Consider the following 57,671-nt stretch of genomic DNA (forward strand, 5'->3'; position numbering starts at 1 on the left):
GATAGCCATAGAGCTTCGGCCCGAGGCGCACCGGCTTCGGCGTGATATTGCCGGCGGTATCGGCGACATAGACGACGCGCTGATTCTGGTCCGAGCCGATAGCTTCGTCGGGGATCAGGATCGCCTTGTAGCTGTTCGAGCCTTGTACCTGAACGCGTCCGAACAGGCCGGGCTGCAGGATGAAATCAGGGTTCGGGAAGCGGGCGCGGACACGGATCGTGCCCGTTTCGTTGTCGACGCGGTTTTCGGCGAAATCGAGCTTGCCTTTGAACGGCTTCTGGCGGGAATCGGCGATGGTCACGGTCACATCCAGCCCGCCGCCGCCCTGCTGGAGGGCACTGCCGTTCTTACGAGCCTCATCGGCATAGGAGAGCAGCCGGCGCTCGTCGACGTCGAAATAGAAATCGATGGGATCGAGCGACACGATGGTCGTCAGCACGGTCTGATCGGCCTGCACGAGATTGCCGACGGAAATCAGCCGGCGGTCGATGCGGCCGCTGAGCGGTGCGGTGATCTTGGTGAAATCCATGTCGAGATTGGCGCGATCGACAGCGGCCTGCGCGCCACGCACATTCGCTTCGGCGGAAACGAGATCGCGGCGGCGGTCGTCGAGGGTCGACGCCGACTGGCTGCCCGTTGTCGACAGCGATTGCGCGCGCTTGAATTGTGCATCGGCGAGCGTCAGTGACGACTTCGCGACTTCCAGCGACGCCGTCGATTCGTTCAGTGCGGTCACGAATGGCCGCTGGTCGATGACGAAAAGCAGGTCGCCCTGCTTGACCATGGCGCCATCCTTGAAATGCACTTCCTGCAGATAGCCGCCGACCCGCGAGCGCACAGAAACTTCATCGACCGCCTGGAAGCGCCCAATGAACTCGTCGCTGTCGACAACATCTCGGACGATGGGCTTGGCAACCGTGACGGGCGGAGCCGGCGGCGCACCCTGCGCCAGCGCCTGGGCGCCCGAAAAAACGGCAAGAACACAGCTGAATAACACGGCACGCGGCAGCATCGGCATGAAGGCCCCCTCGAAAAACCGCATGCGGCATCAGGCGCCGTCATCACGGTAAGCGCTCACGAAATTTGTCTGCAACTTTCTACGAAGAACCTGTCGCCATCAGGCGCAATCCAATCAGGCCGCTTCGGACTTCCCCAACATGCGCCACGGGCCACGTCGGCCCGGGGGTATCAACCGGCCCGTCGTCCGGCAGCATGCGTTAATGTATAAACGGTTTATCGGATTCGACAACAGGGAATGAACCGGCTGCGACCGAGCGCAACCGATTGTTTTTTCTGCATAGTAAAGACGCGCATAGGATGAGCGGATATGGGCCTTAGCCCTCCAGCTCCTCGCGCAGCATTTCGAGCTCCAGCCATTCTTCTTCCATCCTGGTCAGGCTTTCGCGCAGCTTTTCCATCTCCGCAGCAAGGCGGTTGAAGGTTGCCGGATCCTTGGAAAAGAGGTTCGGATCGGCCATTTTCTTCTCGCGAGCAGCAATCTCAGCTTCCGCCTTGGCCATTTCCTTCGGCAGGTTTTCGAGCGCGAATTTCTGCTTGTAGGAAAGCTTGCCCTTGCCCTTCGAAGCCTCGGAAGCCGACGCCGAAGCTTCGGCCGACTTCGGCTTTTCGGCCGCCTTTTCAGCCCGCCTGCGTTCCTCGATAGCGCCCTTCCGCTGGGCAAGCATGTCGGAATAGCCGCCGGCATATTCGATCCAGCGGCCGTCCGGATCTTCGGGATCGGCGGGCGCAATCGTCGAGGTCACGGTACGGTCGAGGAAATCACGATCGTGGCTGACGAGGATGACCGTGCCGGCAAAGCCGGACACGATTTCCTGCAGCAGGTCGAGCGTCTCGATATCGAGATCGTTCGTCGGTTCGTCGAGGATCAGGAGATTGGTGGGCCGCGACAGGATGCGCGCCAGCATCAGCCGGGCGCGCTCGCCGCCGGAGAGGTTCTTGATCGGCGTGCGCGCCTGTTCGGGCTGGAAGAGGAATTCCTTCATATAGCCGGTCACATGCCGCTGCTCGCCATTGACGAGCAGGTTCTCGCCGCGACCATCGGTCAGATAGTTGGCGAGCGTATCTTCCGGGTTCAGCTCCTCGCGCTTCTGGTCGAGCGTCGCGATCTCCAGATTGGTGCCGAGCTTCACCGTGCCGCTATCAGGCTCCAGCTGACCCGTCAGCATCTTCAGAAGCGTCGTCTTGCCCGCGCCGTTCGGGCCGACGAGACCGATGCAATCGCCGCGATGCACACGGATCGAAAAGGGCGCGACGATGACCCGCTCATTATAAGCCTTGGTAATCTTGTCCGCCTCGATCACCAGCTTGCCGCTTTCCTGCGCATCGGAAGCAGCCGCCTGTACGGTGCCCAAAGCACCTCTATGGCCGCGGTAGCGCGAACGCATATCCTGAAGCTCGCCGAGGCGGCGCATGTTGCGCTTGCGCCGCGCCGTCACGCCGTAGCGCAGCCAGTGCTCCTCGCGCTCGATCTGTTTGCCGAGCTTGTGCTGCTCCAGCTCCTCGGCTTCCAGCACCTGATCGCGCCAGGCCTCGAAATGGGCAAATCCCTTATCCAGCCGGCGCGAGGTGCCGCGGTCCAGCCAAACGGTCGCGGTCGACACTTTTTCAAGGAAGCGACGGTCGTGCGAGATCAGCACGAGTGCGCTGCGGCTCTTCTGCAGTTCGCCTTCCAGCCACTCGATGGTCGGCAGGTCGAGATGGTTCGTCGGCTCGTCGAGCAGCAGGATATCCGGCTCCGGCGCCAGAACACGGGCAAGCGCTGCACGGCGTGCTTCCCCGCCGGAAAGATTCTTCGGATCCTCTTCGCCGGTCAGACCAAGATGAGAGAGCAGATAGGTGACGCGATAGGGATCATCACCAGGCCCGAGGCCGGCTTCGGCATAGGCGGCAACCGTCTTGTAACCGGCAAAATCCGGTGCCTGCTCGAGATAGCGCACGGTCGATGACGGATGACGGAAGACTTCGCCCGATTGCGCCTCGACAAGACCAGCGGCGATCTTCAGGAGCGTCGACTTGCCGGAACCATTGCGTCCGACAAGGCAGATCTTGTCACCCGGCTCCACCTGCAGGTCGGCACCGGCGAGCAATGGCGCACCGCCAAAGCTCAGGAAGATGTCGTCGAGTTTCAGAATGGGAGGGGCCAAGATCAGACTCCGGAAAGGTCATAAGGGCGGGCAAGAACGATGGCCCTCCCGCTGCCGAGCGAGAAGCGCACGTCGCCTTCCGCCACATTGGAAATGGTGCGCGACGCGCCGAAGGGCAAATGAAAATCGTGCAAGGGGTAACGGGCATTCTCGATGAAGAGACCTGTCAGGTCGCTGAATCCGAGGACCGAAAACAGCGAGCCAGCCGGCAGCGCCAGCGTGAGTTCACCCGGCGGAAGCGGCACCGCCTCCTCGTCACCGGAGGTCAGGAAGATATCGAGGCCCTTTTCGGCCAGATGCACGCCGTAAAGCAGGTGCTGGATCGCGTGATCCGACCGCTCGCCGCCCATGGCACCGGCAAGGATCAGCCTCGTGGCACCGCGATCGATCGCTTCCGAAACGGCGATCTCGCCATCAGTCGCTGCCTTCGCCGCCGGATAGGGTTGCCTTGGAACATTCGGAAAGGCCCCCTGCAGATCGGCAGGCGTGGAATCGAAATCGCCGACCCACAGCTCCGGCTCCGCCCCGAGCGCGAGCGCATGGCGCATGCCGCCATCGGCCGCGATGAAACGGCTGCCGGAAACCGCATCGCGCAATCGCTCCGTCAGGCGAAGCTCGCCGCCAAGCAGGATGGTGAAGGTGGTGGACTGGCTCATGAGGCAAGCCCATAGCGCAAAGTCGTATCCCTAGGGAAGAGCGCCATGCTCAAGAACAACCGCGACAACCGCTCAGTCGTCCGTTTCCTTGATGCGCGCCTGGAAAACCCGCTCGTAGCCGCTGACGTAGCGGTCGAACAGCAGCGAGAAATTCTCGATTTCCTCCGGCGTCCAATCGGCGAAGATGCTGCCGATGACGGAATATTTCTGCGCCTGGATCTCCGACAGCAATCGCTGCCCGAGCGCGGTCAACACCACCACGATGCGCCGCGCATCCGCCTGCGACGCCTTGCGTCGCAACACGCCGCGCGTCACCATGTCGGCAACGATGCGGCTCGCCCGCGACGGATCGATCCGCAGCATCTCGGCAATCGTGCCGACGGTGACTTCGCCCGTCTCTTCCGCCCGCCGCACAACATCGAGCACGTCAAGATGAGACAGCTCGAGTCCCGGCGCGACGCTCTGAATGGCAAGCCTGCCGATCATGCGGCGACCTGTCAGTAGGCGCATGCGCGTCATCGCATGGCCGATACGCAGGAGATTCTCGTCGTCGGTCAGAGCCTGGGCTTCAATTTCACGTGTATTCGTCGCAGATGTCATCTTTCCACCATATCAGAGGCGGTAAAGAAATAAAACATGCAAACAGCATTCACCTGTTGTTGACATTTATATGCTAATGGCACATATATCTCAACTGTGAAAACCGGGCGTCCCGCGCATTCGATCGACCGCGCAACGTTTCGGCCAAGTTCGGATTTCCTGCCCCATGGACATGCAGACAAGCTTCACGCCGCTCGTGGCGGATCATAAGCGGCGGCTTATTCTTTTCCTGTTTCTGATGACCGCCATGTTCATGGCAACTCTGGATAACCAGATCGTCTCGACGGCACTGCCGACGATCGTCGGCGAATTCGGGCATCTGGAGCGCTTCGGCTGGATCGGATCAGCCTATCTTCTTTCGCTCTCCGCCGTCATGCCCGTCTACGGCAAGCTCGGCGATCTCTTCGGCCGCAAATATGTGATGATGACGGCGATCGCGATCTTCACGATCGGCTCCGCCGTCTGCGGCCTGGCCGTCTCGATGGATACGCTGATCGCCGCCCGCGTCCTTCAAGGCTTCGGCGGCGGCGGCATCATGGTCTCGATCTTCGCTGTCAACGCCGATCTTTTCGAGCCGCGGGAACGCGCTCGCTACCAGAGTTACTCGAGCCTGGTGCTCATGGCTTCCGGCGCCATCGGCCCGGTTCTCGGCGGCACGATGAGCGATCTCTTCGGCTGGCGTTCGATCTTCCTCGTCAACGTCCCGATCGGCTTTATCGTGCTGGCCGGCCTTGCTACCATGCTTCCCTATCGCAAACCGGCCCGACGCCCGAAGATCGACTATGCCGGCGCAATCGTTCTTGCGCTGACGACGACGAGCATCGTGCTTGCCGCCGACGGCAGCGAACTCTTCGGATCTCTGCTGTCGCCGCAGTGCCTCGGTATCATCGCCTTCGGCGTGATCTGCGCTATCGCCTGGGTCTTCATCGAGCGTCGCGCACCGGAGCCCATCGCGCCGATGACGTTGTTCCGTAACCCGACATTCGGCCTTCTGCTGATCATTTCGATCACAAGCGGCGCCGTGGCCATCGGCATGGTCAACTATTTTGCGCTCTTCCTGCAGACGACGACGGGCCTTTCGCCATCGATGGCCGGGCTGCTGTTCATTCTCCTGACCGGCGGCATCGTCTGCGGCTCACTATCGGCCGGCCGGCTAATTGCCGCGAGAGGGCGCTACAAGCCCTTCGCCGTCGCGAGTGCTGCCTGCAGCGCCATCGCGTTCGGCTCACTTGCCTTCCTGCCTGCCGGTACGCCCATCGTCATCATCGGCGGCCTGATGCTGCTGCACGGCATCGGCATCGGCCTTGCGCAGCAGGTGCCCGTCATCGGCGTGCAGAATGCAGCGGCTTCCCGTGACGTCGGCGCGGCAACGGGTGCCGTCACGCTCTCGCGCATGGGCGGCGCCTCCATCGCCATCTCCATCTACGGCGCCATCATCGCCGCCAAACTCGGCAATGTTGGTATCTCCATATCAGGCGTATCCGATATCGAGCAGCTGACGCCGAAGATGATGGCGGCTTTGCCGGAAGCAACCCGCGAGGCGGTCGCCAATGCCTATGCGAGCGCCTTCAGCCCGCTGTTCGTGACCGCCGCCGGCATCTGCCTTCTCGGCCTTTTGACCGCGCTGATGCTGAAGAACGTGCAGCTTCCGGGGGCGACGAAGAAATTCGAAAGCCCGGCGGTCGCGGAGGCTGCCGAGTAAATCCTCCATGCTGCAATCGGCAAGGGCATCATTTCCCTTGTCATCCCTTCGTCACAAGGCTAAATCTGCCGACGCTCTAACGGGGTGCCTTATGTCCTTCGGACATTTCGGCTGAGAGGCTTTCACCGGCCAACCCGCGGAACCTGATCCGGCTAACACCGGCGGAGGGATTAGACGCGTGACGAAATCATAGCGCCCTTTTCCCCTTCAAGACGAAACCAAAAAGGAGGCGCTGTCATGCAACACCGTTCGCTATTGTCATTCTTCGCAGGCCTGGCCTTTGCCGCCGGAACGTCGTTTTTTGCTGCCCAGACGGCCGAAGCAGCCGACAAGACGCTGACCATCTACACCTATGAAAGCTTCACCGCCGACTGGGGGCCGGGCGCCAAGGTCAAGGCCGCTTTCGAGAAGACCTGCGGCTGCACGGTCAATTATGTCGCCGTCACCGATGGCGTGGCGCTTCTCTCCCGCCTGAAGCTGGAAGGGACGGGCACCAAGGCCGATGTCGTTCTCGGCCTCGATACCAATCTCATCGATGAAGCGAAGGATACCGGCCTCTTCGATGCCAGCGGCGTCGACACCTCGGCCCTCAAGGTTCCCGGCGGTTTCAAGGACGATGTTTTCGTGCCCTACGACTACGGCCATTTCGCCGTGATCTATGACAGCCAGACGGTCAAGAATCCCCCCAAGAGCATGAAGGATCTCGTCGAAGGCGATCCCAATCAGAAGATCGTCATCGAGGACCCGCGCACCTCGACGCCGGGTCTCGGTCTGCTGCTCTGGGTCAAGTCGATCTACGGCGACAAGGCCGCCGATGCCTGGACAAAGCTCAAGGGCCGCATCCTGACTGTCACCCCCGGCTGGTCGGAAGCCTATGACCTCTTCACAAAGGGCGAAGCGCCGATGGTGCTCTCCTATACGACGTCGCCTGCCTATCATATGATAGAGGACAAGACCGACCGCTATCAGGCAGCCGACTTCTCGGAAGGGCATTACATCCAGATCGAGGTCGCCGGCCTCATCAAGTCCTCGCCGAACAAGGAGCTTGCGCGCGACTTCCTCAAATTCATGATCTCCACGGGCTTCCAGGACATCATCCCGACAAGCAATTGGATGATGCCGGTTTCAGCCACTTCGGAGCCGCTGCCGGACGCCTTCGACAAGCTCGTGGTGCCCTCGAAGACCTTCCTGATGAGCCCCGCCGATGTCGACAAGAACCGCAAGGCCTGGATCGACGAATGGCTGGCCGCCACCAGCGGCAACTGATGCCTTGACGACACTCACGGCACCAGAGCGAAGACGCGCCATTTCCGGCGGGGCAGTCAGCCTCGCCGGCATCGTGCTCTTCGTCGGGATCGCCGTGCTCGTTCTGCTCGCCGCCGGCATCGACTCCGGCGGTACCAATCCCCTGGCAGATCCCTACTTGCTGCGCGTCCTGCGCTTCACTCTGCTGCAGGCGGTACTCTCGACGCTGCTTTCCGTTGTGCTCGCCATTCCGGTCGCGCGCGCATTGGCGCGCCAGCCGCGCTTTCCCGGCCGCCTTTGGCTCATCCGGTTGATGGCCGTGCCGATGGGCCTGCCCGTACTGATCGGCGCGCTCGGCCTGCTCGGCATATGGGGCCGGCAAGGTCTGCTCAATCAGGCCCTCGCAACTCTCGGCCTGTCGCATCCTATCAGCATCTACGGTCTTGCCGGCATCCTACTTGCGCATGTCTTCTTCAACATGCCGCTCGCCAGCAGGCTGATGCTTGCCGGGCTGGAACGTGTTCCTGCGGAATATTGGCTTGTGGCCGGCGGACTCGGCATGCGGTCCGCCTCGGTCTTCCGCTTCATCGAATGGCCCATCCTGCGGGGCCTCATTCCCGGCATCGCCGGGCTGATCTTCATGCTCTGCGCCACTAGCTTCACACTGGTCCTGATCCTCGGCGGCGGTCCGGCTGCGACAACGCTTGAAGTGGCGATCTACCAAGCGCTGCGCTTCGATTTCGATCCCGGCCGCGCCGTCATGCTGTCGCTTCTGCAAATCGTCGTCACTCTCGTCATCCTCGGCGCCATGACATTGTTTCGTGCCCCTGACGATCATGGCCTCACCAGCGGCCGCGCCCCGCGGCGCATCGATGGGCAGGCGCCTGCCCGTCGATGGATCGATGCCGCTGTGTTGTCGGCGGCCACGCTCTTTCTCGGCCTGCCGCTCGCCTCGGTCGTCGTTACCGGCGTTGAGGCGAACCTCTTCAGGCTCGCCGGCCAGCCGATCTTTCTGCAGGCGGCTGCCACCAGCCTGGCGATTGCGCTCGTCGCCGGGCTCCTGGCCGTCCTGACATCCTTTGGGATCATCCGAGCCCGAACGGTGATATCGGCGGATCGCCGCAAGACCTTCGGCCTCCGCGGCCTGGCAATCGTGCTGAGCGGAAGCTCTTCCCTCATCCTGCTGGTCCCACCCATCGTGCTGGCGACCGGCTGGTTTCTGGCACTCCGGCCCTTGGGCGACCCGAGCCGCTTTGCGGCCATTCTGATCGTCGTCATCAACGCGCTGATGGCGCTGCCCTTCGTCATCCGTGTCATCGAGCCAGCCTATGCGGTCCATGTCCGTCGCACCGAACGTCTGGCGGCAAGCCTCGGCCTTCACGGCATTTCCCGCCTTCGCCTCATCGATTGGCCCGGCCTGCGCAAGCCGCTCTTCACGGCACTTTCCTTCGCCATGGCGCTGTCGCTGGGCGATCTTGGCGCGGTTGCCCTCTTCGGCTCGGACAGCCTGATGACCTTGCCCTGGCTGGTCTATAGCAAGCTCGGCAGCTACCGCACCAATGATGCCGATGGATATGCCTTGATCCTTGGCCTGGTATGTCTTCTCCTGACCATTGCCGGCACGGCCGGCCAGGGTGCACGCGATGACGAAAGCAGACGACATGGCTGACGGCCGCGACATGAAGGAACAGGGCATTGCCATGGCCGGTGTCGAGCTGCGCCTCGGCACCCATGATTTCCGCTTCGACTGTGATTTGCCACAGGGCAAGATCATCGCCGTCGCCGGCCCGTCGGGATCAGGAAAATCGACCTTCCTCAATTTGCTAGCCGGCTTCGAACCGCCGGATCGAGGCCGCGTTCTGCTTGCCGGACAGGACGTAACCGGCCTGCATCCCGCTGAACGGCCCGTGTCGCTCGTCTTCCAGGACAACAACCTCTTTGCTCATCTCGACCTCTTCACCAATATCGGTCTCGGCATCAGCCCATCGCTGAGGCTCTCGGCGCAGGACCGGCAAAGGGTTTCGCAAGCCCTGGCGCGCGTCGGCTTGCCCGGCTTCGAGACGCGCAAGCCGGGGACACTCTCCGGCGGCGAACGCCAGCGCGCCGCCTTCGCGCGGGCGCTCGTGCGCGACAAGCCGATCCTTTTGCTCGACGAACCCTTCGCCGCCCTCGATCCCGGCCTGCGCTCCGGCATGGTCGAACTCCTGAAAACCCTGCATCGCGAAACCGGCAATACGGTGCTGATCGTCTCGCATGATCCGGCCGAAGTGCGGCGCCTTGCCGACCACGCCGTCTTCATCGATGGCGGCGCCATCAAGCTCGCCGCTCCCATCGGGACCTTCCTGAAGACGGACGGCATTCCGGCACTGACCACATTTCTGCAACATTGATTGCGTCGCAGCATCTTGCCGCCGGTTTTGCCTTAATTTCGTCGCGGCAAGCGGCTGAAAGTCCTGGGGAATGCTTGCTAAAATACAACGCCGCCACATTTAAACGGAGTCTCGCTATGCAACCGGTGCCAAAATCGGCTACAGCAAGGGGTGGAGACCGTCCGGGTAAATGCGGATCGATGGGGGCGGAAGTAACCTTTGTCGGCGCACGACGATGATCGGCCCGGTAAGGATCAACCGGATTTGGCGCCGAGCCGGCATGACAGCGAAATGAGTAGGATGCAGGTCCTGAAGCAGAGCAAGCGAGCACAACGAAGGATCGATGCGACCGTCGCAGCCCGTTTGCGCCGCTTTGTCCCCGTCCTTACGGCCGCGGCGATGTTGAACGGCTGCCAGACGGTGCTGGATCAATCCTACCAGCCGAGCGTTTCTCCCTCCGCCAATCCGCAGATCGTCTCCGAAGTCCAGAAGAACGACCCGCGCGCGCAGATGGGCGCTCGCGAGCATCCGCGGATCCTCGCAAGCTATGGCGGCGAATATAAGGACGCCAAGACCGAGCGGCTCGTCGCCCGCATCGCCGGCGCCTTGACCAGCGTGTCGGAAAATCCGCAGCAGTCCTACCGCATCACCATTCTCAACTCTCCCTCGATCAACGCCTTCGCGCTGCCGGGCGGCTATCTCTATGTCACGCGCGGCCTGTTGGCGCTCGCCAACGACGCTTCAGAAGTTGCTGCCGTGCTGGCGCATGAAATGGCGCACGTCACCGCCAACCACGGCATCGAAAGGCAGAAGCGCGAGGAGGCCGAAGTCATCGCTAGCCGCGTCGTTTCGGAAGTCCTGTCGAGCGATCTGGCCGGCAAGCAGGCGCTTGCCCGCGGCAAGCTGCGCCTTGCCGCCTTCTCGCGCCAGCAGGAGCTGCAGGCCGACGAGATCGGCATCCGCACGCTCGGCCAAGCCGGCTATGATCCTTATGCCGCCGCTCGCTTCCTGAACGCGATGGAAGACTACAGCCGCTTCATGTCGGCCAATTCCGACGTCGACCAGAGCCTGGACTTCCTTTCGAGCCACCCGAGCACGCCGCAGCGGATCGATCTTGCCAAGGCGCATGCCCGCGAATTCGGCGAGGAAGGCAAGGTCGGCGACATCGGCCGCGATTATTACCTGAACGGCATCGATGGGCTGCTCTATGGCGACAGCCCCGAGGAAGGCTATGTGCGCGGCCAGACCTTCCTGCATGGCGGCCTCGGCATCCGCTTCGACGTGCCGCCCGACTTCCGCATCGACAACAAGGTTGAAGCCGTCATGGCGACTGGCCCGGGCGATATCGCCATCCGTTTCGATGGCGTTGCCGATACCCAAAACCAGAATCTGACGAACTATATTTCCAGCGGCTGGGTCACGGGCCTCGATCCCAATTCGATTCAGTCGATCACCGTTAATGGCATGCCGGCCGCGACAGCGCGCGCCTCCGCCGATCGCTGGGATTTCGATGTCACGGTGATCCGCGATCGCACGCAAATCTTCCGTTTCCTGACGGCAGTGCCGAAAGGAAATATCGCCCAGCTCGATCAGACCGCAAATGTCCTGCGCGCGAGCTTCCGGCATATGACGCCGGAGGAGGCGGCCTCGCTGAAGCCGCTGCGCGTGCGTGTCGTCACCGTCAAGCCTGGCGACACCATCACCACGCTCGCTGCCCGCATGATGGGCACCGATCGCAAGCTCGACCTGTTCAAACTGATCAATGCCCTACCAACCGGGGCGACGATTGCGCCGGGCGATAGGGTCAAAATTATCTCGGAATAGATCGCTCCCAGCCGGGAGAAGATCTGCCTCAGGCGTAGCTTGCCATGCGCGGGTCCGCATCGACAAGCGCATTGCGGAGCTTGTCCAGGGCGCGGCTTTCGATCTGCCGCACGCGCTCCTTGGAAATACCGAGATCGGCCCCGAGTTCTTCCAGCGTTGCGCCATCTTCGACAAGACGACGCGCCCGGATGATCTTCATCTCGCGCTCGTTGAGATGCTTCAGAGCCGATGCCAGCCAGATGCGACGGCGTTCGCCATCGATCATGTCGGAGACCTGCTCGTCGGGAAGCGGTTCGTCGCTGATGAGAAAATCAATGCGTTCGGCGCTTTCGGAATCGCCGGCAATCGAAGGCGCCTGCAGCGAGGTGTCGCTACTGGAAAGGCGCGCATCCATCGTCTGCACGTCGGCGAGGCTGACGCCAAGCGTGACGGCGATTTCCTCGTGGATGGACTGGACGGTGACGCTGGAATTGCTGCGGGCAAGCTTGGCGCGCAAACGGCGCAGATTGAAGAACAGTGCCTTCTGGGCGGAACTCGTGCCGCCGCGTACGATCGACCAATTGCGCAGGATATAGTCCTGGATCGAAGCGCGGATCCACCAGCTTGCATAGGTAGAGAACCGAACCTCCCGTTCCGGTTCGAAGCGGGCTGCCGCTTCCAGCAAGCCGACATAGCCCTCCTGCACTAGATCGCTCATCGGCAATCCGAAATTACGAAATTTCCCCGCCATGGAAATGACGAGGCGCATATGGGCGGTTGCGATCTGATTGCGGGCACCACGATCCTCGTGATCCTTCCAGCGAATAGCGAGATCGTGTTCTTCGTCGCGATCGAGATAGGGAGCAGCCATCGCAACTTTGATCATGCGCCGATCTGCAGACATATTCGTCATATGCATCTCCTAGGTTCGGCCTCAAATCGTCTCTATGCCGCGGTCGACGAAAAGGGCAGCAAGCATCGCTTCCGAACATCGCTGTTCGGATGGAAATCAATGAATGAAATTGCGAATTGGAAACCGATATCCGGCTGGCCGGATTATCGATGACTAGTCTAGTTCGATCTCATCGAACGGGTCTGACGATTGAAGCATCTTCAGATCGCCGGGGAGCTTCGAGTGAAAACGCATAGGCCGGTCCTCGTGAATGTCTACAATACGGCCTGTATGGAACCCCCTCTCCACAGGAGAGTACCCACACCGACCGCCAACACGAGGCTTAAACGCGGCAGAACGGAAAAGGTTCCAAAGAAAAAAACCCGGCACGAAGGCCGGGTTTTTGAAGCAATGGTGGCGTCTTGGCCTTATGCGGCTTCGTCCTGCGAGTCGTCGTCGTCGACGACCTTGCCGCGCTTCGGGCCCTTGTTCAGATTGGTCTCGACAAGGCGAACGGCTTCGGTTTCCGACATCTTGTTGACGGCCGCGATTTCGCGCGCCATGCGATCAAGAGCAGCTTCGTAAAGCTGGCGCTCCGAATAAGATTGCTCCGGCTGGTTCTCGGCACGATAGAGATCGCGAACAACCTCCGCAATCGAGATCAGATCGCCGGAATTGATCTTGGCATCGTATTCCTGCGCGCGGCGCGACCACATGGTGCGCTTTACGCGGGCCTTGCCCTGCACGACCTTCAATGCACGCTCGACGAAATCCGTCTCGGAAAGCTTGCGCATGCCGATGCTCATGGCCTTGGCCACCGGCACCTTCAGGCGCATCTTGTCTTTCTCGAAGTCGATTACGAACAGCTCGAGCTTCATGCCTGCGACTTCTTGTTCTTCGATCGCAGTGATCGTACCGACGCCATGGGCCGGATAAACGATCGCTTCACCAGTCTTGAAGCCGTGGCGTGCTGCTGAAGGTTTTTTCTGCTGGGTCGTCATTCTTTTCAAAAACTCCCTGTTACGCGCCCCGTTAGGGCCGGGGTGCCGGGTCAGTCAGGCCCGGATGAGACGGACGTACCGTCGGGTCACTTCATCCTGGTCCAGCCAGACTTATGCAAACAGAAACCCATCCATCGCGATCCGGGACCCGACAACACAATACGTTGATATGTCAAGGAAACCGCGTACGGATTGGTGATTTGCTTTCGTGATGGTTTTGGGCATGCGAAATGCCGCAGTGGATCAGTATGAGGAACCTATCACAAAAATCTGAGGAAATCAATAATTTGCTGCACGCGCGCCAAAATGGCCACGTTGACCGACCAGCGGCCCAACGGCAATGATTCGCTTTCTGCGATATCGACTACACCTTTATCGCTGGCCTGTCACGACCTTCGATCAGTCGCCCGCGCCGGGGTTGGCCGAGAAATATTTCTCGAATTTACCCTGCTCGCCGTCCATTTCCTTGGCTTCCGGCATCGGGTCGCGCTTGACGGTGATGTTCGGCCAGATGGCGGCGTATTCCGCATTGACCTTCAGCCACTTGTCGAGACCCGGCTCCGTATCGGGCTTGATCGCCTCGGCAGGACATTCCGGCTCGCAGACACCGCAATCGATGCATTCGTCGGGATGGATGACGAGAAAGTTCTCGCCTTCGTAGAAGCAGTCGACGGGGCAGACTTCCACGCAGTCGGTATATTTGCAGCGGATGCAATTGTCGGTCACGACATATGTCATGAAGCACTCCAGGAATGTCTCTAGTTCCCGCGGATGCGCAACCTGGAACGTCGCACCTCTCCGCGGAGCCGAACGGGCACACGAATGCGTCACGCACAAACGCGCCGTCCGGCGGGTTACCGGCAGGTTGATCGTGAGGTATCCACTTTGCCAGCCAATTTCAAGGACAAACAATCTTGAAAACCGCCTGCGACAGGCAGAGTTTTCTAATCGTCGTCGGCGGTGAGGCGGTCGATTGCGCGCCGATCTCGTTTCGTGGGTCTGCCGCTGCCCGGTGCGCGCAACGCCTGCTCGAACGGGGTGAGACGTTTTGTCTCATCCGGCGGCGGCGTCAGATCTTCGTAAAGCAGCCTGGCTTCCTCGAATGGCCCCCTGCGTTCGCCGGGCGCCCGCACGATCAACACAATATCGCGACGCTCCAGCGAGAGCTCGATCCGATCGCCTGCCTTGACGCCGAAGCTCGATTGGGCGATCCGCTCACCATTCACCCTGACACTGCCGTTTTGCACATAGAGCTGGGCCAGCGAACGGGATTTCACCATGCGGGCAAAGAACAGCCATTTGTCGATGCGCTGGCGCGAACCGGAAAATGGCTGTTTCTCGTCCGTCATGGCCTATTTCTTCATCTGCTCCTTGAGGGCAGCGAGCTTGGCGAAAGGAGAATCCGGATCGATCGGCTTTTCCTTGCGCGGCGGCTTGGCTTCGAAGCGCAGCGGCTGCGATGCGCCGCGATTGCTGCGGTCGCCGCGCTCCTGACGATCACCGCGTTCGCCACGGTTGCCCTGATGCTGCGGACGGCCACCTTCGCGATTGCCGCGCGGACCCTTATCGCCGCCACGAGCTTCACGATTGTCGCGTCCGTCGCGACGATCACGACCGCCTTCGCGATTGCCTTCACCAGCGGCTTGCTCGCCGCCGCCGCGGCGATTGCCCTGGTGACCACGGCCCTCGCCCTGCTGGCCGCGACGATCGCCATGGCCACGGCCACCCTGGCGCTGCTGATGGTCATTGCGACCACCCAGACGCCAGAGCAGAACCGGCTTGGTCTCTGCCGCTTCCGCGGCAACGGCACCAGCTTCGGTAGCCTCGGCGGCCTCAATCGCTACGGAAACCGGTTCAGCCGACGCATCCGCAGCCGGAGCTGCTTCCTGGGTAACAGCTTCCGTTTCCTTAGCCGGCTCTTCGGTCGCAGCGTCGGCATCATCATGATCGGCCTTCTCGGCTGCGGCTTCTTCAGCTGGTGCGGCGGGCGTTGCAGCCGCATCTTGCTGAGCGAGGAAGGCCGCAGCCTCCTCCGCCCTCACCGAATCGGCGCGATAACCGAGACCCTTGAGAATTTCCTCCATGTCCTCAAGCGTCGCGCCGAGAATGGAGAGCATCGCGGTCGTCGTCGTGAAGCGACGGCCGTCATAGGCGCCGTCGGGGCGCGAAGCCTGGCCAGGCTTCCACTGCAGGAGCGGACGAATGAGGTCCGCCAAGCGCTCCAGAATGTCGATACGCACCGCGCGCTTGCCGAGGAACCGGAAGCCTGCAAGCTTGTAGAATGTGCGCTCATATCCAGGATCGGTAACGACCGAGGTACGGCCGGCAGCTAGAACCGGAATCAGATCGCCATAGCCGGGCTTGTCCAGGCCATCATTCTTCAGTGCCCAGAGCAACGTAATGAGCTCGGCCGGAGCGGGTTTCAGAAGGGCGGGCACGAAAATATGGTAGGCGCCGAAGCGAACGCCGTAACGGCGCATCGAGGCACGCCCGTCCTGATCCAGCGACTTCACTTCTTCCGTAACGTCGCGGCGGAACAGAACGCCGAGATTCTCCACCAGCTGGAAGGCCAGTCCCTTGGCAAGGCCCTGCAGATCTTCGGCGCGCTGGAGATCGTCCAGCGGCTTCAGGACGGTGCTGATGTGGTGATTCACGAAGCGTTCAATACGAGCAGCGACATGATCGCGCGCATTGCCGGTCAGCTGCTCGTCGGCGAGCAGGATGACGCGCGGACGCATGACATGATCGCTGCCTGACAGGCGCGCGACGGGATCGCCGAGCCAGCGCACGAGGCCATCGGCACTGATCGCGAGATCGCCGTTGCCGGCCGCATGCAGACGTGCGGCACGTGCCTCGAATTCCAGCGCCAGCGCCTTTTGCGAGGCCGTCTGGACAGCCTTGGCATCAGGCCCTTCGGTCCCTGCGATAGGCGTGAACCGGAATCCGGTCAACTGTCCCACATGATGTCCCTCAACGAAGACATCTCCATTCACACTGATTTCAGCTTCCAGCATCGCATTCTCTCTCAGGCGCTTCATGAGCACAGATGTCCTGCGATCAACAAAGCGTTTCGTCAACCTCTCATGTAACGCGTCGGACAATCGATCTTCGATTTCCCGCGTCTTTTCTTGCCAGTGTGTCGGATCGGCAAGCCAGCCGGGCCGGTTCGACACATAGGTCCAAGTCCTTATCTGCGCGATTCGCGCCGAAAGCGTGTCGATCTCGCCGTCCGTCCGATCGGCGCGGTGCACCTGTTCGGCCAGAAAATCCTCTTTCACCGTGCCATAGCGCACGAGATCGGAAAAGAGGGCGGCAATGAGATCGGCGTGCTGGGCAGGCGTGATGCGCCGATAGTCGGGAAGCGCACAGGCCTCCCACAATTTCTCAACCCGAGCCGGGTTGCTGGCAAGATCGACTATCTCCAGATCGCGTGACAGATATTCCAACGCCTGCTGGTCTACCGCAGGCAGCGCCCGCGTCAAGCCCTGCACGCGAGGCGCGTCTTCCAAACTTGCACGCAACGCCGCGATCGAAGCGAAATCCAGATCCTTGCTGCGCCATTGCAGCACCTTGACCATATCGAATTCGTGTCCCTCGATCCGGCGCACCAGCTCGTCATCGAACGGGTCCACCTGCCCCGTCACCCCGAAAGTGCCGTCCTTAAGGTGACGGCCGGCACGACCTGCGATCTGGCCAAGCTCGGCCGGATTGAGGTTGCGGAACTGATAGCCGTCGAACTTGCGGTCCTGGGCGAAGGCGACATGATCGACATCGAGGTTGAGCCCCATGCCGATCGCATCTGTCGCAACCAGATATTCGACATCACCTTCCTGATAGAGGGCCACCTGCGCATTGCGGGTACGTGGACTGAGCGCCCCGAGAACGACGGCCGCGCCACCGCGCTGGCGGCGGATAAGCTCGGCGATTGCATAGACCTCGTCGGCGGAAAAGGCGACGATCGCCGTGCGCTGCGGCAGGCGCGTGATCTTCTTCTGCCCGGCGTAGAAGAGATGCGACAGCCTGGGCCGTTCGAGAACGGTAATTCCTGGCAGAAGCTGTTCGAGAATCGGCCGCATGGTGCCGGCACCAAGCAGCAGGGTTTCATCGCGGCCGCGCAGATGCAGGATACGGTCGGTGAAGATATGCCCGCGCTCTAGGTCACCGGCAAGCTGCACCTCGTCAATGGCGACGAAGGAAGCGCGCGTCTCGCGCGGCATGGCCTCGACGGTGCAGACCGAATAGCGCGCATTGGGTGGCGATATTTTTTCCTCGCCGGTCACGAGCGCGACATTGTGTGCCCCGACCTTTTCGACGACGCGCGTATAGACCTCGCGGGCAAGCAGCCGCAGCGGCAGGCCGATCACGCCGCTGCCGTGTGCCACCATGCGCTCGATAGCATAATGGGTTTTGCCGGTATTGGTTGGTCCGAGCACCGCGGTTACGCCGCGTCCGCTCAGGATCATGGGCTGCGAAGTCTGAGTCATAGGTCCGTGCATGGGCGAGAAACTACCGTCTTCCGATCAGCATGTTCCTCCTGGAGGAAACGAACAGATGACGACCATATGTGACAAAGGCAAGACCCGAATGAAAAAACAGATACGACAACAACCGATTTCATATTTAATCGTCTCAACCGTAAGATACATTTCAGCTGCATCCCATGCGAGTCCCGGCGATTCCGGAACAGCTTGAGAACGAATCGGAGACGAATCGCTGACTCCGCTGCGTTCTTCATTTGTTCACGGCTACATATGGATTTCAATGAAAAGATTCACACCAAATGCTGAATCTTGTTTACGCAGCTTTTCCAAGGCAAAAGGAGTCAAGCGGAGAATGCACAGCCAGCGAAATTTCCCACCGCATTATGGTTAATGATTTGTAAATAATGAAGTTTCGCGTGAATCAAGGGATCGCGTTAACATCCGGGCCAAAGCCGGAACGAATCGGAGACGAATCGCAGATTCCAGGCGGTTCCGTTTCTGTTCTCCACAATATCTGGTGCTTCCCCGGCACGGACATACCGGACTCCGAATGGTTGAGACCTGAATTACAGCCGAATCAGCGATTGTGATTAACCTTTTAACGAGCGCAGCTATAACGAATCAACAAATACATGCAAAAGTTGCAGCCATTAACACATCGATCAAAGCCGGAACGAATCGGTGACGAATCGCGGATAGAGGCAGGTATCGTATTTGTTCACGGCTACATATTGTATTTCGTCGGAACAGCATCGCGAAATAGCACTGCCCTGAATAGACGAGCCTCCCACAAACCTGCCGCAAATTAACCAATCGGCCGGCGAAAGCACCATCTATGCGGTTCACCTGGGCTCCACTTCGCCCTTCCGGCACCTTGATGGCGTACCTGGAGGAGGCTCGCGGTTAGCCCAAGTCCAAATAGAGAACGAATCGCCGACGAATCACAGACACCGGGCCTTTCCCGTTTCGTTCACCACAAGCCATTGTATTTTAATCATATTTTAACCATACAAACGGATCTCCCATCGCTCCGGCGACGGCGATATGACGTTGCCGCACTAACGTTTCCCTAAGAGCCCAGGCCCCCGCCTACTCGCATTTTTATTTCTTAGCCGGAACAATTATCGAGCACGCAAGTTTATCTGCACAGAATTGCGGAACTCAGCCTGTTCCTGGATACGGATTTGAGCTGAAGCGCTGGAAGGATAACGTCGGATCGGAAGCGATATTGGCGGGATATTCAAGCGATCGACATGGAGGAGACACATCATGCTTGGTACGGTATTGCTTGTGATACTGATTCTGCTGCTGATCGGCGCACTACCCAGCTGGGGTTACAGCCGGGCGTGGGGGTATGGCCCATCGGGTGGTCTCGGACTTGTTCTCGTCATTGTCCTTATTCTGTTATTGATGGGACGGATTTGATCCGCGGTTTGTTGTTCAAACCTCGCAACACTAGGGAGCTACACCATGAAGAAGATCATCGTCGCGATCGCCCTCCTCGGCGCATTGGCGTCGTGCACGTCTACGGAAAAAGGCACGGCCATCGGAGCCGGTACCGGCGCGCTGATTGGCGGCGTAGCCACGCATAGCTGGGGTGGCGCCGCTGTCGGCGCAGTCGCTGGCGGTGTGGTCGGCAACCTCATCGGACGCTCGGAAGATCGTCGCGGATATTGCATCTACCGCGATCGGTATGGTCACCGTTACGAAGCTCGCTGCCGCTAAAGCCAGCATCGGCTGACCGATCACCCTTGATGGCCGGCCGGTCAGACCCGCTCTGGAACAAACTCACGGAACAACCGTTCCCTCAGGAAAATCGTCTTCCCGCGACATGAACCGCGGGAAGGTAGCAGTGTTTTGAGAAAGGAACCGCATCATGGCCGCAATCATCGCAAGCATTGCAGCACTGGTGCTCATCGGCACGACTTTCTACGCCCTCGCCAGCGCGGCAAGAGCACGCGGCAAGGAAAAGCAGCAGGTCGCACTTGAAGCCGTCGTTCTAGAATTCAAGCCACGGCAGCGACAGCAAGCAAATTCAAACCGGGGATGATTGCACGCCGGGACTGGGAACTCTTAATCCGCCCCTAGAGCCGGGTGATTTTAGGTCGAGTCGGCCTAAAATCTGAATCCACTCTAGAATCCAAGAAGTGGGCGTGATGTCGTCCGAAAATTCCCTGCCACTTTTCGACTTCCTGCTGCATAAATGGGCCTGAAGCGGCTCAGCCTCCCCCAAGAGTTCCGAACCGCTCCATCTCATTGCATTTACGCAGCTTCGGGTGGGAAAGCCTGTCCTGCGCTTCTTCTGGAATTGCTTATACGAAAAGCTGGCCGCCATTGGCAGATATGGTCGATCCCGTGATGAAACCGGCATCGTCGCTGGCGAGGAAGACCGCGATACGGGCGATTTCCTCAGGCTCGCCGAGGCGCCCAACCGGGATTTGCGGGATGATGCGCTCGTTCAGCACTTTCTCCGGCACCGCCAGCACCATCTCCGTACCAATATAGCCCGGGCAAATCGCGTTCACCGTGATGTTCTTGGCGGCCCCTTCCTGGGCAAGCGCCTTGGTGAAGCCGAGATCGCCGGCCTTGGCGGCGGAATAGTTCGCCTGTCCCATCTGCCCCTTCTGGCCGTTGATGGAAGAGATATTGATGACGCGGCCGAAGCTGCGGTCGCGCATGCCCTGCCAGACCTGATGCGTCATGTTGAAGAGGCCGGTGAGATTAGTGTTGATGACCTCATGCCACTGCTGCGGCGTCATCTTATGGAACATGGCGTCCCGGGTGATGCCGGCATTGTTGACCAGGATATCGACATGGCCGAGATCGTGCTCGACCTTGGCGATTCCCTTGCCACACGCCTCATAGTCGGTGACATCCCATTTGTGGACCGAGATACCCGTCACATCATGGAAAGCCCGGGCCTTCTCGTCATTGCCGGCATAGGTTGCCGCCACCTTGTAACCCGCATTGTGCAGCGCCATCGAAATGGCGGCTCCGATGCCGCGTGTACCGCCGGTTACCAATGCCACTCTGCTCATGTGCCACTCCCCTTTTTGTTGCGGCGGCGGGACGCCCGAAGCTCGGGTAGCCCGCTCCGCTTTCACCACTTCTTCTGGAAATACCCTTCGAGACGCCTCAGAGCATGATTCCGAAAAATTTCCCGCGGTTTTCGGACGACATCATGCTTTAGTTCTTTGATTTTAAAGCGCTTCGAAGCACATGGCGACGCCCATGCCGCCGCCGATGCACAGCGTGGCAAGCCCCTTGCGGGCGCCGCGGCGCTTCATTTCGAACAGCAGCGTATTGAGGACGCGTGCGCCCGAGGCGCCGATCGGGTGGCCGATGGCGATCGCGCCGCCATTGACGTTGACAATCGACGTATCCCAGCCGAGGTCCTTGTTGACGGCGCAGGCCTGGGCGGCAAACGCCTCGTTGGCCTCGACAAGAGCAAGGTCGTTGACCGACCAACCGGCCTTCTCCAACGCCTTGCGGGAGGCCGGGATCGGCCCGGTCCCCATAATCTGCGGGTCGACACCGGCTGTCGCCCAGGAGACGATGCGGGCCAGCGGCTGGATACCGCGGCGCGAGGCTTCCGCCTCGGTCATCAGCACGGCCGCTGCGGCGCCGTCGTTGAGACCGGAAGCATTGCCAGCGGTGACGGAACCCTCCTTGTCGAAGGCCGGGCGCAGCTTCGCCATGGCCTCCATCGTCGCGCCATGGCGGATATACTCATCGGCATCGACCGTGACGTCGCCCTTGCGCGTCTGGATCGTGAAAGGGACGATCTCGTCCTTGAAGCGGCCGGCTTTCTGCGCAGCTTCGGCCTTGTTCTGCGAGGCAACGGCGAACTGATCCTGCTCATCGCGGGAAAGCTGCCATTGGCGGGCGATATTTTCCGCCGTAATGCCCATGTGATAGCCGTAGAAGGCGTCCGTCAGGCCATCCTTGATCATGGTATCGATCATTTTCATGTCGCCCATCTTGGTGCCGGAGCGCAGGTTCGCGGCATGCGGCGCCATCGACATGGATTCCTGGCCGCCGGCGACGATGATCTTCGCGTCACCCGTTGCAATCTGCTGCAGGCCGAGCGCCACGGCACGCAGGCCGGAACCGCAAAGCTGGTTCACGCCCCATGCGGTCGCCTCCTGCGGAATGCCGGCTTTCATCGCGGCCTGGCGGGCAGGGTTTTGTCCTTCGCCAGCCTGAAGTACTTGGCCGAGGATCACTTCGTCGACTTCCTTGGCATCGACACCGGCGCGCTCCAGCGCACCCTTGATCGCGGCCGCGCCAAGTTCATGCGCCGGAACGGTCGCGAAAGCACCGTTGAACGAACCGACAGCGGTGCGGGCAGCGCTGGCGACGACGATGGATGAACTGCTCATGGAAGCCTCCTCACAGAATGGACACGTATATGAGGCGAAACTGTCAAAGCTTTGCTTCTGAGTCAAACAGCAAGAATTTTCATCGAGCAGATTTCACGAAGCTGTCACCGCGTTCAAAAAATCCAATCAAAGGAAAGGCCTTGCCGCATCGCACAAACCGATTGTCACCAAGCTTCTTTTGCGTCTACACTCCGGAGTGGAGGAATTTTCCATACAATCAGACGGGGCCAGGAGACTGATAATGGCAAAAAATGAGGGCCAGATCGTAATTAAGAAATATGCCAATCGCCGCCTATACAATACCGGCACCAGCACCTATGTGACGCTGGACGACCTGGCGGAGATGGTGAAGAAGGGCGAGGAATTCATCGTCCAGGACGCCAAGAGCGGTGAAGATATTACGCATTCGGTCCTGACACAGATCATTTTTGAACAGGAATCGAAGACCGGCAACACGCTACTGCCGATTTCCTTCCTCCGGCAGCTGATCGGCTATTACGGCGACCAGATGCAGATGGTAGTGCCGAGCTTCCTCGAGCATTCGATGCGCGCCTTTACCGAGCAGCAGACGCAAATGCGCGAGCAGATCAATCGCGCATTCGGCGAAACGCCGCTCGGCAAGAATCTTCAACTGCCCATGCAGATGGTCGAGGAACAGGTCCGCCGTAACACCGAGATGTTCCAGCAGGCCATGCAGATGTTCTCACCCTTCATGAAGCCGCCGGCCAAGGAAAGTCGCAAGGCCGAAGCCAAGGACATCGACGAATTGAAGGAACAGCTCCGCGCCATGCAGAACAAGCTAGATAGCCTTTGATGCATGGCAACGCGCTCGTGAATTCTTGGAGAGTTTTACCCCCCTCCGTCACTGACGTGACATCTCCGCCACAAGGAGGGAGATTGGTAACTTGCTGAATCCTCGCGCCTCAAGCGGATATCGAATCCGCGGAACTACAGTTATCGGTTTGGTGAGAGCGGGCAGCATGCTCCCGATAATCTCACCCTTTTTTTGGGGGAGATGTCCCGAAAGGGACAGAGGGGGATATCAGAGCCGCACCATACCGTGAGGCGGCGTTTTTCCCACCCGTATAATCCACTTCAGCACCCCCGATCAAAACCAAAAAGGCCGGCGAACCGCCAGCCTTTTCATCCATGCCATTAAGGCAGCGCTAGATTATGCGCTTTCCTTCGGCGTCAGAACCTGACGGCCGCGATACATGCCGGTCTTCAGGTCGATGTGGTGCGGACGACGCAGTTCGCCGGAGTTCTTGTCTTCGACGTAGGTCGGAGCCTTCAGGGCGTCAGCAGAGCGGCGCATACCGCGCTTGGACGGGCTCGTTTTTCTCTTCGGTACAGCCATTCTCGTTACTCCATGTACGGACGAAACATGTCCACGGCCAGCAAGGCGGCCGAAACAGACATGCATCAATTTCGGAAATTGGGCGGGCTTATACATGGCTTGCCGGGCTTTGACCAGTCCCTAATAGCATTTTTTGCCGGCCGCGCCAGATTCGAGGATATTCGAGGCCGAATCAGTCCTCATCCTCCGGCACGGTCCATGTTTCCTGCAATGCCGCTTCCTCCCATTTTTGCCAGGCAGGCAGCGCCTTCATAACAGCCATATAGTCCCGCGTATCCGCCGCAACCGCAATGTCGTACCGCTCTAAGCGGCTGACAACAGGGGCAAACATGGCATCCGCGCCGGAAAAGCTCCCGAACAGGAAAGGCCCACCTGAAACGGCTCTCGCCTCGCGCCAGATTGTTTCGATGCGCTCCACATCCGTCGTCACCGCATCTGGCAGCTCGCGGCGCGCGATCGGACGGCGCATGTTCATCGGGCAACTGTTACGCAGGGCACTGAAGCCCGAAATCATCTCCATGCTGTAGGATCGCGCCAACGCACGCGCCTGGCGATCCCTCGGCAGAAGTCCGGCATCCGGGAAAAGCTCGGCCGCATATTCAATGATGGCGAAGGATTCCCATACCTTGAAACCACCGTGAACCAGCATCGGCACCTTGCCCGTCGGCGACACCTCACGAATGCGCGGATTTCCACCTGGAAAATCGAAAGGTATCAGCACCTCTTCAAAAGGAATGCCGCACCCTTCAAGAGCAAGCCAAGGTCGAAACGACCAGGACGAATAGTTCTTGTTGCCGATATAGAGAGTGAGCTTGTCCACGATCATTGTTTCCTTTTCAGCGCCGGAATCCGAAGGGAAAGAATTATTTGAAATGATTCAAACCCGCCCTTACGTCACGGCCAAGGATGCCAGATGACGACAAGCCGATCGAACGACAAGTTCTGATATCAGTCATAAAGGCATTTGATATATGCGTCGGCATTGCGTGCGCGGCGCTGGATGAGCGAGGCGAGTTGGCTGAGGCCTCGTCCCGGCTTGCTTGCCACCCGATCGATCGGATTGGGAAGCGAGACGGCAAGAAGCGCCGCCTGACGTGCCGTAAGCTTGGAGGCCGGGACCTTGAAATGATAGCGTGCCGCCGCCTCGATGCCGTAAATGCCCGGTCCCCATTCGGCAACATTCAGATAGATTTCCATCATCCGGCGTTTCGACCACACGGCCGAGGCGGAGACCGCCAAAGGCAATTCCAGCGTCTTGCGCACGAAGGAGCGGCCGTTCCACAAAAACAGGTTCTTCACCGTCTGCATCGGGATCGTGCTGCCGCCGCGGGTGGATTTGCCGCTCAGCGTTTCCTCGACGAGAACCCGCATCTCCCCCCAATCGACGCCGCCGTGAAAGCAGAACTGACCGTCTTCCGAGACCATGACGGATTTCACCAGCACCGGCGCGATTTTCTCCAGCGGGACCCAGCGGCGGTCATATCCCTGAAAGGTGACGGCATCACCTATCATCAGGGTTGAGACAGGATGGATGAACGGCAGCAGGTAGAAGACGATGAAGACATAGGGGAGCAGCAAAAAGCCGATCAGGACGAGGACGATGCGCTGCCAGAACGGACGGTCCCTGAAGCGTGCCAACAGGGAGGAGCGTCGCGGCACCTCGGCTTCCTCCTCCTCACTGTCCGTCGATATGTCCAAATGCCTGACGTCCACGATCGCTCCATCCCGGCACGCCTTGATGTATCCGGGAAACGCTCTGATGCTGCATTCGTCATACCGTCTACGCAAAGCGATGACCAGAGTGCGACGCAATTCCCCCCCTGGCTGTTGACAATTCTCGTTGCCAGCAACCGCCTCTCATGCCAAACAGCGGCCATGGACAGCACCGATACCTCATTCGAACAACGCCTCAAGGTCAATGCCGGTAGGACCGAAGCACTGCTGACCCGGCTGCTGGCCGACACCAGCCTCCATGACGAGATCACCCGCCCCGACAGGCTGCTGAGCGCGATGCGCCACGGCGTACTGAACGGCGGCAAGCGGCTGCGGCCCTTCCTGGTCATGGAATCGGCGGCCCTTCTCGGCGGCGATGCCGAGGCGGCACTGAGGGTCGGTGCCGCACTCGAATGCGTGCACTGCTATTCCCTCGTCCATGACGACCTGCCCGCGATGGACGACGATGATCTGCGACGCGGCCAGCCGACGGTGCATATCGCCTTCGATTACGCGACCGCAATCCTGGCGGGCGACAGCCTGCTGACCTACGCTTTCGACATCATCGCCGCCCCCGAGACGGAGCTGCCGGCGGATCGGAAAATGGCGCTCGTGCTGGCGCTGTCGCGCGCAGCTGGCATCGGCGGCATGGCCGGCGGCCAGGCGCTTGATCTCGCGGCCGAGAAGGAAGCGCCCGACGAAAAGGGTATCACCACGCTGCAGGCGATGAAGACGGGCGCGCTGATCCGCTTTGCCTGCGAGGCCGGCGCCATCATCGCTGGTGCTTCGGCCGAAGACCGCAAGCGCCTGCGGATCTTCGGTGAAAAGATCGGCCTTGCCTTCCAGCTCGCAGACGATCTTCTCGACCTCACCGCCGATGCCGTCACCATGGGCAAGGCAACCGGCAAGGATGCCGCCCGTGGCAAGGGCACGCTGGTCGCTCTACACGGGCAGGAATGGGCCGAAACGACGCTCGCGAGGCTGGTGAAGGAAGCGGCTGACCTGCTGTCTGGCTATGGCGACAAGGCAGGCATCCTGACGGAAACCGCCCGCTTCATCGCGAACCGCAAGAGCTGATTCCGAAATACCGTCAATTGTGTTGCATGAGGGTGAGCCAGCCGCTCGGCAGCGGCTAACGGCCCATGGCCACGTTCAGCCATGGCCATTCATTCAGCCTTGAAATGTCACCATCACAAGAATCCATAACTGCGCCGGGTGATTTCGGCCGCAATCTATGACACAGTCCCGTTCCGTATTAGCCTTTAGACGCTGAATTCTCCGCGACGGCCGACATCCCCGGGAAATCTTCCATGCACGAAACCCTTGCCTATCTTCCGCAGATCCTGCCGGCCTATATCGCCTACATCATTGCCGTCGTTAGCCCTGGCCCCGCCATCATGGCCATCATCGGCACCTCGATGACCCATGGCCGCAAAGCCGGCATGACGATTTCGCTCGGGATTTTCGGGGGATCAATGACCTGGGCGATTGCCGCAGCGGCAGGCCTTGCGACGCTACTGCAAACCTATGCGATGGCGCTGGAAGTTCTGAAGATCTTCGGTGGCATCTATCTGCTCTATCTCGCTTACAAGGCATTCCGTGCCGTACGCGCCCATGGCGAGCTGCAAACAGCCAAGATGGAACAGAAGGCGCCTAGCTTCAAATCGCTGATCCTGCGTGGCTACGGCATCCACGTGACCAATCCCAAGGCGATCTTCGCATGGCTCGCCATCATCGCGCTCGGCATGCCGCAGGGCGCGCCCGCTTCCGTAGCGGTGCTGATCATCGTCGTCTGCGGCACGACGGGTTTTCTGGCGTTTATGGGCTATGCGATCCTATTTTCGACATCGCATGCGCTCAAAGTATATCGCAATGCCCGCCGCTGGATCGAGGGCGCCATGGCCGGCTTCTATTGCTTTGCCGGCATCAAGCTGCTGACGAGCAATATCTAATCAGCCTCGGCTTTAAGCGGCGGATCACTCCGCCGCGACGTTCTTCCGACCGAATCGCTTTTCGATATAGTCGGTCACCAGTGCCTCGAAGTCCGAGGCGATGTTCGGGCCGCGCAGGGTCATGGCCTTTTGACCATCGATGAACACCGGCGCGGCCGGCGTCTCGCCGGTTCCGGGCAGCGAAATGCCGATGTCGGCATGCTTGCTTTCGCCCGGACCGTTGACGATGCAGCCCATGACAGCGACGTTCAGAGCTTCCACGCCCGGATATTTCTCGCGCCAGACCGGCATGTTCTTGCGGATATCGTTCTGGATGTTCTGCGCCAGTTCCTGGAAGACCGTCGACGTCGTTCGGCCGCAGCCGGGACATGCCGCAACCACGGGGATGAACTGACGGAAGCCCATGACCTGCAGCAGTTCCTGCGCCACCTGCACTTCACGGGTACGGTCGCCATTCGGTTCCGGCGTCAGCGAAACGCGGATCGTGTCGCCGATGCCATGCTGCAGCACATAGCCCATGGCGGCGGACGAGGCGACGATGCCCTTCGAGCCCATGCCGGCCTCGGTGAGCCCGAGATGCAGCGCATGGTCGGAACGCTCCGACAGCATGGAGTAGACGGCGATGAGATCCTGTACCTGACTGACCTTGGCCGAGAGGATGATGCGGTTGCGCGGGAGGCCGATATCTTCCGCGAGACTCGCCGAAATCAGCGCAGACTGTACGATGGTCTCGCGCGTCACTTGCCGGGCCGAGAGCGGCGAACCTTCCGCCGCATTCTTGTCCATCAGCGCGGTCAGAAGATCCTGATCGAGCGAGCCCCAATTGACGCCGATGCGCACCGGCTTGTCGTAGCGGATCGCCATCTCGATGATTTCGGCGAACTGCTTGTCCTTCTTGTCCTTGAAGCCGACATTGCCGGGATTGATGCGATATTTCGCCAGCGCCTCGGCGCAAGCCGGATGATCGGCGAGCAGCTTGTGGCCGATATAATGGAAATCGCCGATCAGCGGCACGTCCATGCCGAGGCTCAGCAGCCGCTCGCGGATCTTCGGCACGGCGGCAGCGCTTTCATCGCGATCGACGGTGATGCGCACGAGTTCCGAGCCGGCTTTGTAGAGGGCGGCGACCTGGGCGACGGTCGAATCGATATCTGCCGTGTCGGTATTGGTCATGGACTGCACGACGACGGGGGCACCGCCGCCAACGATCACGCCGCCGACATCGACGGCAACGGAGGAACGGCGCGGTTTCGGATCGAAATCGGTGGCGGACGACATGGAAAGCTCTCGCAGGCCTCGAAAATGGGTATCTTTCAGGTGGATCACGCAGCGGTCGTTGTCAACCGCCACGACAATCTCTTTTGATCGGACTGACCTCAACCGTTACCGGGCAAAAGCGACGAAATTAGTGCTTGGCGCCCCCGATGCCGTCGGCGTAGCGCGCCAGCGATGACAATGCCAGCACCACAAGCAGCAGCACCGGTAGCGCCATCAGGACTGGCGAGAAGCCGACATGCTCGGCGGCAAAGCCTATCGCCGACGGCGCAACCAGCATACCGGAATAGCCGAGCGTCGTGACGACCGAAATGGCGATGCCCGGCTGCAGGCCCGGAATATTGCCGGCAGCCGAAAAGGCGATCGGCACCATGTTGGAAATGCCGATGCCGCAGAGCGCAAAGCCGAGAATGGCGATTTCCGCGTTCGGCGCCAGCGCCGCCGCCAGCATGCCAACGATGGCGAAGACCGTGCAGACCCGCAGCGTCCTGACGGCCCCTAGCCAATCGCGGACGAAATCGCCGGCAAAACGCATGGTCGCCATGGTGGCGGAGAAAGCGGCGTAGCCGAAGCCGGAGAGCGCCACTGAGGCGCCCTTTTCCTGGCTGAGATAGAGCGCGCTCCAATCCAGAACCGCGCCTTCCGGTACCATGCAGAAGAGCGCGACGATGCCGAGCAGCCAGGGCAGCGGGATCATCGGCAGCTTTGCCTTCGGCTTGGCCTCATCATGATGCGGTTGATCGCCAAGCACCATAGGCCAGGCAATGGCGAGGAAAAGCACGGCGATCGCAGTCGAGGCTTCGGCATGGCCGAGAATGCCCCAGCGCGAAATCAGCAGCCCGCCGATCGCCGCGCCCAAAAGGCCGCCCAGGCTCCAGAAGGCATGGCAGGAGGACATGATCGCCCGGCGCATGGATTTTTCGACCGAGACGGCATTGGCATTCATGGCCACATCCATGGCGCCGATGAAACCGCCGAAGAGAAAAAGCGCGATCGCCGCCGTCCAGACATTCGGCGCCAGCGTCAGCGCCAGGATCATCGGCAGCAGCAGCACAGCAAAGGCCTGCACGACGACGCGCGAGCCGCGCACGGCGATCTGCGCGCCGGCGAGCGGCATCATGACGAGGGAGCCGACGCCGAAGATGAGGATCATCAGGCCGAGCTCGAATTTCGTCAGTTGCAGCCGCTCGGCGAATTCGGGAATTTTCGGTGCCCAGCATCCGACCATGAAGCCGTTCATGAGAAACACCAGCGACACCGCAGCACGCGATTTGGTGAAAAACGGGCTCCTACGCTCCTTCAAGCCCTCCATTCTCGTCCCGTTGTCCATGAAAATTCCTCCAAATTTGCGCCGCAGTCTATTTAAATCGATTGAAATCTCAACGATCGAAAAAGTCGAAGCGGTCACATTTCATCTCCGTCTGTTAAAGCGGAGGCAAAGACACCACAACCCGAATAAATCATTCACATGTGCACGCCATCGACAAAATGTTCTATTGACGCCGAAAAAGTAGGCTCCTATCGGTTGAGACCTGAAAGATTCTTCGGTCGGCCCAAGCCGGGTCATCCTCTGGTGCATCCCCGTGAAAAACTCCATCGGCTATGGCATCCTGCTTACGGTGTTTGCCTACATGCTGTTCACCGCCCACGATTCGGCGGTGAAGCTGCTCGTCGCCTCCATTCCCGTCTGGCAGGTCCTGTTCATCCGAAGCTGCACCATTCTTGCCGGCTGCTTCGTCTTCGAAGGGCCTTCGCTCGTCCATAAGGTGGCGCGCTCGCCGATCATCAAGCCGATGATCGTGCGCAGCATCATCATCCTGATCGCCTGGATTTCCTATTATTCGGCGGCGTCCTATCTGCAGCTCGCCGAGGTAACGACGCTCTACTACGCCGCTCCGATCGTCGGCACGATTCTGGCAACCATCGTGCTGCGCGAAAAGGTCACCTTCGCCCGCTGGATGGCGGTCGGCGTCGGCTTTTGCGGCGTGGTGATCGCCTCCAATCCCGTGGGGCTGTCGATTTCCTGGCCGGTCTATCTGGCGCTGCAGGCCGCCGTCCTCTGGGCATGCGGCATGGTGCTCCTACGCAAGACGGCGCTGCACGAGAAGAGCCATATCCAGATGGCCGTCTCCAACATCATGTTCATCATCCTGACCGCCGGCATGGCGATCATCCACTGGCACACGCCGACGCCGCTCCAGATCGTCCTGCTCGCCTTGACCGGCATCATCGCCGGCGCCGGTCAGCTCGCCCTCTTCGAAGGCATGCGCCAGGCACCCGTCTCGGTGCTGGCACCGTTCGAATACACCTCCCTCGTCTGGGCCTTCCTGCTCGGCTACCTCATCTGGGGCGACATCCCCGGCGCCAACACCTTCATCGGCGCTATCCTAATCCTCAGCGCCGGCTTCATCATCATTATCAGCGAACGAATGAAGCGTCGAACGGCCGCGGCTTGATGGTCGCCGACCCGCAGCGAGACGCTGGGTTTTACCCCACCGGAGCGACAGTCGGCTCGATGGGTTTCGGCCGCCGCATCAGAAGAGCCTGCATCGGCCGCTCGAAGAACTTAAGAAGCACCACCGAGATCCCGATCGTGCAAAGCGTGACCAGCGTCAAAATTCCCGTCACAACGGCCAGGGAGAGGTGCTTGCCCAGCAATTTAACCGGAAGCTGAAACGTGTAGGGATGAACGAGATAGAGCGAGTAGGACGCATCTCCCAGCAGAACCAGAATGGCCCAAAGTTTCCCGGACGGCAGCCGCATGAGCAGGAAGCCCGAGACGAAGAGGACCGCAAAGAGACTTGAGGCAAAGAGACTGGGGCCGGCGAGTGTCACGATGAAGAAGTAAGCCACGCATGCCAGGAGAACGAGCACAAAGGCGGCGACATTCGATCCGCTCCTGATGGCGCTGTAAGCCGAATATGCCTTGTGAAGCATCATGCCGAGAACGAATTCGATCAATATCGGATTTGTATAGAAACGCCATTCGATAGATCCCGCGGGCCAAATCGCATGCAGCGCGATCAGGAAGAAGATGGCTGCGGAGGCGAACCAGCTTGCCCTGGCGCCAAAGATCAGGCAGGCGCCGTAGATCAGGTAGAAAAACACCTCGTAACAAAGCGTCCAGCCCAGGAAAAGGATCGGTTGTACGGCGCCCCCGCTTTTCTGATAAGGGATGAAAAGTAGAGATTTGATGACCGTGTCGACGGTCACCACAGTCGAATTGAGCAGGTTGGGCTTCACGAGCGCGATCAAGACGATCACCAGCGTCAGCAACCAATAAAGCGGAACTATTCTCGCAACGCGCTTGCGTGCGAAATAGACAAGCCCGCGTCCCGGATCGGAGGAATAACTGATGATGAAGCCGCTCAGAACGAAGAAAATGTCGACGCCGGCCGCACCCATGTCGAAATAATTGCGATCGACTTGGTACTCGAGCACGAGAGTGCGTCCGAAATGAAAGAGAACAACGGAGAAGGCGGCCACAAACCGGAGAAACTGGAGGGAGTCCAGCTGTTTCGAGTTTGACCGCGGAATGGAAAGCACCTGCTCGTTAACCATGACGGCCTCGATCCGCTTTGATTGCTTGTTCCAACACATCCGCCATCGCCGCCTGGGTGCTGCGGCTTGGATGCCAGTTGCATCCAAAATCCTTCGGTTTAACGCGTAAATTCAGATATCGGAGGCGGCTTTCGCCTTTCGCGACGCTCGTCTGGACGACGGCCTTGATTGCTTTCTCGGCCGTATCGAAATCCTTCTGAGGCATCATCGGCCCGAGCGCGGCATAGAAATACGCTTTTGGAAATTGATATCTGAGCTTGGAGAGAAGCTTGGCATATTCCCCGCCGAAATCGTCGGGATTCTTGCCGTCCGAAAAATCGTTCGTCCCCAGATTGATGACGACCGTGGAAACGCGCTCGTCAGGAAGACCGGGCGCACCGCTTCTCAACAGCGTCCCATTGTCGATGACGTCAAGCATGGTTTTCGTGCCCTTGCGAGCACGCGAAAGGCCGATTCCCGAAACCGCGAGCGTCGTAAGCTCCATCCCAAGGCTACGCGCGGCGAGAGCGGCATATGTCAGATATTGATTTTCAGTTCCGGGAGTGAATTTGCATCCAGGACCGACACCCTCGACGCCGTAGCCTGCAGTGATGGAGTCTCCTATTGCCACCATCTCTTCGGTCGATGCCTCCGCTGGAAGGAACGACCCGTCGGTTTCGGCCGAAACGAATGTGGTATCGCCAATCCATCCTTCGGTACGGCGCGTCGCGCGAACGCTATGGACGCCTCGCTGCAAACCATCGGCAAGCTGATATCGGTGTTGCCCCGTCTGCAGATCAAGGCGCTGGGGAACACCGTCCAATTCGATCTCCAGGCTGTTTTGTCCGGTATCAACGAGGGTAGCCGAGAGCGAAGTGCCTTCGAAACGCAGCGCAAAACCGCTGCCGGGCCAGCCAAAAGCCGCATCGCTGGCCGCAACGCGGCCGACCCATTTCGACGGCCGCTCGATCATTTCCGCCGCAAAGGTCGGCATGAATACAGACACGCTCAGAAGAATTGACGCAGCCACGACGTGAAGCTCACGAACCGGCCAAGGCCGCCAGCGCGCAATGATGGGCAATTCGTCACCTCTTCGGGCTGTGTCAGATCAATTCCTGCACTGCAATTCCTAATAGAAACGCATTTTGATTGCCGCCCGCGTCTTCCGGCAAACCGACTGGAGACATTGATAGCGCGCATGCCCTGCATGAATAATGCCGCACCAAAGACACAACCAGATGCTGCAACAGGCAACATTGAGAAAGATGGAGCAACATTTGGAAAGGTAGGGCAACATCGAGAATTGTCACTATGCTGCACTGCCACATTGGTCAGCAATTATCGACCGAGATGGAAGCCTCGCCTCTCTTGATGGCTCGGTCCGCCGTTCTTTGAGAAAAATATTCGCAATTGCCCATTTATCTCGCAGTTTTCTACGCTTTCGCGATGCAATTTTTCTGCGATGTATGCGACATTGAATGAAACCGCTCCAGAAACGGAAGAGAACGATGAACTGGTTGAAGACTGTTGCCGCCGCCGCCCTCGTGCAGGCTGCGTTCCTGCTCCCCGCCCATGCCGGCGAAAACCTCAAGGCGATCCAGTCGGCCGGCGTATTCAAGGTCGGCACGGAAGGGACCTACGCGCCCTTCACCTTTCATGACGAGAGCGGCAAGCTGACCGGCTTCGATGTCGAGATCGCCGAGGCGATTGCCGCCAAGCTCGGCGTCAAGGTGCAGTTTCTGGAAGGCAAGTGGGATGGCCTGATCGCCGGTCTCGACGCCAACCGTTACGACGCCGTCATCAACGAAGTCGGCGTCACCGAAGCGCGCAAGAAGAAGTATGACTTCTCCGAGCCCTATATCGCTTCCAAGGCCGTGCTGATCGTCAAGGACAGCAATACCGATATCAAGGATTTCGCCGATCTCAAGGGTAAGAAAGCCGCACAGTCGCTGACCAGCAACTTCGGCAAGCTCGCAACCGAATCCGGCGCCGAACTCGTCGGTACCGACGGTTTCGACCAGTCGATCCAGCTCGTGCTGACCGGCCGCGCCGACGCCACGATCAACGACAGCCTTTCCTTCCTCGATTTCAAGAAGCACAAGCCCGACGCGCCGGTGAAGATCGTCGCCCAGCAGGCCAATGCCGATTTCTCCGCCGTCATCATCCGCAAGGGCGAGCCGGAGCTGCTTGCTGCGATCAACAAGGCGCTGGCCGATATCAAGGCTGACGGCACCTATGACAAGATCTCCAAGAAATACTTCGGCCAGGACGTTTCGAAGTAAGAAGGCATAGGCAGAGACATAAAACTGTGAAAAAGATGCGTCCGGGGTCACCTCCGGACGCATTCTGTTATCGAAAGGCTTCTCCTTGGAGCATTGGCTGCAACTGATGTGGGAGTCACTGGGCACGCTGCTTTGGGCGGGGCTCGTCTTCACCATCCCGCTCACCTTGATCACCTTCGTGCTTGGCCTTCTGCTCGGCTTGCTCACCGCCGTCGTCAGGCTGTTTGCCCCGGCGCCGTTCGTGGCTATCGCCCGCTTCTATGTCTGGGTGATCCGCGGCACGCCGCTTCTGGTGCAGCTCTTCGTCATTTTCTACGGCCTGCCGAGCCTCGGCATCCTGCTCGACGCTTTTCCGGCAGCCATCATCGGCTTTACGCTGAGCGTCGGCGCCTATACATCCGAAATCATCCGCGCCGTCATTTCCTCTGTGCCAAAGGGCCAGTGGGAAGCCGCCTATTCGATCGGCATGAACTGGCGCCAAGCCATGAGCCGCACCATCCTCCCCCAGGCAGCCCGCGTCGCCGTGCCGCCGCTGTCGAACACCTTCATTTCGCTGGTCAAGGATACATCGCTTGCCGCAGCCATCACCGTGCCGGAGCTGTTTCAGGCCGCGCAGCGCATCGTCGCAACGACCTATGAGCCGCTGATCCTCTATATCGAGGCCGCCATCATCTATCTCGTGCTCAGCACCTTTCTTTCGACGCTGCAGGGCTACCTCGAACGCCGCTTCGCCCGCTCTGGCGGCACGCTGGAGGCACAGGCATGATCGAGCTTTCGCATATCGAAAAGCGCTTCGGCGACATTGTCATCCTCAAGGATATCAGCCTGTTGATTCCCGAGGGAACGGTGACGGCGCTTGTGGGACCTTCGGGCGGCGGCAAGAGCACACTGCTTCGCTGCATCAACCTTTTGGAAATCCCGACCGCCGGAACGATCCGCATCGGCGAGGAGACGGCTACCTTTCAGCCGGGCAAGAAGCCGTCCTGGCAGGATATCCAGAAGATCCGCCGCCAGACGGGCATGGTCTTCCAGAATTTCCAGCTCTTTCCGCATCAGACCGCAATCCAGAACGTCATGGAGGGCCTGACGACCGTGCTGCGCTGGCCTCAGGACAAGGCCCGCGCCCGCGCCGTCGAGCTTCTGACCAAGGTCGGCATGGCACACAAGATCGATGCCTGGCCCTCGACGCTCTCGGGCGGCCAGCAGCAGCGTGTCGCCATCGCCCGGGCGCTCGCCCCCTCGCCGCGCGTGCTGCTCTGCGACGAACCGACCTCGGCGCTCGATCCGGAACTGGCGGCCGAAGTGGTCGACGTGCTGGGCAAGCTCGCCAACGAAGGCACGACCATGGTCATGGCGACGCACGACCTGCGCCTCGCCTCGAAGATCGCCAACAACGTCGTGTTCCTGGAAGCAGGCAACATCGTCGAGACAGGCTCTTCTCGCAACATCTTCTCCAATCCGGCACAGGAGCGGACGAAGCAATTCATCTCGACACTGAATTCGGGGCTCAGCTACGATATTTGAGCCGCATCTGGGCCGCCGGCCGAGGTTAAAACGGGGCTCGTCGCTATTGGACAAAGCCGCGCATTGACGCTGGGCCGCTTTGCGGTTAGCTCTAATGCCATGAACACGGCATTCGTTCTCGTAGTGGTAGGAAGGCGCGTGGGCAGGATGGTGTAACCATCCGGCGAAAGCACCCATGCGCGGTAAACAGGCTCCTGACGGGGCCTTTTTTATTGCCTGAAATCCGGGCTGCACCCGTCAGATCTTCCTCGACTCCCCACTCAACGACGGACAAAGCCATGACGCGCACCGAAAGCCGCATCGACCATTCAGCCAAGCAAGCAACCGACGACACGACCACCAGAAGAGCCGCCGCACAGCCGCGGCTGATAACCCTCATCCTGCTCTCGGCGCTTGCCGTGCTGCCTGTTAACATGATCCTGCCGTCGCTGCCGAAGATCGCAGCGGCATTCCAGGCCGATTTCGCCCTCGTCAACCTATCGGTTGCCGGCTTCTCCATTGTCACCGCTTCCCTTGAGGCAATCGGTGGCGCGATATCGGACCGGTTCGGCCGCCGGCCAGTCGTCCTGACGGCGCTCTCGATCTTCATCGTCGCTTCGATTGGCTGCGTTCTCGCGCCGAATATCGGCATCTTCCTGCTGTGCCGCATGATGCAGGCCTGCATCGGACCGTGTTATTCCGTCGCCCTCGTCATCATCAAGGAAACATCTGACGAGCGTCAGGCTGCCAGCAAGTTCGGCTATCTTGCCATGGGATGGGCATTGGCGCCCATGGTCGGCCCTCTGTTCGGCGGTTCGCTGGACGAGCTTTTCGGCTGGCGGGCAAGCTTCATCGTCCTTGCGATCTTCGGCATTGCCGCCTTTCTTCTGTCCTTGCGCGAACTGAAAGGATCGAAAGCGCCGGCGTCAGCCGCGCGCGGAAACTATCTTGCCTCCTATGCCCTGCTTTTGCATTCGGCGCGCTTCTGGGCCTATACGCTCTGCATGGCGTGCTCGATGGGCGTGCTCTACATCTTTCTCGGCGGAGCGCCGCTGACGATAGGCGATGCGCTCGGCGGTTCGAGCGCCAAGCTTGGCTTCTACATGGGCCTCGTTCCCGCCGGCTTCATTCTCGGCAGCTATCTGGCTGGCCGCCATGGCGCAAGAATCCCGCTCGGCACAATCCTCGTCATTGCGCGGCTGCTGACCTGCGTTGGTCTGTCAATTGGGCTCGCCTTGTCGCTATCGGGCATGGTTGAGGTTCTGGCGCTCTTCGGCCCCTGCATCTTCATCGGCATCGGCAACGGCCTCACGATGCCGGCCGCCAATAGCGGTGCCATGTCGGTCAGATCGGATATTGTGGGAACGGCAGCAGGCCTCGCCGCTGCCATGCGAATTGCTGGCGGCGCGCTGATCGGCTCGATCGGCGGGCTGTTCATTGCGCGATCGCCAACGATCCATGTGCTCTTCGCCTTGATGCTGGCATCCGCTGTACTCGCGCTAGTGGCGGCAGTCTGGGCTGCGTTGATCGAAAAACGGAGGTAGCTGGCGCCTATCAGATGCGCTTGCTCATATGGACAAGGAAACCATCTTTCAGCGGCTCCTCGCGGTCGATCGCATAACCATATCTGAGGTAGAGCTGCACATTCTCGACAAAACGCTTGTTGGTGTAAAGCCGCATGTCACTCACGCCGAGCTCGGCCGCAACCTGCTCGGCATGAACTAGCAGTTTCCGGCCGATGCCCTTTCCCTGATGTCGCGGCGAGACGGCGACGTTCTCGATCAACAGGTGATCCTCTCTCGGCACCATCTCGATCAACGCCAAAAGCTCACCATTGGCCTCCAAAAGATCGATACGATGCTTGCGCACGGCCTCTGCATAATCTGCTGTCATCGGCAGGGGCTCACGGCCGATAAGCGGCACCCATTTGCTATAGGCCTCGCGCGTGAGCGCCCGGATGCCGTCGACATCGGCAACGGTGGCCGCCCGCAAGGAAAACGCTCTCGTCATGCCTCTGCCTCCTCGGCCTGGCTACCATGATCCGACATGAAAGCTATGGAATTCCTTCGTCGCGTTCGCACATGGAGAGCCGATCTCGGATACCCGCGACCAAAGCTCCCGTCTGCAATAGGCGGCCAGATTCGGCCGCCTTCATATCTCAGCGAAGCTTGGATTATCCGCCGTAGACGACGAGCAGATCCTTGGCGTCGATCTGGTCGCCGGCGCGCACCAGCACCTCGGAGATCGTGCCATCCTTTTCGGCGTGCAGCGCCGTCTCCATCTTCATGGCCTCGATGGAAACAAGCACGTCGCCGGCCTTGATCGCCTGGCCGGGCGAGACGAAGACCGTGGAGATGACGCCCGGCATCGGCGCGCCGACATGGGCGGCATTGCCGGTCTCGGCCTTGCGGCGCACGGCACTGCCGGAAGCCCCATGGGCGCGATCCGGCACCTTGATACGGCGCGGCTGGCCATTGAGCTCGAAGAATACCGTCACCATGCCCTTCTCGTCGGTCGCTGTCATCGCCTGGTTGACGATGACGAGCGTCTTGCCTTTCTCGATCTCGGCAAAGAGCTCATCACCTTCCTTGAGACCATAGAAGTATGCCGGCGTCGGCAGCACCGAGACCGGGCCGTAGGTGTCGGCGGCCAGCGCGTAATCGGTGAAGACCTTCGGATACATCAGGTAGGAGGCGAATTCGAAATCGTCGACCTTGCGCTCCAGCTTGGTCTCGATGACCTTACGCTCCGCATCGAGATCGGCCTCGGCAAGCAGCGAACCGGGACGCACCGTATAGGGTTTGTCGCCCTTCAGCGCCTTCTTCTGCAGTGCTTGCGGCCACCCGGACGGCGGTTGGCCGAGATCGCCCTTCAGCATCGAGACGACCGAATCCGGGAAGGCGATATCCTTGGCCGGGTTTTCGACATCGGCGACCGTCAGGTCCTGGCTGACCATCATCAGCGCCATGTCGCCGACAACCTTGGACGACGGCGTTACCTTGACAATATCGCCGAACATCTGGTTCGCATCGGCATAAGCCTGCGCCACCTGGTGCCAGCGGGTCTCAAGCCCGAGCGAGCGCGCCTGTTCCTTGAGGTTGGTGAACTGGCCGCCGGGCATTTCGTGCAGATAGACTTCCGAGGCCGGTCCCTTGAGATCACTTTCGAAGGCGGCGTACTGATGGCGCACGGCTTCCCAGTAGAAGGAGATGCGGCGGATCCATTCGGGGTCGAGACCCGGATCACGCTCGGAGCCCTTGAGGGCTTCGACGATCGAGCCGAGGCAGGGCTGCGAGGTATTGCCCGACAGCGCATCCATTGCCGCATCCACGGCATCGACGCCGGCGTCGACCGCAGCCAACACGGTCGCGGCGGCAATGCCCGAGGTATCGTGCGTATGGAAGTGGATCGGCAGACCGGTCGCCTCGCGCAGCGCCTTGAACAACACCTTGGCCGCGGCCGGCTTCAGCAAGCCCGCCATATCCTTCAGCGCGATGATATGGGCACCGGCCTTTTCCAGCTCGACAGCGAGATCGGTATAATATTTCAGGTCGTACTTCGGCCGCGCCGAATTGAGAATGTCGCCCGTGTAGCAGATCGCCGCTTCGCAGAGCTTGTTCTCCTCTGCAACCGCATCCATCGACACGCGCATGTTCTCGACCCAGTTCAAGCAGTCGAAGACGCGGAAGAGATCGACGCCGCCCTTGGCCGCCTGGCGGACGAAATATTTCACGACATTGTCTGGATAATTGGTATAGCCGACGCCGTTGGCGCCGCGCAGCAGCATTTGCAGCAGCAGGTTCGGCGCGCCCTCGCGGATCAGCGCCAGACGTTCCCATGGATCTTCCGTCAGGAAACGCATAGAGACGTCGAAGGTGGCGCCGCCCCAGCATTCCAATGACAGAAGCTGCGGCAGGGCGCGCGCATAGGTGCCGGCGATGCTGGCGATGTCATAGGTGCGCATGCGGGTCGCAAGCAGCGATTGATGGCCGTCGCGCATCGTCGTGTCTGTCATCAGCACGCGCTTCTCGTTGCGCATCCACTCGGCGAATTTCTGCGGGCCGAACTTGTCGAGGAGCTGCTTGGTGCCGTCCGGAACAGCGCTGTCGATATAGGGTAGCACCGGTTCGGCAACCTTCGGCGAAGGCGCAGGACGGCCGCGCGTCTCGGGATGGCCGTTGACCGTAACGTCGGCGAGATAGGTCAGAAGCTTCGTGGCGCGGTCCTGGCGCTTGACCTGCTGGAACAGTTCCGGCGTCGAATCGATGAAGCGCGTCGTGTAGCTGTTGTCACGGAATTTCTCGTGCGTGATGATCGCTTCGAGGAATGTCAGGTTCGTCGCGACACCGCGGATGCGGAATTCGCGCAGCGCACGGTACATGCGGGCGATCGCCTCTTGCGGGTTCGGCGCCCAGGCCGTCACCTTCACTAGCAGCGGGTCATAATAACGGGTGATGATCGCGCCGGTATAGGAGGTGCCGCCGTCGAGACGGATGCCGAAGCCGGACGCAGAACGATAGGCGGTGATGCGGCCATAATCCGGAATGAAATTGTGCTCCGGATCTTCCGTCGTCACGCGGCACTGCAGCGCATGGCCGTTGAGTCGAATGTCTTCCTGCTTCGGAACGCCCGATTCCGGGGTGCCGATGGCAAAGCCGTCGAGAATATGAATCTGCGCCTTGACGATATCGATGCCGGTGACGACTTCGGTCACCGTATGCTCGACCTGAATGCGCGGATTGACTTCGATGAAGTAGAATTTGCCCGTGTCGGCATCCATCAGATATTCGACGGTACCGGCGCCGACATAATTCGTCGCCTTGGCGATCTTCAGCGAATAGGCGGCCAGCTCCTGGCGCTGCGCATCGGTGAGATAGGGGGCCGGCGCGCGCTCGACGACCTTCTGGTTGCGGCGTTGCACCGAACAGTCACGTTCGAACAGATGCACGACATTGCCGTGCGTGTCGCCGAGGATCTGGCTTTCGACATGGCGGGCGCGCTCGACGAGCTTTTCGAGATAGACCTCGTCCTTGCCGAAGGCGGCCTTCGCCTCGCGCTTGGCTTCCGTCACTTCCTTGGCAAGATCGGCCTCGGAGCGGATGACACGCATGCCGCGGCCGCCGCCACCCCAAGAGGCCTTGAGCATGACCGGATAGCCGATCTCGGCCGCCATCTTGGCGACTTCCTTCATATCGTCAGGCAGGGGATCGGTTGCCGGCACGACAGGCACGCCGACCGAGATCGCAAGATTGCGGGCGGCCACCTTGTTGCCGAGCTGGCGCATCGTATCGGCGCGCGGGCCGATGAAGATGATGCCGGCGGCATCACAAGCATCGACGAATTCCGGGCTTTCCGACAGCAGGCCGTAACCTGGATGGATGGCATCGGCGCCGGAAAGCTTGGCGACGCGGATGATCTCGTCGATCGACAGATAGCTCTCGATCGGCCCGAGATCGCGGGCAAGATGCGGACCGCGGCCGACCTGATAGCTCTCGTCGGCCTTGAAGCGATGCAGCGCGAGTTTGTCTTCCTCGGCCCAGATGGCCACCGTTTTTATGCCAAGCTCGTTGGCGGCGCGGAATACGCGGATGGCGATTTCGGAACGGTTGGCAACCAGGATCTTGGATATGGGCAATGCTGTCTCCTCACGGCATCGAAACGGGCAATGCTGCACCCGCGAAGAGAATTCTTAACTTCTTGTCACAGGAAGTTCAATTTCTCCTGCGACATCCGACATCAAAATAGTTGCCGTTACGGAATAAGTCCGTTTCTAAAAGCGATGGCAACGATGTGCTGCCGATTTCTGGCCTTCAGCTTGTCCTGGATGCTGTTCATGTACCAGTCGACGGTATGATTGGAGATCGTCAGCAGCCGGCTGATCTCGATCGACGTCATGCCGTCGGCCAGATGGTTGAGCACCTCCATCTCGCGTTTGGTCAGTTTGAGATCGGCGTTCCCCTGCTCCTCGAGCAATTGCGCTTCGTCACGCAGCTCCAGCAGCCGCCAGAAGGCCTTTCTGGCCACGGCATCGAAAAGCGAAAGCTCCGTCGGCGAAAGATCGACCGCCTCACCGCCGATCGTCATGCTGCCGAGCAGACCGCTTCGTCCGTGAATCGGAAAAATATAGCCGTCGATGAGCCCGTTGGCACGGGCATCAGCCATCATCTGTTCCATCCGGCGTCGGAGCGGATCCGATTTGTGCGCAGCCACGGCATCGCTCCAGCGGAAGGGGCGTTGCGCCCGGGTGGCATAGCGCGCCACCGGATCGACGAGCATGTATCTCTTGCGGACATAGGTCAGCGGCCATTGATCGGGCCAGCGGCCTGCCAGCATGAAGTTGGCGATATCGACATTCGGCCTCGTCTGCCGCAGCAGACCGTAGAAATCGAATTTGTAGGAATGGAGCACAAGCTCAAGCTCGGCCACGACATCCTTTGTACGCTCGCATTCTTCGATAACCACAAGCAATTGTATTAGCGAATGGATATTCACATTTACCCCTCGGCCTCGCAGCCTGAATTATTGGCGGACGAGCATTGCCACCCTGCTCGCCTGGCCCCATAGCGCGCTTAATCGCCGGCAACATACTCAGGCCGGCGCGAAATTGAACGCCTTTGGCGATTTTTTTACCATTCAACCCTGAATGGCCGCCTTCGGCGTGACTTAATAGTAACGGACGATGTCGCGGCGGGGTCGACCCCAAATTGTCACATTTCTGCGGCGGCCGATAGCACCTCGCTTCGACAGCACGCGCCACGCGGGAAATTCCCTTGAAAAAACAGCTTCAGATTCCGTTAATCGCCGGTTCAGGTACCGATCTGTAGTGTCGCAGCATTCCGAGTTTTGCTGATGCAAAGAGGGTGCCTGACGTGTCACTGTTCAAAGTCTATGCAAGAGCCCTGAAGTATCTTGGCGCGTATCGCTACCGCGTTTGGATGGTCGTGATCGCAAACATTGCGCTTGCGATGACCACCATCTATGAACCGGTTCTGTTCGGCCGCATCTTCGACGCCATTGCCAAGAAAGAAGCCGTCACGCCGACTATGATGCTGTGGGCGGGCTTCGCCGTCTTCAGTGCTGTCGCCTTCATCGTGGTGTCCCGCGAGGCCGACCGCCTTGCGCATGGCCGCCGCGCCTCGCTCCTGACAGAAGCATTCGGCCGCATCATCTCGATGCCGCTCTCCTGGCATAGCCAGCGCGGCACCGCGAGCGCGCTGAACACGCTGCTTCGCGCCTGCGAAGCACTGTTCGGCCTGTGGCTGGAATTCATGCGCAATCATCTGTCGACCGCTGTCGCGCTCGTCATCATGATCCCGACCGCGATTTCGATGGACCTGCGCCTGTCCGCGGTTCTCATCCTGCTGGGCGTCTTCTACTGGTTCATCGGCCGTCTGGTCATGAGCCGCACGAAGGATGGCCAGACCTCGGTCGAGAGCCACTACAACACCGTCTTCTCGCATGTGAGCGACTCGATCAGCAACGTTTCGGTGCTGCACAGCTACAACCGCATCGAAGCTGAAACCAAGGCGCTGAAGTCGTTCACCGAACGCCTGCTGGAGGCCCAGTATCCGGTCCTCGACTGGTGGGCGCTTGCCGGCGCACTGAACCGCACGGCTTCGACCGTTGCTATGATGGCAATCCTGATGATCGGCACCGTTCTCGTTCAGGACGGCAGCCTGAGCCTCGGCGCTCTCATCACATTCATTGCCTTCGCCAACGTGCTGATCGGCCGCCTGGAGCAGCTGCGCAACTTCGCAAACCAGATTTTCGAAGCGCGCGCCAAGCTCGAAGACTTCTACACGCTGGAAGATTCGGTTCGTGACCGTGAAGAGCCGGCCGGCCTTGCTGAAATCAAGGACGTCAAGGGTGAAGTGGAGTTCCGCGATGTATCCTTCGGCTTCGCCAACTCGTCGCAGGGCCTGCACGACATCTCCTTCAAGGTGAAGGCTGGCCAGACTGTCGCTATCGTCGGCCCGACCGGCGCCGGCAAGACGACGCTCGTCAATCTGCTGCAGCGCGTCTTCGATCCGCAGAAGGGCCAGATCCTTGTCGACGGTCACGACATCACCAAGGTGACCCGCAAGTCGCTGCGTCGTTTCATAGCCACCGTCTTCCAGGATGCCGGCCTGCTGAACCGCTCGATCAGCGACAACATCCGCCTCGGCCGTGAAGGTGCGACGCAGGAAGAAATGATCCGCGCAGCCCAAGCCGCCGCCGCCAATGACTTCATCGAAACCCGCGAAGGTGGCTACGATACCCGCGTCGGCGAGCGTGGCAACAAGCTCTCGGGCGGTGAACGCCAGCGTATTGCGATCGCCCGCGCCATCCTCAAGGATGCGCCGATCCTCGTGCTCGACGAAGCCACAAGCGCTCTTGACGTCGAAACCGAAAACCGCGTCAAGACGGCGATCGACAACCTACGCCAGAACCGCACGACCTTCATCATTGCGCACCGCCTGTCGACGGTCCGCGAGGCGGACATGGTCCTCTTCCTGGACAACGGCCGCATCATCGAGAATGGCAGCTTCAACGAGCTTAGCCAGAGCAACGGCCGCTTCGCCGCCTTGCTGCGCGCCAGCGGTATCCTGACGGACGAGGAAGTCCGCAAGGCACACACAACGGAAAGCGAAGCCGCCTGATCTTCGCAAGGCGCACAAGATCAAAGCCGGGAGAGCGACGCGTTCCCGGCTTTTTTGCTGCCTAGAGCACGTCCATTTTACTCGGGTGCATATCCGCATGCCGTGAAGTGATCAGCGCTTTCTTGGGGATTTGAAAAGCGCAACGATCTCGCCGACTGTGTCCCACAGGGCTTCGACGGTGCGCTTTGCTCTGGCTCAGAGGAGCACTTTGAGCTCGGAAAAGGGCTTATCGATGCGGCTGAAGTCGGCGCTATAGGGCGGGAGATAGAGTAGCTGGCAGCCGGCCACTTCAATAGCCTGCTGCACACTTCGGCTTTGTGCGCAGGCTCGTCCATCCCAATAATGTCGCCGGGTATCAATATCGGCACGAGATCCTGTTTGGACATAGGCTCTGAACGCTGTGCCATCCGTTGCGCCGTCGAGCACCATGGCCACGATCCGCTCGAACGGGGGTTCGCCATCGTCCTCATCATCCAGCGTTTCCGTTCGGCAATTGCGCGCCATGCGGCCATGATCTCTTCCACATACAGTGTCGCAAGAACCCGATCTTGATAGCTTCGGCGTCAGGCTACGAGGAACCCAGTCATCAAGTGTTCTGGGTGAAACGCAAGGCTTGGCCGGGACTTCCGCCCGGCTCACGGCAAACCTTGAATGTTATCTATAGGAACACTGGCGCGCGATAAACGTCGGCCACCTTTGGTGATGGACAATTCTGGCGAAACTTATTCAACCCATTTTAATGGGTTAAATAAATAAGAAAGATACGTTAATTGATCCACTGGAAGGGTCATTAAATGCACCTAACGCTCCAAACTCATTTTAGTCGTAAGTGGCAGTACGCTGCGACTCTAGAGCTAAAGGACGACGACGACGGCTTTCGGGGCGCGTCCATCGTCGATTACGATCTCGACTACTTTGTCACAATGGCATCGGCGGAATTTGCAGCTAGAAAGACAGTTCATGACTATCGCGCCCTGTCGGTCCGTTATCCCATAGATCTCGAAAATCGATATAGTCGTAGCTGGCCGCCCTTCCTCTTGGATCTTATGCCCCAGGGACATGCAAGGCGAAAGCTTGCCGAACACCTCGGGCTCGCGGAAAGCTCTCGTGCTTCCGATCTCCCGCTGCTTCTGCGATCAGCTATGGGTGGCATTGGCAACATCCGCATCAAGGAAGCGGCTGAAGCCGAAACGGAAAGATTGCGAGGTGTTGAGCGTCAAGGCGTTACGGAAGCGGAGAGTCTTGAGCGCTCAGATCGTTTCATGGAAGTCGCTGATAGCTTTGGAATGCTCGCCTCTGGCTCAAGCGGCCTGCAAGGCGAATGGCCGAAGGTCTCGATGGCCCAGGCGAATGATGGGCTCTATTATCCTGACAGTTTCGTGACCGATGATGAGGCCGTGCGCCATGTCATCGTCAAGCTGGTACGGAGCAACGAACCCGTGGACCGTCTAATCCTCGAAGGCGAAGCCCTCTATTCGCGGATCGCCCAATGGATCGGTCTAAACGTCAGCGAACCCTCGACTTACGCCGAAGGCGTCTTGATCATTCCCCGTTTCGATCGGAGGAAGATGGAAGGCGGGGGAACAATCCGACTGGGCCAGGAAAGCCTGGTGTCAGCGGTTGGGGTCGCCGATTTCGGCCATGTCGGCACGCATGAAGCCTATATCGAAGTTCTGCGTCAATATTCAGCCGATCCCTTCGCGGACATAGTCGAATATCTGAAGCGCGACATCACTAACCTGGCGCTCGGCAATCCCGACAATCACGGCCGGAATTCAGCACTCAGCAAGCATCAGGACGGCACGATCCTCCTGTCTCCGCTCTTTGACTTCGCTCCTATACGGCTCGCCAAGGAGGGGATTGTCCGTTCCACCCGATGGGCCATGATGCGCGACGGTGGTCGCGACCATCTTCCAGATTGCAAACGCATTTGCACTGAACTGATGCCCGCTCCTGCCGCGCAGGAACAACTGACGGCTTCGATCTGTACATTTGCACAACATCTACAGCACGCACCAGAGATGGCGAGGCGCATGGGAGCATCTCCAGAGGTCTTAGAGCGTGCCATGGAGCGCTGTAAGGAAATCGCGGATAACGTTGTGGCGACATGCCAGTGATGCCTGAGGAATGTTAATGGCCCGATGGAAGAAGCCCACGAAGGAAGAAATTCTTGAAAACAGACGAAAGCTGGCGGAGCGTGCTCGACAAGGGGACCTTAGGCTGCCGAATGCTGTGATGGAGATACGAAAAGGGTTCGGAATGACCCAAGAGGAATTCGCCAAGACCCTGTCACTTACCAGGCGCCAAGTTGCTGAGATTGAATCAGGTGTGGCAAACCCCACTCTTGAAACGTTAGAAAAGATTGGTCGATTGTTTGGGTTCGGAATTGGCTTTGTTCCTAAAAGCAGTTGAACCGCTGCCTTTTCCAGGAGTTTTCGGTGTTCGTCCCACATATGCGATAGCTCTGCCGCAGACGGGATGAGGGTGAAGGGCCTCGCAGAAGCCTTCAGTGACGCTTTCCGAAATGCGCAGGCATTGCAGTCGGTGCGGCAGGCTTCTTCGCCGCGCGCTGGCCGGCAAGCTGAAGCCGCTTGTGCTCGAGATGATAGGCATAGAGGAACTGCGCGGTGATGCCGAAGACGACATAGATGGCGCCGACGACGGGGCTCTTGTTGGTCACGTAGAGAAGGACCTGACCAGCCATGGCGAGGATGGTGCCGGCAACGAAGATGTTCAGCGAATGCCGCCCGAGGATCGTCAGCGGGTGATTGGCCGAGCGGCGCAGGAACGCCGAAATGGCGGGGATGCTGATGATCAGATAGGCGAGCGCCAGAACATGCAGCAGCCGCGGCAGCGACAGGAAAGTCTTGTCGAAGCCGGTGACGACGGTCGGCAGGCCGAGCATGGCGAGGTAGTCGCCGAGTATCCACAGCTTGTCGGTCACCCAGATGAAGGACACGAGCACATAGGCGCAGGCCAGCGCGATCAGAACCGGATGGGCAGGGATGTGCCCGCCGCGCTTGACATGCATGCTGGCGACGAAGCCGATGACGAAAAGCAGCTGCCAGGATAGCGGATTGAGGAACCAGAAGCCGTCAAGCAGCGTCGTATGCGGCGCGATGTAATAGATGCCGGACACCAGCCAGACGCCAACCGAAATTGTGAGCAGAAGCAGGCGGCTTCTTGCCTCCAGCAGCATGATCAGGGGCAACGTCAGGAACAGGGCACCGTACATGGGTAGAATGTTGTTGTAGCCGATCTGGTGCCCAAGCGTCAGCAGCGCGGGAATACCACGCGCCGGGTCCATCAGCAGGGCAAGGATATTCACTTCGCAGAGCAGGCCCTTCTGGTGGAAAATCCACGCGCCAGAAATGAAGAGCACCAGCGTCACGAAGGTCGTGATCATATGCGCGGTATAAAGCGTGAAGGCACGCTTAATCGCCTTCCATGCCATGTTCAGCCGATTGCCCGGAAGAAATCTCGTTCCATAGGCAAGGCCGACGGAAATTCCGGAGATCAGCACAAAGGCTTCGGCACCATCGGAGAAGCCGAAATTCTTCGAAGTGAGATCCTCGAAGATCTGCCCCGGCACATGGTTGATGAAGATCATGATCAGAGCCAAGGCCCTGAGAACATCCAGTCGGGTATCCCTCTGGGAAACCGGCTTCGGCAAACTCACTCGTTGTGCCGGCACCGAGCTCATATCCGCCCTCGAATTCATAAAACTCTCCTGTTCCGACACTCAAATGCAATCGGGGCCAAAGAGTTCCCCCTTGGCCCCGATCGTCGAAGTGAAACAGTGCAGAAACGCTACTGTCCGACCGGATAGCCCTCTTCGGGATGGGCGACCGCCCTGTCATTGATCGTGACCGAGTATCTCGCCGCATCGGGCGCTTTTGAGACGGAAATACGGTAATTTCCGCTCGGCAGCTCGATATCGCCGTAAAGCCATCCCAGTTCGAGGGCAATGCCGGTTTGACGAAAAGTCGTCCGTTTTTCACGCGGATACCGAGAATGCCTTCGACAGCGACGCGATATAGCCAGCCGACGGAGCCCGTATACCAAGTCCAGCCGCCACGGCCCGTCAATTGTCCTTCGCCGTAGATATCAGCAGCAACCACGTAGGGCTCTACACGATAGGTATCGGCCTGATCACGATCGCGTGCATGGTTGATCGGGTTGAGCATATCGAAGCAATGCCAGGCATCGTTACCACGGTTCATATCTCCGCTAGCGCCATGACGACCCAGGTGGCCGCATGGGCATACTGGCTGCCATTCTCGCTCACACCAGGCGGATAGGACTTGATGTAACCCGGATCGCGCGCCGATTTGGCAAAGGGCGGCGTGAACTGCCGAATGACGCGGTTTTCGTCATCCACTAGCTTGTCGAGCACGGCATTCATCGCCTTCTCGCCGCGCCCCTGGCCCGGCATATTGAATCCTCAATATCCGGCAGGAGATGAACTTAAACTGACCCCCTCAAAAGAAGCGAAAATTCCTTTCGGAGCGCATCGTTTTCGCGGCAGCCCGTGGCTTGGCTTGAAGCCAGCGCCCTCCGTCAATCTGCCTATATTTTGAGATGAAGTTTACTGGTTTTCGCACGGCACATTCCATCGGCCGAGCAAATTTCCTTTGCCCGGCGAAACTCTGCTGATCAAACGAGATCGGAAGCTGCACAAGGAGAAAAACGACCAGTCGTGATTGACCGGACCCGCAAACTTCCCGATTTTCAGAGATGGGCCGCATCGGCCCCACATCAGCGGCGGAACAAAGCCACCACCCGGCCAAACGTCGCCTTAGACGACAAGCCCACAAACAATGGCCGCGACGAACAGGAATGCAGCCGAAAACAGGACGACATGAATCGCTGTTTGAATCTTCTGCCGCGTCTTGGCGGCGCGCTTGGAACCATCGAACTGATTCACATGCGCATTCGAAATACCCAAATTCGCCATGTGTTGCCTCCGTTCGTTTCTTATATGTCTCTCAGGCCAAGCCCTGGACGGATATTCATACATTTCCTATCAATTAGGTAGAGATGAATTTCCGTCCAGAACGCGAGCCGAGAAAAATTAAACCATCTGAAGTCGAGGACCCGAAAGATCGGCAATGCCAATTCAGCAAAGAATGCGGCGGGCCCAAATCAAGCTGCGCTCGATGGCGCTGGTATCGGCCGTCTGCTCTTCGGCAGGTCCGGCCTGGCGGCGGCAGTTTTCGTCAGAAAGAGTAGCGGACCGTGCACCTTCCCGTTTCGCCGGAACCGGCGGATGAAGATAGCCCATGGTCATGCCACCCATGAAAAACATGCCTGCCTCCACTTAACGTCTGACCCTTGTCGGGATCACGAAAGTTAACTGCCATTAACGAGATCATGACAGAATTGCGGCAGGTGTCAATAGTCTATACGATTGGTCGTGTTTACGCGTCCAGTTCGTTAACGCGCCGCTGAGGCACAAGCCGCCCGCTCAGGCGCGGACGAACCCCTTGCTGGCGACCATCAGATTGCGCGTGTAATCTTCCTTCACATCGCCGACAGCCAGTTCCTTCGCGGTCAGCCTCTCGACGACCGCGCCGTTACGCATGACGGCCAGACGCTCGCACATATGGGTGATGACGCCGAGATCGTGACTGACCATAACGAAGGTCAGATGGCGATCCCTGCGAACCTGCTCAAGCAGGTTGAGCACTTCGGCCTGCACCGAGGCATCGAGCGCCGAAGTCGGCTCGTCGAGCAACAGGATCGACGGCTCCACGATCAGCGCGCGCGCAATGGCGACGCGCTGGCGCTGGCCGCCGGAGAGCTGGTGCGGATAGCGGAAGCGGAAGCCCTTTCCGAGGCCGACTTCATCCAGCGCCCTGGCGATCCGGGTCTCCGTGTCGCCGATCCCATGAATCGACAAAGGCTCAAGCAGCAACCGGTCGATCGTCTGGCGCGGATGCAGGGAACCGTAGGGATCCTGAAACACCATCTGTACTTGGCGATAGAAGGTCTTGCTGCGCCTGGCGCCCTTCAGCTGTTCGCCGCCGACCTGGATCGTGCCGTCGGTGACGGGCGCAAGGCCCGCAACGGCGCGCAGCAGCGTCGATTTGCCGGAGCCAGACTCGCCGACCAGACCGAAGGATTCGCCCTTGTTCACGTCGATGCCGACGGCGTCGAGTGCATAATAGCCATCATAGACCACACTGAGGCCATCAACTGCGAGTGCTGTCGTCATGCCGCCCACTCCGGCTTGCGGTCGAGCACCGGCAGCGGATGCCTGTTTTCGCCAATGACCGGCATGCAGTTCAGCAGACCGCGCGTATAGGGATGCTGGGCATTGTTCAATTCGGAAGCCTTGAGTTCTTCCACTACCTTACCCGCATACATAACGATCACGCGGTCGCAGAAGGACGACACCAGCCGCAGGTCGTGCGAGACGAAAATCAGCCCCATGCCACGCTCGGAGACGAGCTTGTCCATGATCTTGAGGACATCGAGCTGAACGGTGACGTCGAGCGCCGAAGTCGGCTCGTCGGCAATCAGCAGCTCCGGCCCGGCGATCAGCATCATGGCAATCATGACGCGCTGGCCCATGCCGCCCGAAACCTCATGCGGATGCAGGTCGTAGACACGGGCGGGATCGCGAATCTGCACCGCTTCCAGCATGGCAAGGGCGCGATCACGAGCCTCGGCCTTGCTCACCTTCTCATGGGTGCGCAGCGTCTCGGTGATCTGCTTGCCGATGGTCATGACGGGATCGAGCGAATATTTCGGATCCTGGAGCACCATGGCGATGCGCTTGCCGCGCAATGAGCGCCGCTCTTTGGCCGAGATCGATAGCAAGTCGATGCCGCTGAAATCGAGCTTGTCGGCTGTGACGATGCCGTGCGGCGGCGTCAGTCCCATGATGGCGCGGCCGGTCTGCGATTTGCCGGAACCGCTCTCGCCGACGATGCCAAGCCGCTCGCGACCCAGCGTGAAAGAGACGCCGCGCACGGCGTCGATGACGCCGGTACGGGTCGGATAGCGAACCTTGAGGTTCTCCACGGTCAGAAGTGCCGTCATTGTCCGCTTTCCTTCGGATCGAGCGCGTCGCGCAGGCCGTCGCCGAGCAGGTTGAAGCCGAGGCTGACGATGAGGATCGCGATGCCGGGCATGGCCGCCACCCACCATTGATCGAGATAGTATTTGAAGCCGCTCGCGATCATGACGCCCCATTCCGGCAGCGGCGGCTGCGCGCCGAGCCCCAGGAAACCGAGACCGGCGGCCGTCAGGATCACGCCGGCCATGTCGAGCGTCACACGGACGATGACCGAGGAGATGCAGAGCGGCATGACATGGCGGAAGATGATGCGCAGCGGCGAGGCGCCCATGAGCTGCACGGCGGCGATATAGTCCGAACGCCGCACCGTCATCGTTTCGGCGCGCGCCAGCCGCGCATAGGGCGGCCAGGAGGTGATGGCAATCGCGATGACGGCATTTTCGATGCCTGCGCCGAGCGCGCCGGCGAAGGCAAGGGCCAGCACAAGCTTCGGAAAGGCAAGGAAGATATCCGTGATGCGCATCAGGATCACATCGACCCAGCCGCCCAGATAGCCCGACACCATGCCGATGATCAGTCCGATCGGCGCCGAGATGATCGCGACCAGAATGACGATGTAGAGTGTCCAGCGCGAACCGTAGATGAGGCGCGAGAGGATATCGCGGCCGAGATCGTCGGTGCCGAGAAGATAGCCCGGCGTACCGGGAGGCTTAAGGTAAGCATTCGTCAGGTCGCCGATGACGGGCGAATGCGGGGCGATGACATCGGCGAGCGCCGCCACAAGCACGAGTGCGATGATGATTGCGAGCCCGATGACGGCCAGGCGATTGGCGGAAAACTGCCGCCAGGTGACGTAGGCACGTCCCAATCTCGCCTGCCGGCGCGACTGCGGCCGGTCGGAAAGCAGCCAGTCCCTCAAGCTGGGTTGGGTGGTCTCGACAGTCATTTACGTCGGGTCCTTGGGTCGAGCGTCCGATACAGAAGATCGGAAATCAGATTGATGCCGATGAACACCGTGCCGACGATGATGGTGCCGCCGAGAACGGCATTCATATCGGCATTGCGCAGCGAACTGGTGATGTAGAAGCCGATGCCCGGCCAGGAGAAGACGATCTCGGTCAGCACGGATCCCTCGAGCAGCCCGGCATAGGAAAGCGCGATCACCGTGATCAGCGGCACGGCGGCACTGCGCAGGGCATGCCCCCAGATCACTCGCGTCTCGGAAAGGCCCTTGGCGCGGGCTGCGACGATATATTCCTGGCCTAGTTCATTCAGCATGAAGCTGCGGGTCATGCGGCTGATATAAGCAAGCGAGAAATAGCCGAGCAGCGACGCGGGAAGGATGATGTGGCGGAACACGTCCCAGAAGACGTCCCATTGCCCCTGCATAGCGCTGTCGAGCAGGAAGAAACCTGTGACCGGCGTGAAGGTGTATTCATAAGCGATGTCGATGCGGCCGGGATAGGCGACCCAATTCAGCTTCGCATAGAAGATGACGAGCGAAACCATGGCCAGCCAGAAGACCGGCACGGAATAGCCGACGAGACCAATCACGCGGACGATCTGGTCTATGATGCTGTTGCGGCGCACCGCGGCGAGCACACCGAATGGAACCCCGAAGATGGCGCCAATGATCGTGCCGACCGTCGCGAGCTCCATTGTCGCTGGGAAGACGCGCCTGATGTCATCCATGACCGGATTCGTCGTCAGAACCGACGTGCCGAAATCGCCGCTTAGAGCGCTGACGAGATAATAATAGAACTGCAGATAAAGCGGCTCGTCGAGATGCATCTCGCGCCGCAGACGTTCCAATATCTGCTGCGGCGCGTGATCGCCGGCGATCGCCAGCGCCGGATCGATCGGGATGACGCGCCCGATGAAGAAGGTGACGGCCAGAAGGCCGAGATAGGTGGTGACGGCGACGACGAGAAATCGCAGCAGCCCCATGAAAAAGGGAGCGGCACGGCCCTTTTTGGGCCGCACCTGCATTTTCCGTTCGACAGTGCTCAAAGACCTAGTCCTGCCGGATCATCACTTGGAGATCGGCCAGACGAAGTTGTTGTCGAAGCTCGGACCAAGCTTGAAGTCCTTCACGTCCTTGCGATAGCCGGCGACTTCCGTCTGCTGATAGAGGATGATGAAGGGGCTTGCTTCCAGGAATTTCTTCTGGATGTCCTGATACATTGCGCCGCGCTTGGTAGCATCGCCCTCGAAGAGCGCCGCCTTGGCCTGCTTCTCCAGTTCGGGAGCGGTCCAGGTGTTGCGCCACACGAGCGTCTTGTTGCTGCTGGTATCGGAATTGTCGTCGTTGGTGGTGAAGGTATCGGCGTTGGAATGGGGATCCCAATAGTCCGGGCCCCAGTTGCCGAAGTAGATATCGTGATTACGGGCACGATATTTCGTCAGCTTCTGCTTGCCGTCGCCCGGGATGATTTCCACCTTGATGCCGGCCTGGCCGAGCGTCTGCTGGATGGCGGTCGCGATACCCGTATCCGGCTCGATGCTGCGCACGTCCATGGTGATCGAGAAGCCATTGGGCAGGCCTGCCTTGGCCAGCAATTCCTTGGCCTTGGCGACGTCGAGCTTGAACGGATTCTCATCCAGCGAGCCGAGCATGCCCTTCGGTTCGAACGTCTGGTGGATCTCGCCGATGCCCTTGATCAGCGTCTTGCCGATGGCATCGTAATCAACCAGATATTTGAACGCCTGCTGCACTTCTGGCTTGGCCAGATTGGCGTTCTTCTGGTTGAGGCTCATGTAGTAGATGGTGCCCTTCGGCGCACTGGTCGAAGCAAGCTGCGGGTTCTTCTCGACGGCCTCGAGATCGGTCGGCGACAGGTTGCGGGCGATATCGATATCGCCGTTCTCCAGCGCCAGGCGCTGTGCCGAGCTTTCCTTCATGAAGCGATAGATGACGCGGTTCAGCTTCGTCTTTTCGCCATAATAGTTGTCGTTGCGCTCCAGCACGACGGCCTCGTTGGCGCGCCATTCACGCAGCTTAAACGGGCCGGAACCGGCAAAGCCGGTCTTCAGCCAGCTGTTGCCGAAGTCGTTGTCGTACTTATAGTCGGCGGTCGGTGTTGCCGGCTTCACATGCTGCAGGACCAGTTTCTTGTCGACCACTTCGGCGACGGTCGCCGTCAGGCAGTTCAACACGAAGCTCGGCGCATAGGGCTTGTCGACGGTGAAGGTGAAGGTGTTCGCATCGGTTGCCTTAGCCTTCTCCGTTACGTTGTCGCTGGTCAGGCCGAATTGGGTAAGAATGAAGGCCGGGCTCTTGTTGAGCTTGACGACGCGCTCGAAGGACCATGCAACGTCTTCGGCGGTGATCGGATTGCCGGACGCAAACTTCAGGCCGGGCTTCAGCTTGAACGTATAGGTCAGGTGATCGTCGGAGACCGACCAGCTCTCTGCAAGGTCACCCTTGATCTTGGACGTATCGTTAATGTCGAGACGGACGAGCAGGCTATAGGTGTTGCCGGTGATTTCGGCAGCCGACAGCTCATAGGCTTCGGCCGGATCCATGCTGAGAATATCGTCGAAAGCAAAACCCTCGACCAGCGTGTCCTTGGGCGTGGCGGCATATGCATTCGGCGCCGCCATCAGCAGAAGCGAGAGAGCCGCGCCGGCAGACAGTGCGCGCAAACCGCGGTTCATCTTGGTCATCATCATTGTTTTCATTCCCCTCTTAACAAACTTTACGCAATATCGGCACGCACTTCACCGGCTACCTTCCTTCCAGGCGGACGCCAGGACCCGAAGCCAGTTCTCCCTGCACAGCTTTACAAGATCGGCCTCACCATAACCAGCGTTGCGAAGGGCTTCAATCAGCTTCTGGTTGCCTGCCGCATCGGCAATTTCAGCCGGAATCGTCGCACCGTCGAAGTCCGATCCGAGGCCGACGCAATCGATGCCGAGACGCCCGACGAGATGATCGACATGCCGAACCATCGCCTCGATCGGCGTGTCGGCATCCGAGCGCGCGTCGTCGCGCAGCATCGCGGTCGCATAGTTGAGGCCGACGATGCCGCGGCTCTCCTTGATGGCGTCGAGCTGCTTGTCGGTGAGGTTGCGCGCGACCGGCGTCAGCGCATGCGCATTGGAGTGGCTTGCAACCAGCGGCTGGTCCGATGTCTTCGCCACATCCCAGAAACCCTTTTCGGTTATATGGGCGAGATCGACGAGGATGCCGAGCTGGTTGCAGGCGCGCACCAGCGCGAAACCAGCCTCGGTGAGGCCAGGTCCGGTATCCGGCGAACTCGGATAGGCGAAAGGCACGCCATGGGCGAAGACATTGTTGCGGCTCCAGACGGGGCCGAGCGAGCGCAGACCGGCGGCATAGAAGGTTTCGAGCGCGACGAGATCGGCATCGATCGCCTCGCAGCCTTCCATGTGCATAACAGCAGCGAAAATGCCTTTCTCCATGCAGTCGCGGATGTCGGCCGTGGACCGGCAGAGCTTCCAGGCGCCGGCGCGGTCGAGTCTCAGCGCGATCGCGGCCATGTCCAGCGCGATGTCGAGAGAGGGCGCGCGCTCCAGCGGAGCCGCCAAAGGCGTGGCATAATGGCCATTGCTATCAGGATCGGCGAAAACGAGATCGCCCGAGGGAATATAGATGGCGCACAGCCCCCCGGCCAAACCGCCGGCCTTGGCCCGCGGAGCATCGATGTGACCGCTCGACGTCCCGTCCCGGAATTCGGCGATCGGGTCGGCGCCGTCGCGCGCGTGATGCCAGAGCCTCAGGAGAACGTCGTTATGACCATCGAATACGGCTTGCATTGTCTATCCCGGATGAAGCGCTCGAGTGAGCGAATGGAAAGCGGCCAGAATAGAAAAGCTGACAGGATTCGCCATACCCAAATGAAAAAAATTTGCATTTGCATGGAATGGCATCGTCAAATGGAAAAGGCGGGGTAAAAACCCCGCCTTGAGAGCATGTTAGAACGCTGACGATGTGTCGGGCATTTCAGCGCTTGGCCCGCTTCTTCTGGCGGTAGACGTCGATGGCAACAGCCGCGACGATGATGAAGCCCTTGGCGATTTCCTGGTAATAGGCATCGACATTGAGGAAGGTGAAGCCGGAGATCATGACACCGAGGATAACGGTGCCGATCACCGTGCCGGCGATGCGACCGACGCCGCCGGTCAGTGACGTACCGCCGATGACGGCCGCCGCGATCGCGTCCAGCTCGTAGTTCACACCCATGCCGGCCTGCGCCGTCTGCACGCGGGCGGCCGTGATGATGCCGGCAAGGCCGGCCAGAAGCCCGGCAATCGCATAGACCTTGACCAGATGCGCCTCGACATTGATGCCCGATACGCGCGCGGCCTGCACATTGGCGCCGATCGCATAGGTGAACTTGCCATAGCGCGTGTAGCGCAGCACGACATGGAAGAGGACCGCGATGATGAGGAAGACGACGACCGGCCAAATTCCCGACCCGATGAAATTGAACTGGTCGGTCAGGCCTGAGATCGGCTGGCCCTTGGTATAAAGCTTCGACAGGCCGCGGGCCGAAACCATCATGCCGAGCGTCGCGATGAAGGGCGGGATCTTCGTTTTCGTGATCAGCTGACCGTTGATGTAGCCGGCAAGCAGGCCGATCAGCAGGCCGATGCCGATCGGCACGAAGAAGGGCATGTCGGTCAGTGCGGGATAGACGGCCCTTGCCCATGTCGATGACTGGGCAAAGCTTGCGGCGACCATGGCCGTCAGGCCGACGACCGAGCCGGACGAGAGGTCGATACCGCCTGTGATGATGACCTGCGTCACGCCGACCGAGATGATGCCGATGACCGAGACCTGCAGGATCATGATCTTCAGGCGCTGCAGGTTCATCAGGAAGCTCTGGCCGACGAAGATCCAGCCGAGGATCTCGCACAGGAGCGCGATGCCGATCAGCACCAGGAAGATGCCGAGTTCGGGCGGCACGCGGCGACGTCTTGGCCGTGTGACCGCCGGGGCGGTCGCCTCTGCAACTTTGCTAACCATGGTTCAATCCTCCCTTGCGATGATTGGCGGCGTCACTGCGCGGCCAGCTCCATCACCTTCACTTGAGTTGCGTCCGCACGATCCAGGAATCCCGTGACC

General features: G+C 59.8%; 52 protein-coding genes, 1 pseudogene and 1 riboswitch (2 of these 54 running past the window's edge). Of the genes and pseudogenes, 19 read left to right on the forward strand and 34 right to left on the reverse strand.

Annotated elements, in window-relative coordinates; genetic code table 11:
• From AC13QY_RS20320 to AC13QY_RS20335, 4 genes are all read right to left on the reverse strand, one after another.
• Positions 1-1,012: the 5' portion of an efflux RND transporter periplasmic adaptor subunit gene (locus AC13QY_RS20320; RefSeq protein WP_488493909.1), read on the reverse strand. Its footprint begins 164 nt before the window's first position; the window shows 1,012 of its 1,176 coding nt (coding positions 1-1,012); its start codon is at positions 1,010-1,012; its stop codon lies off the left edge, out of view.
• Between the two features lie 322 nt (positions 1,013-1,334).
• Positions 1,335-3,164 (reverse strand): ABC-F family ATP-binding cassette domain-containing protein, encoded by a 1,830-nt coding sequence (locus tag AC13QY_RS20325; protein WP_113421226.1) that lies wholly within the window; start codon positions 3,162-3,164, stop codon positions 1,335-1,337.
• A 2-nt stretch (positions 3,165-3,166) separates the two neighbouring features.
• On the reverse strand, positions 3,167-3,820 hold the full coding sequence (locus tag AC13QY_RS20330) for a thiamine diphosphokinase (RefSeq protein ID WP_488493885.1): 654 nt from the start codon (positions 3,818-3,820) through the stop codon (positions 3,167-3,169).
• Positions 3,821-3,892: 72 nt separating this feature from the next.
• Entirely contained in the window at positions 3,893-4,420 is a 528-nt protein-coding gene (locus AC13QY_RS20335) for a MarR family winged helix-turn-helix transcriptional regulator (protein ID WP_113331467.1), read from the reverse strand.
• Positions 4,421-4,586: 166 nt separating this feature from the next.
• Between AC13QY_RS20335 and AC13QY_RS20340 the strand changes: the two genes are divergently transcribed.
• The 5 genes from AC13QY_RS20340 to AC13QY_RS20360 all read left to right on the forward strand — a co-directional run bounded on the left by AC13QY_RS20340 (position 4,587) and on the right by AC13QY_RS20360 (position 11,560).
• Positions 4,587-6,122, forward strand: coding sequence for an MDR family MFS transporter (locus AC13QY_RS20340; protein WP_488493886.1), 1,536 nt, complete (start codon positions 4,587-4,589; stop codon positions 6,120-6,122).
• 70 nt (positions 6,123-6,192) lie between these two features.
• Positions 6,193-6,309: riboswitch (TPP riboswitch) on the forward strand.
• 50 nt (positions 6,310-6,359) lie between these two features.
• Positions 6,360-7,388, forward strand: coding sequence for a thiamine ABC transporter substrate binding subunit (gene thiB, locus AC13QY_RS20345; protein WP_113421228.1), 1,029 nt, complete (start codon positions 6,360-6,362; stop codon positions 7,386-7,388).
• Positions 7,327-9,036, forward strand: a complete 1,710-nt coding sequence (gene thiP, locus AC13QY_RS20350; protein WP_488493887.1) for a thiamine/thiamine pyrophosphate ABC transporter permease ThiP — start codon at positions 7,327-7,329, stop codon at positions 9,034-9,036. Before thiB ends, thiP begins: the two co-directional genes overlap by 62 nt.
• Positions 9,029-9,757, forward strand: a complete 729-nt coding sequence (locus AC13QY_RS20355) for a thiamine ABC transporter ATP-binding protein (protein WP_113421230.1) — start codon at positions 9,029-9,031, stop codon at positions 9,755-9,757. The genes thiP and AC13QY_RS20355 overlap by 8 nt, the downstream gene beginning before the upstream one ends.
• Positions 9,758-10,135: 378 nt before the next feature.
• Positions 10,136-11,560, forward strand: coding sequence for a M48 family metalloprotease (locus AC13QY_RS20360; RefSeq protein ID WP_246661196.1), 1,425 nt, complete (start codon positions 10,136-10,138; stop codon positions 11,558-11,560).
• 28 nt (positions 11,561-11,588) lie between these two features.
• Here the strand turns inward: AC13QY_RS20360 and AC13QY_RS20365 are convergent, their stop codons facing one another.
• The 5 genes from AC13QY_RS20365 to AC13QY_RS20385 all read right to left on the reverse strand — a co-directional run bounded on the left by AC13QY_RS20365 (position 11,589) and on the right by AC13QY_RS20385 (position 17,916).
• The gene (locus AC13QY_RS20365; RefSeq protein ID WP_113352721.1) at positions 11,589-12,452 is read right to left on the reverse strand and encodes an RNA polymerase factor sigma-32; all 864 of its coding nucleotides are present in this window, start codon (positions 12,450-12,452) and stop codon (positions 11,589-11,591) included.
• 407 nt (positions 12,453-12,859) lie between these two features.
• Complete coding sequence (locus AC13QY_RS20370; protein ID WP_069611538.1) at positions 12,860-13,432, reverse strand: CarD family transcriptional regulator; 573 nt, start codon at positions 13,430-13,432, stop codon at positions 12,860-12,862.
• Positions 13,433-13,831: 399 nt separating this feature from the next.
• Complete coding sequence (gene fdxA / locus AC13QY_RS20375; RefSeq protein WP_069611537.1) at positions 13,832-14,170, reverse strand: ferredoxin FdxA; 339 nt, start codon at positions 14,168-14,170, stop codon at positions 13,832-13,834.
• Between the two features lie 206 nt (positions 14,171-14,376).
• Positions 14,377-14,781: an RNA-binding S4 domain-containing protein gene (locus tag AC13QY_RS20380; protein ID WP_488493888.1), complete on the reverse strand. Its 405-nt coding sequence runs from the start codon at positions 14,779-14,781 to the stop codon at positions 14,377-14,379.
• Between the two features lie 3 nt (positions 14,782-14,784).
• Positions 14,785-17,916, reverse strand: coding sequence for a helicase-related protein (locus AC13QY_RS20385; protein WP_488493889.1), 3,132 nt, complete (start codon positions 17,914-17,916; stop codon positions 14,785-14,787).
• Between the two features lie 1,266 nt (positions 17,917-19,182).
• On the opposite strand from AC13QY_RS20385, the gene AC13QY_RS20390 reads away from it, so the two are divergent.
• From AC13QY_RS20390 to AC13QY_RS20400, 3 genes are all read left to right on the forward strand, one after another.
• Positions 19,183-19,338: a DUF3309 family protein gene (locus AC13QY_RS20390; RefSeq protein WP_075853478.1), complete on the forward strand. Its 156-nt coding sequence runs from the start codon at positions 19,183-19,185 to the stop codon at positions 19,336-19,338.
• 45 nt (positions 19,339-19,383) lie between these two features.
• The gene (locus AC13QY_RS20395; protein ID WP_488493890.1) at positions 19,384-19,638 is read left to right on the forward strand and encodes a YMGG-like glycine zipper-containing protein; all 255 of its coding nucleotides are present in this window, start codon (positions 19,384-19,386) and stop codon (positions 19,636-19,638) included.
• Positions 19,639-19,789: 151 nt separating this feature from the next.
• Complete coding sequence (locus tag AC13QY_RS20400) at positions 19,790-19,963, forward strand: hypothetical protein (protein ID WP_176727992.1); 174 nt, start codon at positions 19,790-19,792, stop codon at positions 19,961-19,963.
• Between the two features lie 262 nt (positions 19,964-20,225).
• Here the strand turns inward: AC13QY_RS20400 and phbB are convergent, their stop codons facing one another.
• Together phbB and AC13QY_RS20410 are read right to left on the reverse strand one after the other, a co-directional pair.
• Positions 20,226-20,951: a beta-ketoacyl-ACP reductase gene (phbB, locus tag AC13QY_RS20405; RefSeq protein WP_069611533.1), complete on the reverse strand. Its 726-nt coding sequence runs from the start codon at positions 20,949-20,951 to the stop codon at positions 20,226-20,228.
• Between the two features lie 162 nt (positions 20,952-21,113).
• Complete coding sequence (locus AC13QY_RS20410) at positions 21,114-22,295, reverse strand: acetyl-CoA C-acetyltransferase (protein ID WP_488493891.1); 1,182 nt, start codon at positions 22,293-22,295, stop codon at positions 21,114-21,116.
• 241 nt (positions 22,296-22,536) lie between these two features.
• Between AC13QY_RS20410 and phaR the strand changes: the two genes are divergently transcribed.
• Positions 22,537-23,109, forward strand: a complete 573-nt coding sequence (phaR, locus tag AC13QY_RS20415) for a polyhydroxyalkanoate synthesis repressor PhaR (protein ID WP_069611531.1) — start codon at positions 22,537-22,539, stop codon at positions 23,107-23,109.
• A 357-nt stretch (positions 23,110-23,466) separates the two neighbouring features.
• Here phaR and rpmF read toward each other — a convergent pair whose 3' ends face one another.
• The 3 genes from rpmF to mtgA form a co-directional block, all read right to left on the reverse strand.
• A complete protein-coding gene (gene rpmF, locus AC13QY_RS20420) occupies positions 23,467-23,652 on the reverse strand; it encodes a 50S ribosomal protein L32 (protein ID WP_003543812.1) in 186 nt (61 codons plus the stop codon).
• Positions 23,653-23,824: 172 nt separating this feature from the next.
• Positions 23,825-24,472 (reverse strand): glutathione S-transferase family protein, encoded by a 648-nt coding sequence (locus tag AC13QY_RS20425; RefSeq protein ID WP_113352896.1) that lies wholly within the window; start codon positions 24,470-24,472, stop codon positions 23,825-23,827.
• 128 nt (positions 24,473-24,600) lie between these two features.
• Positions 24,601-25,350, reverse strand: a complete 750-nt coding sequence (mtgA, locus tag AC13QY_RS20430; RefSeq protein ID WP_162748824.1) for a monofunctional biosynthetic peptidoglycan transglycosylase — start codon at positions 25,348-25,350, stop codon at positions 24,601-24,603.
• Between the two features lie 177 nt (positions 25,351-25,527).
• On the opposite strand from mtgA, the gene AC13QY_RS20435 reads away from it, so the two are divergent.
• Together AC13QY_RS20435 and AC13QY_RS20440 are read left to right on the forward strand one after the other, a co-directional pair.
• Complete coding sequence (locus AC13QY_RS20435) at positions 25,528-26,442, forward strand: polyprenyl synthetase family protein (RefSeq protein ID WP_113352727.1); 915 nt, start codon at positions 25,528-25,530, stop codon at positions 26,440-26,442.
• A 233-nt stretch (positions 26,443-26,675) separates the two neighbouring features.
• Complete coding sequence (locus AC13QY_RS20440; protein WP_113352728.1) at positions 26,676-27,317, forward strand: LysE family translocator; 642 nt, start codon at positions 26,676-26,678, stop codon at positions 27,315-27,317.
• A gap of 24 nt (positions 27,318-27,341) precedes the next feature.
• On the opposite strand, the gene ispG is transcribed toward AC13QY_RS20440, so the two are convergent.
• A complete protein-coding gene (gene ispG, locus AC13QY_RS20445; RefSeq protein ID WP_152094488.1) occupies positions 27,342-28,595 on the reverse strand; it encodes a flavodoxin-dependent (E)-4-hydroxy-3-methylbut-2-enyl-diphosphate synthase in 1,254 nt (417 codons plus the stop codon).
• 127 nt (positions 28,596-28,722) lie between these two features.
• Entirely contained in the window at positions 28,723-29,922 is a 1,200-nt protein-coding gene (locus AC13QY_RS20450) for an MFS transporter (protein WP_488493892.1), read from the reverse strand.
• 253 nt (positions 29,923-30,175) lie between these two features.
• Between AC13QY_RS20450 and AC13QY_RS20455 the strand changes: the two genes are divergently transcribed.
• On the forward strand, positions 30,176-31,048 hold the full coding sequence (locus AC13QY_RS20455; RefSeq protein ID WP_113331445.1) for a DMT family transporter: 873 nt from the start codon (positions 30,176-30,178) through the stop codon (positions 31,046-31,048).
• 31 nt (positions 31,049-31,079) lie between these two features.
• Here the strand turns inward: AC13QY_RS20455 and AC13QY_RS20460 are convergent, their stop codons facing one another.
• Positions 31,080-32,192: an acyltransferase family protein gene (locus tag AC13QY_RS20460; RefSeq protein ID WP_488493893.1), complete on the reverse strand. Its 1,113-nt coding sequence runs from the start codon at positions 32,190-32,192 to the stop codon at positions 31,080-31,082.
• Positions 32,146-33,213, reverse strand: a complete 1,068-nt coding sequence (locus tag AC13QY_RS20465; RefSeq protein ID WP_488493894.1) for an SGNH/GDSL hydrolase family protein — start codon at positions 33,211-33,213, stop codon at positions 32,146-32,148. The genes AC13QY_RS20460 and AC13QY_RS20465 overlap by 47 nt, the downstream gene beginning before the upstream one ends.
• Before the next feature lie 427 nt (positions 33,214-33,640).
• Here AC13QY_RS20465 and AC13QY_RS20470 point away from each other — a divergent pair, with 427 nt between their 5' ends.
• The 4 genes from AC13QY_RS20470 to AC13QY_RS20485 all read left to right on the forward strand — a co-directional run bounded on the left by AC13QY_RS20470 (position 33,641) and on the right by AC13QY_RS20485 (position 37,461).
• Positions 33,641-34,414, forward strand: a complete 774-nt coding sequence (locus AC13QY_RS20470; RefSeq protein WP_113389774.1) for an amino acid ABC transporter substrate-binding protein — start codon at positions 33,641-33,643, stop codon at positions 34,412-34,414.
• An 85-nt stretch (positions 34,415-34,499) separates the two neighbouring features.
• Positions 34,500-35,180: an amino acid ABC transporter permease gene (locus tag AC13QY_RS20475; RefSeq protein ID WP_015341657.1), complete on the forward strand. Its 681-nt coding sequence runs from the start codon at positions 34,500-34,502 to the stop codon at positions 35,178-35,180.
• Complete coding sequence (locus tag AC13QY_RS20480) at positions 35,177-35,938, forward strand: amino acid ABC transporter ATP-binding protein (protein ID WP_113389773.1); 762 nt, start codon at positions 35,177-35,179, stop codon at positions 35,936-35,938. The genes AC13QY_RS20475 and AC13QY_RS20480 overlap by 4 nt, the downstream gene beginning before the upstream one ends.
• Before the next feature lie 278 nt (positions 35,939-36,216).
• Positions 36,217-37,461 (forward strand): MFS transporter, encoded by a 1,245-nt coding sequence (locus AC13QY_RS20485; RefSeq protein WP_488493895.1) that lies wholly within the window; start codon positions 36,217-36,219, stop codon positions 37,459-37,461.
• A 10-nt stretch (positions 37,462-37,471) separates the two neighbouring features.
• Here the strand turns inward: AC13QY_RS20485 and AC13QY_RS20490 are convergent, their stop codons facing one another.
• The 3 genes from AC13QY_RS20490 to AC13QY_RS20500 all read right to left on the reverse strand — a co-directional run bounded on the left by AC13QY_RS20490 (position 37,472) and on the right by AC13QY_RS20500 (position 42,409).
• Positions 37,472-37,927: a GNAT family N-acetyltransferase gene (locus tag AC13QY_RS20490; protein WP_113407960.1), complete on the reverse strand. Its 456-nt coding sequence runs from the start codon at positions 37,925-37,927 to the stop codon at positions 37,472-37,474.
• Positions 37,928-38,090: 163 nt separating this feature from the next.
• On the reverse strand, positions 38,091-41,552 hold the full coding sequence (gene pyc / locus AC13QY_RS20495; RefSeq protein WP_488493896.1) for a pyruvate carboxylase: 3,462 nt from the start codon (positions 41,550-41,552) through the stop codon (positions 38,091-38,093).
• Between the two features lie 116 nt (positions 41,553-41,668).
• Entirely contained in the window at positions 41,669-42,409 is a 741-nt protein-coding gene (locus tag AC13QY_RS20500; RefSeq protein WP_113407962.1) for a helix-turn-helix transcriptional regulator, read from the reverse strand.
• Between the two features lie 377 nt (positions 42,410-42,786).
• Here AC13QY_RS20500 and AC13QY_RS20505 point away from each other — a divergent pair, with 377 nt between their 5' ends.
• Complete coding sequence (locus tag AC13QY_RS20505; RefSeq protein ID WP_488493897.1) at positions 42,787-44,556, forward strand: glucan ABC transporter ATP-binding protein/ permease; 1,770 nt, start codon at positions 42,787-42,789, stop codon at positions 44,554-44,556.
• Positions 44,557-44,751: 195 nt separating this feature from the next.
• Here the strand turns inward: AC13QY_RS20505 and AC13QY_RS20510 are convergent, their stop codons facing one another.
• Entirely contained in the window at positions 44,752-45,060 is a 309-nt protein-coding gene (locus AC13QY_RS20510) for a transposase (protein ID WP_488493898.1), read from the reverse strand.
• A gap of 290 nt (positions 45,061-45,350) precedes the next feature.
• On the opposite strand from AC13QY_RS20510, the gene AC13QY_RS20515 reads away from it, so the two are divergent.
• Both AC13QY_RS20515 and AC13QY_RS20520 read left to right on the forward strand, forming a co-directional pair.
• Positions 45,351-46,673 (forward strand): type II toxin-antitoxin system HipA family toxin, encoded by a 1,323-nt coding sequence (locus AC13QY_RS20515; protein WP_488493899.1) that lies wholly within the window; start codon positions 45,351-45,353, stop codon positions 46,671-46,673.
• Between the two features lie 16 nt (positions 46,674-46,689).
• Entirely contained in the window at positions 46,690-46,968 is a 279-nt protein-coding gene (locus AC13QY_RS20520; protein WP_488493900.1) for a helix-turn-helix transcriptional regulator, read from the forward strand.
• Between the two features lie 94 nt (positions 46,969-47,062).
• On the opposite strand, the gene AC13QY_RS20525 is transcribed toward AC13QY_RS20520, so the two are convergent.
• From AC13QY_RS20525 to AC13QY_RS20580, 12 genes and pseudogenes are all read right to left on the reverse strand, one after another.
• Positions 47,063-48,259: an OpgC family protein gene (locus AC13QY_RS20525; RefSeq protein WP_488493910.1), complete on the reverse strand. Its 1,197-nt coding sequence runs from the start codon at positions 48,257-48,259 to the stop codon at positions 47,063-47,065.
• A 107-nt stretch (positions 48,260-48,366) separates the two neighbouring features.
• Positions 48,367-48,991 (reverse strand): annotated as a pseudogene (locus tag AC13QY_RS20530) (GH36-type glycosyl hydrolase domain-containing protein); the annotation flags it as partial.
• 363 nt (positions 48,992-49,354) lie between these two features.
• Positions 49,355-49,513 (reverse strand): hypothetical protein, encoded by a 159-nt coding sequence (locus AC13QY_RS20535; protein WP_173002559.1) that lies wholly within the window; start codon positions 49,511-49,513, stop codon positions 49,355-49,357.
• 162 nt (positions 49,514-49,675) lie between these two features.
• Complete coding sequence (locus AC13QY_RS20540; RefSeq protein ID WP_112724137.1) at positions 49,676-49,864, reverse strand: hypothetical protein; 189 nt, start codon at positions 49,862-49,864, stop codon at positions 49,676-49,678.
• 159 nt (positions 49,865-50,023) lie between these two features.
• Positions 50,024-50,773 carry an ABC transporter ATP-binding protein gene (locus AC13QY_RS20545; protein ID WP_112724136.1) on the reverse strand — a complete coding sequence of 250 codons (750 nt, stop codon included), beginning with the start codon at positions 50,771-50,773 and terminating at the stop codon, positions 50,024-50,026.
• On the reverse strand, positions 50,770-51,603 hold the full coding sequence (locus AC13QY_RS20550; protein ID WP_069611511.1) for an ABC transporter ATP-binding protein: 834 nt from the start codon (positions 51,601-51,603) through the stop codon (positions 50,770-50,772). The genes AC13QY_RS20545 and AC13QY_RS20550 overlap by 4 nt, the downstream gene beginning before the upstream one ends.
• Positions 51,600-52,526: an ABC transporter permease gene (locus AC13QY_RS20555; protein WP_069611510.1), complete on the reverse strand. Its 927-nt coding sequence runs from the start codon at positions 52,524-52,526 to the stop codon at positions 51,600-51,602. Before AC13QY_RS20555 ends, AC13QY_RS20550 begins: the two co-directional genes overlap by 4 nt.
• Positions 52,523-53,590, reverse strand: coding sequence for an ABC transporter permease (locus tag AC13QY_RS20560; protein ID WP_113367175.1), 1,068 nt, complete (start codon positions 53,588-53,590; stop codon positions 52,523-52,525). Before AC13QY_RS20560 ends, AC13QY_RS20555 begins: the two co-directional genes overlap by 4 nt.
• A 21-nt stretch (positions 53,591-53,611) precedes the next feature.
• A complete protein-coding gene (locus AC13QY_RS20565; RefSeq protein ID WP_488493901.1) occupies positions 53,612-55,252 on the reverse strand; it encodes an ABC transporter substrate-binding protein in 1,641 nt (546 codons plus the stop codon).
• 48 nt (positions 55,253-55,300) lie between these two features.
• Positions 55,301-56,359: a dipeptidase gene (locus AC13QY_RS20570; protein WP_069611507.1), complete on the reverse strand. Its 1,059-nt coding sequence runs from the start codon at positions 56,357-56,359 to the stop codon at positions 55,301-55,303.
• A 187-nt stretch (positions 56,360-56,546) separates the two neighbouring features.
• Entirely contained in the window at positions 56,547-57,572 is a 1,026-nt protein-coding gene (locus tag AC13QY_RS20575; protein ID WP_095433172.1) for an ABC transporter permease, read from the reverse strand.
• 32 nt (positions 57,573-57,604) lie between these two features.
• Positions 57,605-57,671, reverse strand: the 3' end of a protein-coding gene (locus tag AC13QY_RS20580) for a sugar ABC transporter ATP-binding protein (protein ID WP_113352746.1). It continues 1,475 nt past the right edge of the window; only the last 67 of its 1,542 coding nucleotides appear in the window; its start codon lies beyond the right edge, outside the window; the stop codon is at positions 57,605-57,607.

The sequence above is a fragment of the Martinezella sp. CNPSo 3795 genome (assembly GCF_057784475.1).

Coding starts and splice junctions, on each gene's coding strand:
- AC13QY_RS20330 (WP_488493885.1), bottom strand. CDS start 3,820: ATGAGCCAGTCCACCACCTTCACCATCCTGCTTGGCGGCGAGCTTCGC.
- AC13QY_RS20335 (WP_113331467.1), bottom strand. CDS start 4,420: ATGACATCTGCGACGAATACACGTGAAATTGAAGCCCAGGCTCTGACC.
- AC13QY_RS20340 (WP_488493886.1), top strand. CDS start 4,587: ATGGACATGCAGACAAGCTTCACGCCGCTCGTGGCGGATCATAAGCGG.
- thiB (WP_113421228.1), top strand. CDS start 6,360: ATGCAACACCGTTCGCTATTGTCATTCTTCGCAGGCCTGGCCTTTGCC.
- thiP (WP_488493887.1), top strand. CDS start 7,327: ATGTCGACAAGAACCGCAAGGCCTGGATCGACGAATGGCTGGCCGCCA.
- AC13QY_RS20355 (WP_113421230.1), top strand. CDS start 9,029: ATGGCTGACGGCCGCGACATGAAGGAACAGGGCATTGCCATGGCCGGT.
- AC13QY_RS20360 (WP_246661196.1), top strand. CDS start 10,136: ATGTTGAACGGCTGCCAGACGGTGCTGGATCAATCCTACCAGCCGAGC.
- AC13QY_RS20365 (WP_113352721.1), bottom strand. CDS start 12,452: ATGACGAATATGTCTGCAGATCGGCGCATGATCAAAGTTGCGATGGCT.
- AC13QY_RS20370 (WP_069611538.1), bottom strand. CDS start 13,432: ATGACGACCCAGCAGAAAAAACCTTCAGCAGCACGCCACGGCTTCAAG.
- fdxA (WP_069611537.1), bottom strand. CDS start 14,170: ATGACATATGTCGTGACCGACAATTGCATCCGCTGCAAATATACCGAC.
- AC13QY_RS20380 (WP_488493888.1), bottom strand. CDS start 14,781: ATGACGGACGAGAAACAGCCATTTTCCGGTTCGCGCCAGCGCATCGAC.
- AC13QY_RS20385 (WP_488493889.1), bottom strand. CDS start 17,916: ATGACTCAGACTTCGCAGCCCATGATCCTGAGCGGACGCGGCGTAACC.
- AC13QY_RS20390 (WP_075853478.1), top strand. CDS start 19,183: ATGCTTGGTACGGTATTGCTTGTGATACTGATTCTGCTGCTGATCGGC.
- AC13QY_RS20395 (WP_488493890.1), top strand. CDS start 19,384: ATGAAGAAGATCATCGTCGCGATCGCCCTCCTCGGCGCATTGGCGTCG.
- AC13QY_RS20400 (WP_176727992.1), top strand. CDS start 19,790: ATGGCCGCAATCATCGCAAGCATTGCAGCACTGGTGCTCATCGGCACG.
- phbB (WP_069611533.1), bottom strand. CDS start 20,951: ATGAGCAGAGTGGCATTGGTAACCGGCGGTACACGCGGCATCGGAGCC.
- AC13QY_RS20410 (WP_488493891.1), bottom strand. CDS start 22,295: ATGAGCAGTTCATCCATCGTCGTCGCCAGCGCTGCCCGCACCGCTGTC.
- phaR (WP_069611531.1), top strand. CDS start 22,537: ATGGCAAAAAATGAGGGCCAGATCGTAATTAAGAAATATGCCAATCGC.
- rpmF (WP_003543812.1), bottom strand. CDS start 23,652: ATGGCTGTACCGAAGAGAAAAACGAGCCCGTCCAAGCGCGGTATGCGC.
- AC13QY_RS20435 (WP_113352727.1), top strand. CDS start 25,528: ATGGACAGCACCGATACCTCATTCGAACAACGCCTCAAGGTCAATGCC.
- AC13QY_RS20440 (WP_113352728.1), top strand. CDS start 26,676: ATGCACGAAACCCTTGCCTATCTTCCGCAGATCCTGCCGGCCTATATC.
- ispG (WP_152094488.1), bottom strand. CDS start 28,595: ATGTCGTCCGCCACCGATTTCGATCCGAAACCGCGCCGTTCCTCCGTT.
- AC13QY_RS20450 (WP_488493892.1), bottom strand. CDS start 29,922: ATGGACAACGGGACGAGAATGGAGGGCTTGAAGGAGCGTAGGAGCCCG.
- AC13QY_RS20460 (WP_488493893.1), bottom strand. CDS start 32,192: ATGTGTTGGAACAAGCAATCAAAGCGGATCGAGGCCGTCATGGTTAAC.
- AC13QY_RS20470 (WP_113389774.1), top strand. CDS start 33,641: ATGAACTGGTTGAAGACTGTTGCCGCCGCCGCCCTCGTGCAGGCTGCG.
- AC13QY_RS20480 (WP_113389773.1), top strand. CDS start 35,177: ATGATCGAGCTTTCGCATATCGAAAAGCGCTTCGGCGACATTGTCATC.
- AC13QY_RS20485 (WP_488493895.1), top strand. CDS start 36,217: ATGACGCGCACCGAAAGCCGCATCGACCATTCAGCCAAGCAAGCAACC.
- AC13QY_RS20490 (WP_113407960.1), bottom strand. CDS start 37,927: ATGACGAGAGCGTTTTCCTTGCGGGCGGCCACCGTTGCCGATGTCGAC.
- AC13QY_RS20510 (WP_488493898.1), bottom strand. CDS start 45,060: ATGGCGCGCAATTGCCGAACGGAAACGCTGGATGATGAGGACGATGGC.
- AC13QY_RS20515 (WP_488493899.1), top strand. CDS start 45,351: ATGCACCTAACGCTCCAAACTCATTTTAGTCGTAAGTGGCAGTACGCT.
- AC13QY_RS20520 (WP_488493900.1), top strand. CDS start 46,690: ATGGCCCGATGGAAGAAGCCCACGAAGGAAGAAATTCTTGAAAACAGA.
- AC13QY_RS20525 (WP_488493910.1), bottom strand. CDS start 48,259: ATGAGCTCGGTGCCGGCACAACGAGTGAGTTTGCCGAAGCCGGTTTCC.
- AC13QY_RS20535 (WP_173002559.1), bottom strand. CDS start 49,513: ATGGCGAATTTGGGTATTTCGAATGCGCATGTGAATCAGTTCGATGGT.
- AC13QY_RS20540 (WP_112724137.1), bottom strand. CDS start 49,864: ATGTTTTTCATGGGTGGCATGACCATGGGCTATCTTCATCCGCCGGTT.
- AC13QY_RS20545 (WP_112724136.1), bottom strand. CDS start 50,773: ATGACGACAGCACTCGCAGTTGATGGCCTCAGTGTGGTCTATGATGGC.
- AC13QY_RS20550 (WP_069611511.1), bottom strand. CDS start 51,603: ATGACGGCACTTCTGACCGTGGAGAACCTCAAGGTTCGCTATCCGACC.
- AC13QY_RS20555 (WP_069611510.1), bottom strand. CDS start 52,526: ATGACTGTCGAGACCACCCAACCCAGCTTGAGGGACTGGCTGCTTTCC.
- AC13QY_RS20565 (WP_488493901.1), bottom strand. CDS start 55,252: ATGATGATGACCAAGATGAACCGCGGTTTGCGCGCACTGTCTGCCGGC.
- AC13QY_RS20570 (WP_069611507.1), bottom strand. CDS start 56,359: ATGCAAGCCGTATTCGATGGTCATAACGACGTTCTCCTGAGGCTCTGG.
- AC13QY_RS20575 (WP_095433172.1), bottom strand. CDS start 57,572: ATGGTTAGCAAAGTTGCAGAGGCGACCGCCCCGGCGGTCACACGGCCA.